The 57,671-nt window shown below is 72.2% G+C and carries 38 protein-coding genes (2 of these 38 cut by a window edge); 15 read left to right on the forward strand and 23 right to left on the reverse strand.

All coding sequences use genetic code 11. The features are described from left to right. On the forward strand, positions 1 to 277 hold the final stretch of the coding sequence (locus tag OHT61_RS03120) for a DUF4232 domain-containing protein (RefSeq protein WP_329034826.1). The gene continues 443 nt to the left of window position 1, outside the view; only the last 277 of its 720 coding nucleotides appear in the window; the start codon falls outside the window, past its left edge; the stop codon is at positions 275 to 277. A gap of 80 nt (positions 278 to 357) precedes the next feature. Here the strand turns inward: OHT61_RS03120 and OHT61_RS03125 are convergent, their stop codons facing one another. Continuing rightward, the gene (locus OHT61_RS03125; protein WP_329034828.1) at positions 358 to 1,257 is read right to left on the reverse strand and encodes an aminoglycoside phosphotransferase family protein; all 900 of its coding nucleotides are present in this window, start codon (positions 1,255 to 1,257) and stop codon (positions 358 to 360) included. A gap of 272 nt (positions 1,258 to 1,529) precedes the next feature. Between OHT61_RS03125 and OHT61_RS03130 the strand changes: the two genes are divergently transcribed. From OHT61_RS03130 to OHT61_RS03150, 5 genes are all read left to right on the forward strand, one after another. After that, on the forward strand, positions 1,530 to 2,618 hold the full coding sequence (locus OHT61_RS03130) for a tetratricopeptide repeat protein (protein ID WP_329034830.1): 1,089 nt from the start codon (positions 1,530 to 1,532) through the stop codon (positions 2,616 to 2,618). Between the two features lie 8 nt (positions 2,619 to 2,626). Continuing rightward, entirely contained in the window at positions 2,627 to 3,724 is a 1,098-nt protein-coding gene (locus OHT61_RS03135; protein ID WP_329034833.1) for a polyprenyl synthetase family protein, read from the forward strand. 131 nt (positions 3,725 to 3,855) lie between these two features. After that, positions 3,856 to 4,653, forward strand: coding sequence for an SDR family NAD(P)-dependent oxidoreductase (locus OHT61_RS03140; RefSeq protein WP_329034834.1), 798 nt, complete (start codon positions 3,856 to 3,858; stop codon positions 4,651 to 4,653). 337 nt (positions 4,654 to 4,990) lie between these two features. Beyond that, the gene (locus OHT61_RS03145; protein WP_329034836.1) at positions 4,991 to 6,988 is read left to right on the forward strand and encodes an ABC transporter ATP-binding protein; all 1,998 of its coding nucleotides are present in this window, start codon (positions 4,991 to 4,993) and stop codon (positions 6,986 to 6,988) included. 70 nt (positions 6,989 to 7,058) lie between these two features. Next, positions 7,059 to 8,261 carry an MFS transporter gene (locus OHT61_RS03150; RefSeq protein WP_443049353.1) on the forward strand — a complete coding sequence of 401 codons (1,203 nt, stop codon included), beginning with the start codon at positions 7,059 to 7,061 and terminating at the stop codon, positions 8,259 to 8,261. A gap of 95 nt (positions 8,262 to 8,356) precedes the next feature. On the opposite strand, the gene OHT61_RS03155 is transcribed toward OHT61_RS03150, so the two are convergent. Both OHT61_RS03155 and malX read right to left on the reverse strand, forming a co-directional pair. Further along, positions 8,357 to 9,574 carry a MalY/PatB family protein gene (locus OHT61_RS03155; protein WP_329034837.1) on the reverse strand — a complete coding sequence of 406 codons (1,218 nt, stop codon included), beginning with the start codon at positions 9,572 to 9,574 and terminating at the stop codon, positions 8,357 to 8,359. Then, positions 9,571 to 11,211 (reverse strand): maltose/glucose-specific PTS transporter subunit IIBC, encoded by a 1,641-nt coding sequence (gene malX, locus OHT61_RS03160; protein WP_329034839.1) that lies wholly within the window; start codon positions 11,209 to 11,211, stop codon positions 9,571 to 9,573. Before malX ends, OHT61_RS03155 begins: the two co-directional genes overlap by 4 nt. A 402-nt stretch (positions 11,212 to 11,613) precedes the next feature. On the opposite strand from malX, the gene OHT61_RS32465 reads away from it, so the two are divergent. Further along, positions 11,614 to 11,691, forward strand: a complete 78-nt coding sequence (locus OHT61_RS32465; RefSeq protein WP_371604899.1) for a 50S ribosomal protein bL37 — start codon at positions 11,614 to 11,616, stop codon at positions 11,689 to 11,691. Positions 11,692 to 11,778: 87 nt separating this feature from the next. Here OHT61_RS32465 and OHT61_RS03165 read toward each other — a convergent pair whose 3' ends face one another. Next, the gene (locus OHT61_RS03165) at positions 11,779 to 11,991 is read right to left on the reverse strand and encodes an MbtH family protein (protein ID WP_329034841.1); all 213 of its coding nucleotides are present in this window, start codon (positions 11,989 to 11,991) and stop codon (positions 11,779 to 11,781) included. A gap of 229 nt (positions 11,992 to 12,220) precedes the next feature. Here OHT61_RS03165 and OHT61_RS03170 point away from each other — a divergent pair, with 229 nt between their 5' ends. Then, positions 12,221 to 13,324, forward strand: coding sequence for an alpha/beta hydrolase-fold protein (locus OHT61_RS03170; RefSeq protein ID WP_329034843.1), 1,104 nt, complete (start codon positions 12,221 to 12,223; stop codon positions 13,322 to 13,324). A gap of 771 nt (positions 13,325 to 14,095) precedes the next feature. Then, entirely contained in the window at positions 14,096 to 15,439 is a 1,344-nt protein-coding gene (locus OHT61_RS03175; RefSeq protein ID WP_329034845.1) for an MFS transporter, read from the forward strand. A gap of 198 nt (positions 15,440 to 15,637) precedes the next feature. Here OHT61_RS03175 and OHT61_RS03180 read toward each other — a convergent pair whose 3' ends face one another. Beyond that, positions 15,638 to 16,132: a hemerythrin domain-containing protein gene (locus OHT61_RS03180; protein WP_329034848.1), complete on the reverse strand. Its 495-nt coding sequence runs from the start codon at positions 16,130 to 16,132 to the stop codon at positions 15,638 to 15,640. A 131-nt stretch (positions 16,133 to 16,263) separates the two neighbouring features. On the opposite strand from OHT61_RS03180, the gene OHT61_RS03185 reads away from it, so the two are divergent. After that, positions 16,264 to 18,300, forward strand: a complete 2,037-nt coding sequence (locus OHT61_RS03185; RefSeq protein ID WP_329034850.1) for a prolyl oligopeptidase family serine peptidase — start codon at positions 16,264 to 16,266, stop codon at positions 18,298 to 18,300. Positions 18,301 to 18,334: 34 nt separating this feature from the next. Here OHT61_RS03185 and OHT61_RS03190 read toward each other — a convergent pair whose 3' ends face one another. The 8 genes from OHT61_RS03190 to OHT61_RS03225 form a co-directional block, all read right to left on the reverse strand. Further along, on the reverse strand, positions 18,335 to 20,032 hold the full coding sequence (locus tag OHT61_RS03190; RefSeq protein ID WP_329034851.1) for an ABC transporter ATP-binding protein: 1,698 nt from the start codon (positions 20,030 to 20,032) through the stop codon (positions 18,335 to 18,337). Then, positions 20,022 to 30,914 (reverse strand): non-ribosomal peptide synthetase, encoded by a 10,893-nt coding sequence (locus OHT61_RS03195; RefSeq protein WP_329034853.1) that lies wholly within the window; start codon positions 30,912 to 30,914, stop codon positions 20,022 to 20,024. The genes OHT61_RS03190 and OHT61_RS03195 overlap by 11 nt, the downstream gene beginning before the upstream one ends. A 60-nt stretch (positions 30,915 to 30,974) precedes the next feature. Further along, positions 30,975 to 32,765: an ABC transporter ATP-binding protein gene (locus tag OHT61_RS03200; protein WP_329034854.1), complete on the reverse strand. Its 1,791-nt coding sequence runs from the start codon at positions 32,763 to 32,765 to the stop codon at positions 30,975 to 30,977. A 43-nt stretch (positions 32,766 to 32,808) separates the two neighbouring features. Continuing rightward, positions 32,809 to 33,861, reverse strand: a complete 1,053-nt coding sequence (locus OHT61_RS03205) for an iron-siderophore ABC transporter substrate-binding protein (protein ID WP_329034855.1) — start codon at positions 33,859 to 33,861, stop codon at positions 32,809 to 32,811. Between the two features lie 116 nt (positions 33,862 to 33,977). After that, positions 33,978 to 34,823: an ABC transporter ATP-binding protein gene (locus tag OHT61_RS03210; RefSeq protein ID WP_443049354.1), complete on the reverse strand. Its 846-nt coding sequence runs from the start codon at positions 34,821 to 34,823 to the stop codon at positions 33,978 to 33,980. Positions 34,824 to 34,862: 39 nt separating this feature from the next. Beyond that, entirely contained in the window at positions 34,863 to 35,924 is a 1,062-nt protein-coding gene (locus tag OHT61_RS03215) for a FecCD family ABC transporter permease (protein WP_329034858.1), read from the reverse strand. Beyond that, positions 35,921 to 36,979 (reverse strand): FecCD family ABC transporter permease, encoded by a 1,059-nt coding sequence (locus tag OHT61_RS03220; protein WP_329034860.1) that lies wholly within the window; start codon positions 36,977 to 36,979, stop codon positions 35,921 to 35,923. Before OHT61_RS03220 ends, OHT61_RS03215 begins: the two co-directional genes overlap by 4 nt. 110 nt (positions 36,980 to 37,089) lie before the next feature. Next, a complete protein-coding gene (locus OHT61_RS03225) occupies positions 37,090 to 38,436 on the reverse strand; it encodes a lysine N(6)-hydroxylase/L-ornithine N(5)-oxygenase family protein (protein ID WP_329034861.1) in 1,347 nt (448 codons plus the stop codon). Between the two features lie 239 nt (positions 38,437 to 38,675). Here OHT61_RS03225 and OHT61_RS03230 point away from each other — a divergent pair, with 239 nt between their 5' ends. After that, entirely contained in the window at positions 38,676 to 39,623 is a 948-nt protein-coding gene (locus OHT61_RS03230) for a methionyl-tRNA formyltransferase (protein WP_329034862.1), read from the forward strand. A gap of 88 nt (positions 39,624 to 39,711) precedes the next feature. On the opposite strand, the gene OHT61_RS03235 is transcribed toward OHT61_RS03230, so the two are convergent. The 3 genes from OHT61_RS03235 to OHT61_RS03245 all read right to left on the reverse strand — a co-directional run bounded on the left by OHT61_RS03235 (position 39,712) and on the right by OHT61_RS03245 (position 43,698). Next, positions 39,712 to 41,100 carry a ricin-type beta-trefoil lectin domain protein gene (locus OHT61_RS03235; RefSeq protein ID WP_329034863.1) on the reverse strand — a complete coding sequence of 463 codons (1,389 nt, stop codon included), beginning with the start codon at positions 41,098 to 41,100 and terminating at the stop codon, positions 39,712 to 39,714. Beyond that, positions 41,097 to 42,383, reverse strand: coding sequence for a ricin-type beta-trefoil lectin domain protein (locus OHT61_RS03240; protein WP_329034864.1), 1,287 nt, complete (start codon positions 42,381 to 42,383; stop codon positions 41,097 to 41,099). The genes OHT61_RS03235 and OHT61_RS03240 overlap by 4 nt, the downstream gene beginning before the upstream one ends. Positions 42,384 to 42,756: 373 nt before the next feature. Next, positions 42,757 to 43,698 (reverse strand): helix-turn-helix domain-containing protein, encoded by a 942-nt coding sequence (locus OHT61_RS03245; protein ID WP_329034865.1) that lies wholly within the window; start codon positions 43,696 to 43,698, stop codon positions 42,757 to 42,759. 172 nt (positions 43,699 to 43,870) lie between these two features. Here OHT61_RS03245 and OHT61_RS03250 point away from each other — a divergent pair, with 172 nt between their 5' ends. After that, the gene (locus OHT61_RS03250) at positions 43,871 to 44,911 is read left to right on the forward strand and encodes an NAD(P)-dependent alcohol dehydrogenase (protein WP_329034866.1); all 1,041 of its coding nucleotides are present in this window, start codon (positions 43,871 to 43,873) and stop codon (positions 44,909 to 44,911) included. A gap of 85 nt (positions 44,912 to 44,996) precedes the next feature. Here OHT61_RS03250 and OHT61_RS03255 read toward each other — a convergent pair whose 3' ends face one another. From OHT61_RS03255 to OHT61_RS03270, 4 genes are all read right to left on the reverse strand, one after another. Next, positions 44,997 to 46,835: a glycoside hydrolase family 2 protein gene (locus OHT61_RS03255; protein WP_329034867.1), complete on the reverse strand. Its 1,839-nt coding sequence runs from the start codon at positions 46,833 to 46,835 to the stop codon at positions 44,997 to 44,999. Positions 46,836 to 46,909: 74 nt separating this feature from the next. Further along, on the reverse strand, positions 46,910 to 47,809 hold the full coding sequence (locus OHT61_RS03260; RefSeq protein WP_329034868.1) for a carbohydrate ABC transporter permease: 900 nt from the start codon (positions 47,807 to 47,809) through the stop codon (positions 46,910 to 46,912). Positions 47,810 to 47,811: 2 nt separating this feature from the next. Continuing rightward, positions 47,812 to 48,759, reverse strand: coding sequence for a carbohydrate ABC transporter permease (locus tag OHT61_RS03265; protein WP_443049355.1), 948 nt, complete (start codon positions 48,757 to 48,759; stop codon positions 47,812 to 47,814). Between the two features lie 23 nt (positions 48,760 to 48,782). Further along, positions 48,783 to 50,153 carry an extracellular solute-binding protein gene (locus OHT61_RS03270; RefSeq protein ID WP_329034869.1) on the reverse strand — a complete coding sequence of 457 codons (1,371 nt, stop codon included), beginning with the start codon at positions 50,151 to 50,153 and terminating at the stop codon, positions 48,783 to 48,785. 268 nt (positions 50,154 to 50,421) lie between these two features. On the opposite strand from OHT61_RS03270, the gene OHT61_RS03275 reads away from it, so the two are divergent. Further along, on the forward strand, positions 50,422 to 51,477 hold the full coding sequence (locus OHT61_RS03275; RefSeq protein WP_329034871.1) for a LacI family DNA-binding transcriptional regulator: 1,056 nt from the start codon (positions 50,422 to 50,424) through the stop codon (positions 51,475 to 51,477). 92 nt (positions 51,478 to 51,569) lie between these two features. Here OHT61_RS03275 and OHT61_RS03280 read toward each other — a convergent pair whose 3' ends face one another. Genes OHT61_RS03280 through OHT61_RS03290 form a run of 3 tightly spaced genes read right to left on the reverse strand, consistent with a single transcriptional unit; the run spans position 51,570 to position 56,245 of the window. Beyond that, complete coding sequence (locus OHT61_RS03280; protein ID WP_329034873.1) at positions 51,570 to 53,141, reverse strand: GMC family oxidoreductase; 1,572 nt, start codon at positions 53,139 to 53,141, stop codon at positions 51,570 to 51,572. A gap of 42 nt (positions 53,142 to 53,183) precedes the next feature. Continuing rightward, on the reverse strand, positions 53,184 to 54,779 hold the full coding sequence (locus OHT61_RS03285; protein ID WP_329034874.1) for an APC family permease: 1,596 nt from the start codon (positions 54,777 to 54,779) through the stop codon (positions 53,184 to 53,186). Next, positions 54,776 to 56,245, reverse strand: coding sequence for an aldehyde dehydrogenase family protein (locus OHT61_RS03290; protein ID WP_329034875.1), 1,470 nt, complete (start codon positions 56,243 to 56,245; stop codon positions 54,776 to 54,778). Before OHT61_RS03290 ends, OHT61_RS03285 begins: the two co-directional genes overlap by 4 nt. A 586-nt stretch (positions 56,246 to 56,831) precedes the next feature. On the opposite strand from OHT61_RS03290, the gene OHT61_RS03295 reads away from it, so the two are divergent. Together OHT61_RS03295 and OHT61_RS03300 are read left to right on the forward strand one after the other, a co-directional pair. Continuing rightward, positions 56,832 to 57,275: a subtilase-type protease inhibitor gene (locus tag OHT61_RS03295; protein ID WP_329034877.1), complete on the forward strand. Its 444-nt coding sequence runs from the start codon at positions 56,832 to 56,834 to the stop codon at positions 57,273 to 57,275. Positions 57,276 to 57,627: 352 nt separating this feature from the next. Then, on the forward strand, positions 57,628 to 57,671 hold the 5' portion of the coding sequence (locus tag OHT61_RS03300; protein WP_329034879.1) for an MFS transporter. The gene runs 1,345 nt beyond the window's last position; only the first 44 of its 1,389 coding nucleotides appear in the window; the start codon lies at positions 57,628 to 57,630; its stop codon lies beyond the right edge, outside the window.

Genomic DNA, 57,671 nt, shown 5'->3' on the forward strand with positions numbered 1-57,671 from the left:
CCCCGGCCTGGATCTGAGCGGCAAGGACGGCACCGTGAGCGCCGCGCGCGGGGACCGGCCTGTTCCGGTGGTCACGCTGGCGCCCGGGGAGGGCACCGGCTTTCCCGTCCACTTCCCGCCGGACGACAGCAGCGGCTCCGGCGTCGCGTTCACCTCGGCGGTCGTGACTCCACCGAACGAGACGCACGCGCACCGCATGCCCCTCTCCGTCGTCGTCCCTGCGGGCGCGGACTCCACGCCGCGCATCACGGTGGAACCGGTCGGCACGGGCACGTAGCCGACGCCCGCGCCCCGGCACCGGCCCGCACGCGGGGCGAAGCACCGGCCGGTCCTGAGGTGCCGTTCGAGGGCGGCCGTTCAGGGGCGGCCCAGGCTCAGCAGGAAGCGGGTCGTCGGATCGTCCCGCCCCGTGCGGAGTCTCGGGACCGCCTCCAGCACGGCGAGGGCGCGGCACCAGGCCAGTACGCGGTCCTGCGACAAGCCCGGGACCAGCCTCGCGAGCCCGTCGATCCCGGCCGTCAGCCCGGCCATCTCCTCGGCTCCCGCCAGGACCCAGTCCACGGCGTCGAAGTCCGGATCGCCGAGCGCCGGCCGGGGATCGATCGCGACGGCGCGCCCCTCGGGGCCCGTGAGCACGTTGCCCGGGTGCAGGTCGCCGTGGACGAGTCCCATGGGTCCGCTGCTCGCCAGGCGCAGGGCGGCTTCACGTGACCGTTCGCATACGGTCCGGTCGAGAGCGAGGTGCGGGCCGGCGTGAGCCGCTCTGCGAGCGGTCAGTTCGAACAGGAACTCCACTCGACGGGCGAGCGGCCGCAGCACCGAGGCTCGTCGAGGGACCGCCGCGGGCATCCGCAGGCCACGCAGCAGAGCGCCCACCTGCGGCAGGCTCCAGCCCGCCTCCAGTACCGGTGTCCCGGGCCGGACCTCCGCGAGGAGCAGCGCCCCGCTCCCCGGGTCCTCCGCCAGGAGGGTGACGACGGACGCCGTACCGGCCCAGGCCGCGAGCCCCTCGGCCTCCTCTGCGGCGACGACGGGATCCGGGGTCAGCTTCAGCCGTACGAGGGTTCCGTCCTCCCGCCGTGTGCAGCGGAAGACGCGCGACGTGCCGCCGCCGCCCGCCTCGTGGACGTCCAGTCCCCAGCGGTCGGACAGCCGCTCCACCAGCGTCGGCAGCCGGTCGCACCAGGCGTGCGCCTCCGGCCCGAAGCGCACGGCCAGCCGCTCACGGACCTCGGGCGTCACCTCGGTCGTGTCCATCCCGCCCCGTTCGCCGTCACCGGCGACCGACCGTACCAGCCGTTGCGCCAGGGCCACTTGGCGCGGCGGGGCGAGCGGCCGGCGGTGTCGCGTCGTCCGTCGCGCTGACGAGACCGGGCCCTTCCCGGTGGCACTCAGGTACCACGCGCAGGACCCGTACGCAGAGGGATTCGGCTACCCCGCACCGCTTCGTAGCGTCGTGATCATCCCCGCGGCCGACCACCGCCGGGACGACGGAATCCGAGGACGGGCGAGTGGAACAGGTGACACGGGTGACTCTGCAGCAACGACCGACGGACAAGGCGTTCGCCCCCGAATACCAGGGCGCGCTCGGCTCCTTGTCGGTGAACTCCTCGCTCACCGACGTGCTGGCGAAGGGGCTCGAGGAACTGCGTGCGGCCGAGCGGGCGGGGCGGCCGGGGGACGTGGCGCGGTGCGGGCTCGCGGTGGCGGAGGCGTACCGGCGGCTGGGGCGCGTGACGGACGCCGACCGCGCCTGGAAGGCGAGTTACCGCGCGGCGCGCTCGGCCGGGGACACCGGGGCGATGGCGTGGGCGCTGTGGAGCGGCGGCACGCTCGCCCGGCAGAAGGGCTCGCTCGCCCTGGCCTACCGGCTGCTCGGGCTCGCGGCCGGACTCGGCGAACGCGGCGGTGACGTGGTGGTGCGCGGCTACTCGCTGGCCGGCCTCGCGGAGACCGGACGCATCCAGGGCGACTACCAGGCCGTCGGTGAACTGCACGAACAACTGCTGGCCGAGGCGCGGAGGCGCGGAGAGGCCAGGCACACGGTGTGGGCGCTGGAGGGCATAGCCCAGATGCACCGGAACACGGGGTCGTACGACCGGGCGCTGGCGCTCTTCGAGGAGGCCGCGGACACGGCGGCCCGGGCCGACGACCGGCGGGGGCGGGCGTGGGCGCTGCGCGGGATCGCCGATGTGGTGTCCGTGCGCGACGGGGATGTGGACCGCGCGCTGGCCCTGCTCGCCGAGGCGGAGTCGGTGTGCCGCGAGATGAAGCTGTCCAGTGCGCTGGCGTACAACCACAAGATGCGCGGCAACGTGCGTTACCGGGCGGCGCGTTACGCCCGGGCCCGCGACGACTACGCGCTGGCTCTCGCGGAGTTCCGGGAGATGGCCGAACCGCGCGGGACCGCGCTCGCGAGGCTCGGCCTGGCCAAGTCGCTGGCCCGGCTCGGGCGGGACCCGGCCGAGACGGCGGCCGAACTGGCCGATCTGCGGGAGACCCTGGACCGGATCGGCCTGCGGCACGCACGGGACATGGTCGACAGGGCGACGGAGGAGCTCGGGGTGGGGCCCCTTCCTGCCGAGGACACAGACGCCGAGGGGGCGGCGGCGCGATGAGCTCCCCGATGACCGCTCGGGCGGGGGGCGCGGCCGCCCGGACGGCCAACGGCCCCTCGGACACCGCGCCGCCGGCGGCCGGGGCCGCGCGCACTCTGACCCGTTGCCGCGGACTGGTGCGGCCCTCACTGTCCGCCGCGATAGCCCGGCTCCACCCGTGGACCGGTGAGATGGCGGCCTTCTCGCTCGGCTGGTGCGAGGCCGGGGGCCGGGCGAGGGTTCCGTCCGCCGAGGGCAAGGGTCTCCGTCAGACTCTCGCCGTGCTGTGCGCCGAGGCCGTCGGCGCACCCGGGGAGAGTGCCGTGGCCGGCGCGGTCGCGGTCGAACTGGTCCACGCCTTCTCGCTGATGCACGACGACATCATGGACGGGGACGGCACGCGGCGCCGACGGGAGACCGTGTGGAAGGCGTACGGCACCGGGCCCGCCGTGCTCGCGGGCGACGCGCTCCTCGCCCTCGCCGTGCAGGTTCTAGCGGAGGTGCCGGGCCCCCGGGCGGGCGCGGCCGTCGGACGCCTGGCGGAGACGCTCGGCGAACTGGTACGCGGCCAGGCGCAGGATCTGCTCTTCGAGTCCCGCCCCTGGACGGGTCCCGAGGCGGTCCGTCCGGACGAGTACCGGGCCATGGCGGAGCTCAAGACGGGGACCCTGCTGGGCTGCGCCGCGGCGCTCGGCGCGCTGACGGGCGGCGCTCCCGCCGGGACCGTCACCGCACTCGGACTGGCGGGGCGCCATCTGGGAGTGGCCTTCCAGGCCGTCGACGATCTGCTCGGCATCTGGGGCGATCCCGTGGTGACGGGGAAGCCCGTGCACAGCGATCTGCGGCAGCACAAGAAGACCTTCCCCGTGCTGGCCGCGCTCGCCGCGGACCCGGTCGGCGCAGGGGACCTGCTCGCGCTCCTGGACTCCGCGCGCCCCCTCGACGGGCAGCGCGCCGAGGAGGCGGCGGCGCTGGTCGATGCCCTTGGAGGCCGCGCCGCCACGGTGGCGGAGGCCCGCCGCCACCTCGACGCCGCCCGGGCCTGCCTGCGGAGCGTGCCGCTCGCCCAGGAGTCCGCGCGCGAGCTGGAGGGGCTGCTGGCCTTCCTGCTGCACCGCACGGCGTGAGCGGGCAGCCCCCCTTTTCTGGACTTGCCGGTCCATTTCCTTTGGCGCACCGTGGACCCGACGCGCCCCGCACTCCGCGATTCCGGAGGGGGCGGCCGTCGTGAATCGTCCGTCAGAAGGGAAACAGTCCGATGAACCTTGAACTGGAAGGCAGGCGCGCGCTCGTCACGGGGTCGAGCGCGGGCCTCGGTGCGGAGATCGTGGAGCGGCTGGCGGCCGAGGGGGCGGCCGTCGTGGTGCACGGGCGGGACGAGGTCCGGGCCGAGGCGGTCGCGAAGGCCGTCCGCGGAGCCGGCGGAAGCGCCACCGTGGCGATCGGAGACATCGGGACGGACACCGGTGCGGACGCGGTCGCGGCGGCGGCGCTCGCGGGCGGACCGGTGGACATCCTGGTCAACAACGCCGGTGTCTACGATCCCGCGGCCGACTGGGGCGGCACGCCGTCCTCCGCGTGGGCGGACATCTACAACATCAACGTCATCGCCGGCGTACGCATGATCCAGCGCCTCGTGCCGGCCATGCGGGAACGCCGCTGGGGACGGGTGATCCAGATCAGCAGCGTCACGGGCCACCTGCCCCAGGCGAGTCAGCCCCACTACGCCGCGTCCAACGCCGCCAGGGACAACCTCGCGGCCTCGCTCGCCCGCGAGCTGGCCCACACCGGCGTCACGTCGAACGCGGTGGCGGCAGGCGGCATCCTCGTCCCCGCCACCCGGAGGATGCTCACCGACCTCGGCCGGGAGAAGGGCTGGGGCGACACCTGGGACGAGATCGAACCGCATGTCGTCGACAACCTGGCACCGAACGACTCCGGGCGGATCGGCCGCCCCGGGGACTACGCCCGGCTGGTGGCGTTCGTCGCGGGCGCCGGGGCCGGGTACATCAACGGCACGACCTTGCGCGTCGACGGAGGATGGCGCGACGCCTGATCCCCGGACGGCCCGGCTTCGGGCACGCCCGACGGGGGTGCGCCGAAGCCGGGCCGCGGCCCCGCGTTCGGGCCGCGTTCGGGCCGCGGCCCCGCGTCCGCCGCCACGCACCCCCCGCGCGCCCCCCTGTTGCGCGCTTCGCTTCGGCGGGCGTGCCCGGCCGTCTGGTCTCCGGGGCTCGCGCCGGGGATCGTCTACGGGCAGGGGGCCCGGCACGCGCCGGGGCGTCCGGCGAGGGGGCGTGGCCGTCCAGCGACGGGGCATGGTCGCCCGCGGCCTGCCGGGGGCTCCTCACGCCTGGTGCCGGACGGACGAACCCCGCCCGAGGAGGCAGCAGTTGAGGAAGTTGTTCCGGCGGGTCCGGGTGGTCGAGCCCGCGGTCTCCGAGGCCGAACAGGAGCTGTTCGGCGGACCGTTGCGCTACGACATGGGCTTCTCCGAGCACGAGAGCGCCCGGCTGGAGCTCACGATGCTCTCGGCGATCAGGGCGATGCCCCGCCTGGTGGCGAGCACGCTGCGCCGGGCGTGGACGGCCGACCGGCCGGCGCTTCTCGTCGTCGGCGTCAGCGAGGTGGGGCAGGGCATCGCGGCGGCCGTGGGCCTCCTGGCGGTCAACTCCGTGATGCACGCACTGCTCGGCGGCGGGGACCCCGCCGACAGGCTGCGCGCGGCGGTGCCCGCGCTGGTCGTCGCCGCCGTCGTCGCGGTGGCCAACGCCGCTCTCGCCGGGCTCTCCACCTCCCGGGCCGGCCGTCTGGAGCCACTGGTCGAACGGATCGCGACCACCGAGTACCTGGCCGCGGCCACGACGGTGGAACTGGAGGCCATCGAGGACCCGGAGTTCCGCCGGCTGATCGACGTGGCCCAGTACGGCGCGGCGTCGGCACGGCGCATGATCGGGGCGTGCGTGGCCGCGCTGAACGGCACGATCTCGCTGGTCGCGACGGCGAGCATCCTGACCGTCCTGCACCCGGCCCTCCTTCCGATGCTGCTGCTGATCGCGGCACCGCGCGGCTGGGGCGCCATGCGGGTGGCACAGCAGCGGTACGTGTCGGTCATGACGTGGGTGGAGCACATCCGGGCCGGCCGTCTGATCGGGAGTCTGCTGACGGAGCGCAGCGCGGCCCAGGAGGTCCGGATCCACGGCGTCGGCGCCTTCCTGCTCGACAAGTACCGTGTCATGGCGCTGAGCGCCGAGGCCGAGCAGAAGCGGCTGGCGAACGGGAAGGCGATGACGGAGCTGGCGGCCGCCGCACTGTCCGGGCTGGCGACGACCTGTACGTACGGCGTGATGATCTGGCTGATCATGACGGGCCACATGGGTCTGGCCGTCGCCGGCACCGCGGTGATCGCGGTGCGGGCGGGCTCGGCGAGTCTGGGCGCCCTGGTGATGAACGTCAACCAGCTGCACGAGGAGAGCCTGTACGTACGGGACCACGACCGGTTCCTGGCCGGAGCCGCGCGCCGGTCGATCCCCGAAGGCGGGGAGGACCTGCCGGAACGGGTGGGCCAGGTCGTGCTGGACAAGGTCACCTACCGCTATCCGGAACGCGAGGACCCGGCGCTGGACGGCGTCTCGATGACCCTTCCGATGGGCTCGGTGACGGCCGTCGTGGGTGAGAACGGCTCGGGCAAGAGCACCCTGATGAAGGTGCTCGCCGGGCTGCTGCTCCCGCAGAGCGGCACGGTGCGCTGGGGCCCGGCCGAACTGTCCGCCCTCGACCGGTCACAGGTGTTCGACCGGGTGGCGCTGCTCACCCAGGACTTCCAGCGGTGGCCGGTGACCGCGGGCCTCAACATCCGCATCGGGCGCCCCCACCGGCACGCCGGACACGAGGACCTGCGCCCCTCGGTCGACTACGCGGGGGCCTCCCCGGTGCTCGCGAAACTCCCCCGCGGCCTGGACACCCTCCTGGCCCGCGTCTTCCGCGGGGCGTCCGAACTCTCCGGGGGCGAATGGCAGAAGCTGGGGCTGGCCCGCACCCACTGGCGCACGGTGACCGGCCGGGCCGACAGTGTCCTCATCGTCGACGAACCCACCTCGGCACTCGACCCCGAGGCCGAGATCGCCGCCTTCGACGCGGTCCGCCGACTGGCCGGACCGGACCGGGCGGTCGTCCTCGTGACCCATCGCATGTCGGGTGTCCGGGAGGCGGACACCATCTACGTACTCGACCGGGGCCGCCTCACCGAGCACGGCAGCCATCACGAACTCATGGCCGCCCGGGGGCGTTACGCCGCCATGTTCACCACGCAGGCCGCGCAGTACGCCCGGAGGCCGCGTGGCGCCGTACCGCGTCCGGGCGGCCCGGCCGGACGTTCCGCGGACCGGTGACCGGCCGGGGCGGCGCGCCGGGCGCTGCGGGGGACGGCCGCGGAGAGGTGGCGCTCGTAGGGTGACCCGCGTGAACGTGCGCGAGGACGGAACGAGGACGGGCGGTGCCCGACGGCCGGGCTACGCGGCGGCGGCCGCGGTGTTCGCCATCGGGATGGCCGGTACGACCCTGCCCACACCGCTGTACGGCCTGTACCAGGAGCAGATCGGGTTCTCCGAACTGCTGGTGACGATCGTCTTCGCGGTGTACGCGCTGGCGGTCATCACGGTGCTCCTGCTGGTGGGGAACTACTCGGACGCGGTCGGCCGGCGGCCGGTCCTGCTGTGCGCGATGGCGCTGTCGGCGGCGAGCGCGGGATGCTTCCTGCTGGAGAGGGGCCTGCCGCTGCTCTTCACGGGCAGAGTGCTGTCCGGGTGCGCGGCCGGCCTGCTCAGCGGTGCGGCGACCGCGGCCGTCATCGAACTGGCGGGCCCCGGGCAGAAGGCACGGGCGGGGTTCGCGGCGACGGCCGCGAACATGGGCGGCCTCGGCTGCGGCCCGCTGCTCTCGGGCGTCCTGGCACAGTACAGCTCCTGGCCGCTGTCCCTGCCGTTCTGGGTCCATCTGGGACTCGTGGCCGTCGCGTGCGTGATCACCTGGCTCCTGCCCGAGACGGTGCAGGCTCCCAAGCGGTGGCCGCGGCCGGCTCCTCAGGGGGTGTCCGTGCCCCCGGAGGTGAAGAGGGTGTTCGCGTCCGCCTCGGTGGCGGCGTTCGCGGGCTTCGCGCTGCTGGGGCTGTTCACGGCGGTGGCGCCCACCTTCGCCGCGCAGACGCTGGACGTGCACAACCTCGCCGTGTCCGGCGCCGTGGTGTTCTCGGTGTTCCTCGCGTCGACCTTCGGGCAGTACCTGACGCGGTGGATCAGCGCCCGCCGCGCGCTCCCCACCGGGTGCGGCATCCTGATCGTGGGCCTGCTGCTCGTGGCGTCCTCGCTCCTCGCCGAGTCGTTGCTCCTGCTCGTCCTCGGCGCCCTGTGCGGCGGTACGGGCCAGGGGCTGGCCTTCCGCGGGGCGCTCACGCTGGTCAGCGGCGCGGCGCCGCCGGAGCACCGCGGCGGGACGATCTCGGCGTTCTTCGTCGTCGCCTACACCGGGATCTCCGTGCCGGTGGTGGGCGTCGGGGCGCTCGCCACCTGGCTGGGGCTGCGTGAGGCGGGACTGGTCTTCACGGGCTGCGTGATCCTGCTGGCGGCCGGGGCCGGGGCGTACGCCGCGCGCAGGCCCGCCGCGTGAGCGCCAAAGCCCGCGCCAGGCCCGGTTCCTGACGGCACGCGGGGGCCTGCGTACGGTCGACCGTCCGCAGGCCCCCGTCCGGTCTTCCCGGGTGGTCAGGCCGGGTACGGCTCCTCCCCCGCCGATGTGAGCCGTCGCAGCGCCCTGACCAGGGCGTCCACTCCCGCCTCGGCCTTCGAACGGGGGCAGCCGACGTTCAGCCGGACCCGGCCGGCCGAGCCGTACGCCGAACCCGGCATGATGGCCACCTTCTCCACCTCGACGAGTTCGCGCTGCAGTTCGTCGTCGTCGACGCCCAGCGGCCGCAGGTCGATCCAGGCGAGGTACCCCGCGTGCGGAGGCTCCCAGCCGAGCTGCGGAAAGGACTCGTGCAACCGGTCGGCGACCATCGCGAGGTTGCCCGCGAGATAGCCGCGCAGGTCGTCCAGCCACGGCGCTCCCTCCCGGTACGCGGCGATGTGGCCGACCAGCGAGAGCACCGCCGGCGAGGAGAGGCCGTCAGCCTCCTTGAGCTGCCGGAGGTAGGCGTCGCGCGAGGCCGTGTCGCGGATGATCCCGTAACTTCCGGTCAGCGCGGGAATGTTGAACGACTTGGAAGCGGAGGTGACCACGGCCCAGCGGCCGTCACCCCCGTGTTCCACCCAGGTGCGGTGGACGTGCGGGGCATGGGCCAGATCCGAGTGGATCTCGTCGCTGACGACGGCCACGCCGTACCGGGCGCAGAGTCCGGCCATGCGGTCCAGTTCGTCCGCCGTCCAGACCCTGCCCGTCGGGTTGTGCGGTGAGCAGAGCAGCAGGACCGCCGTGTCGGGGAGCGCGAGGAGCCGCTCGAACTCCGCCCAGTCGTCGAGCGGGCACTCACGCAGTTCCCTGCCGTGCGCCGCCACCGTCCTGGGGAAGGCGTCGTACATGGGCGTGTGGACGACCACGCCGTCGCCGGGGCGGGACCAGAGGCGCAGCAGCAGGGAGACCTGGTACATGACGGACGGGGCGTACACGATCGACCCGGGGTCCACGGACGCCGCGTGCCGTGAGGCGTACCAGTGCGTGATCGCGGAGAGGAAGTCCTCCTGCCGCCAGCGCGAGTAGCCGAGCACACCGTGGTCGAGTCGGCCCCGCAGCGCGGCCGTGATCTCCGGGGCCGTCTCGAAGTCCATGTCGGAGATCGTGAACGGCAGCAGGTCCGGCACACCGAAGCGGTCCTCGACGTAGTCCCACTGGGTGCACCAGGTGCCGTGCCGGTCCACGACGGCGTCGAACGCGCAGGGAGCCCGCCCGGCCTCACCGGCCGCCCGGGAAGGGGCGGACGTCATGACCGGCCCGCCGGGAGCATGGTGGCGACGGCGTCCTTCACGGACTGGACCTGCGGCCCGATGATGACCTGCACGTTGTGGGCGTCGAGCTTGACGACCCCCACGGCTCCGAGCTTCTTCAGCCGTGCCCCGTCGACCAGTTCGGCGTCCTGGACCGTCATACGCAGGCGGGTGATGCAGTTGTCGAGGGACTCGATGTTGCCGGACCCCCCGATCGCCTCGAGGATGGCGACCGCGTCGTACTTCCCCGCGATCAGTTCCCGGACGGGCTCGGGCCGCCCGGCGGACGCGGCGGATCCGTGCTGCCCGTCGGGCTCCGCGCCCTCGTCGTCCCCGCCGTCCTGCTCGGGCTCGTCCTCGCGGCCGGGGGTCTTGAGGTCGAAGCGGGTGATGGCCCAGCGGAACAGGAAGTAGTACACGGCGAACCACACCGCCGCGATCACCGGCACGAGGTACCACTTGGTCGTCGTCCCCTGGAGGACGCCGAAGACCAGCCAGTCGATGACGTTGCCGTCGGTGTTGCCGATGAAGACGCCGAGCAGGGCGGCCGTGAGGAAGCCGAGTCCCACGAGGACCGCGTGGATCGCGTACAGCCAGGGGGCGACGAAGAGGAACAGGAACTCCAGCGGTTCCGTGATTCCGCCGACCACGCAGGCGACCACGCCGGACACGAGGAGGGCCTTGATCTCCGGGCGCATCTCACGCCTGGCGCAGTGGTAGATCGCGAGCGCGGCACCCGGCAGGCCGCCCAGGTAGGAAGCCATCTTGCCCTGGGAGAGGAAGTGCGTCGCATCGGTGACCGCGCCGTTCGGCGGGGCCGCGCAGTCGAGGTGCGCGTAGAACATGTTCAGCGCGCCGGAGACGCTGTCCCCGCACACGGTCCCGGAGCCGCCGACGTCCGTGAACCGGAACATCGCCACGAGGATGTGGTGCAGCCCGATCGGCCGCAGCAGCACCTCGCCCATGCCGAAGAAGAACGGCCCGAAGACACCCGTGTGCCCGATGCCGCGGCCCACCGCGGTGATCCAGCCGTTGAAGGTCGGCCACACCAGGGGGATGAGCAGACCGAGCACGCTCAGGACGAGGGCCGAGACGATCGGGACGAAGCGCAGCCCGCCGAAGAAGGCCAGCGCGTCAGGCATGCGCTGGGCACGAAAGCGCTGGTGGAGGAGGCTGACAACGATGCCAACGGCCACGGCTCCGAGGAGTCCCGTATCGATGGACTGCACGCCCAGCACGTCGGCTACGCCGTAGTGCTCGATCACCTTGGCGTCGTCGAGGTCGACGCCCTTCGCGGTGAGGAAGAAGTTCACGGCGAGGTTCATGGCCGCGAAGCCGACGAAGCCCGAGAAGGCCGCGACCCCCTTGTCCTCACGGGCGAGTCCGAGCGGGATCGCCATCGCGAACAGGACGGGCAGGAAGGAGAAGGCGACCAGCCCGGTGTTGGCCATCCAGGTGAAGACCAGGTGGAAGCCCTCGGCCTTCAGGAAGGGGAGGTTGTCGGTGACGGCCTCGCTGGACAGCGATGATCCGATGCCCAGGATGATGCCGCAGAACGCGAGCAGGGCCACCGGGAGCATGAACGTCTTGCCGAGCCCTTGGAGGAATTCCCACAGAGCGGCTTTGGTCTTCTGCATGTGTACGGAACTTTCGGAGCATGGGGGGGACGGACCCCGGCGCTCGCCGTGGCGGTGCGCGGACCCACGGCGCAGGGTGGAGGACATGACGAGGGGAGTCGGGCCGTCCTCACGCGATGCACCCGGGGATCGCCCGGTGACCGGCGCCGGACAAGACCCTTTCGCCGCACGGATCACATCACAGCAGGTCGGCGGCTGTCCATGGTGGTCGCCGCGGGACGACGACCTGTGCGTGGCGACCTCCGCGCCCGGCCGGCCACCGCACCGCGCATGACGGACGCCACCCGTGTGCGGGCAGCCGGGGTGTTTGCCCGCGCCTCGATGGGTAAGGGGCTCCTTGATCGCCGGAGGTGACAATCCGGCGGAAAATTCACGAAATACGACAAGGAAAAGGAGGGTTCGATGTCCTCGAAGCGACGTCGCAAGAAGAAGGCCCGCCGCAAGAACGGCGCGAACCACGGAAGCCGTCCGCAGACCTGAGGGCGCTCCGACGCGTTCGGGGGGTGGCGGCCGCCACCCCCCGAACGCGTTTCCCGGGCAGGGGCCAGGGCGTCTCCGCCCGCCCGGTCAGACGTCCGTGACGGCCGCGAGGGAGCGGGGACGCAGATCGGTCCAGTGGACCTCGACGAAGTCCAGGCACGCCTCTCGGGTGTTCTCGTCGAAGACGGTGGTCCAGCCGCCCGGCACCTCGGCGAAGGACGGCCAGAGCGAGTGCTGGCCCTCGTCGTTCACCAGGACCAGGAAACGGCCTTCGGGGTCGTCAAAAGGGTTGTTGCTCATGGGTGTTTGCCTCCTCGGCTCCGATGGACGGGGCCGGGAGGCCGCCGCGTAAGGACGGGTTGCGATTAGGTTAGGCTCCCCTAATCAGTGCGAGCCTATCCTTTCAACTTCACCCTCACAAGGAGATGTTCATGCGCATGGTGACGGAACGGGCGCCTGCCGGGCACGAGGGGAAGGATGTGGCCGCCGCACACGGCCGGACCAGCCGCCGACGCCGGGCGGCCCGGCCATGAGCGCGCCCGCCGCCGAAGCGGAGCGCACCTTCGCCGAGTTCGGCCTGTCCGGCGAGCCCGGGAGCGACGCCTTCTGGGACGGGGTGCGCACGCCCGTCTCCGTGCCCGCCGAGGGCGGAGGCTGGCTGACGCTGTTCCTCCGGCGCGGATCTCCGGCGACCGTGAACTTCGAGAGCTGGTCGGACCCGGTGCCGCTTCGCCACTGGGCGGGGTCGGACTGCTGGTACGCGCAGGTGCGCATGCCCGCCAGGCTCCGGGTGACGTACCAGTTCCTCACGGACGACGGGGCGTACGCCGACCCCTTCAACCCGGCCGGCACGGGCGGCGACCGTTCCCTCGCCTCCACCCCGGACGTGCCGCCCCAGCCGCACTGGCCGGCCGTGGGCGCCGACGACGTCCTCCCCGTCCCTTCGACGCGGCTCCGCTGGGCCTCGGAGCGCCTGGGCGGACGGCGCACCGTGCGGGTCCACCCGGTGGGCGGCGGGGGTCCCGTCGTCCTGCTGCTCGACGGGGACGACTGGCTGTACCTGCACCCCGCGACGACGGCGTTCGAATCGGCCGTGGCCGACGGTGCGATGCCCCCGGTCACGCTGGTCTTCCTGCCCGCCAAGGACAGGGCGGCCGAGTTCGGCTGCCGGCCCGACCTGTGGCTGGCCGTCCGGGACGAGCTGCTGCCGCTGGTGACGGGGTCCGGCGTGGCGTCCGACCCGGACACGCTGGTGGTCGCCGGGCAGAGCCTGGGCGGGCTGAGCGCGATGTACGCGGCTCTGGAGTTCCCCGGCCTGGTGTCCCGGGTCGCGTGCCAGTCGGGGTCCTTCTGGTGGGAGCCCGGGGCGGAGCGGCTCCCGGACCCCTTCGCCGGGCCGCTCGGCGGAGCGGTCGCGGCCCGGCTGCGGGAGAACCCCGACCTGAGCGGGCTCCGGGTCGCGTTCGACGTGGGGGAGCACGAGATGCGGATGCTCCCGCACTGCGAGCGCGTCGAGGGTCTGGCCCGGCGCGCGGGGGCGGCCGTCCGGGTGTCCCGCGCACCGTCCGGGCACGACCGTGCGGGTTGGCGGCACGCATTGCTCCGGGACGTCGCCTGGACACTGACCCAGTAGCTCTTCGTCACCCTGGGTGACATCGCGCGGTGGTGGACCCCGGAAAGCCCGGCATCCCCGCTTCACCGTGCTCGGCCTGCTCCGTGAGCCGCCGACACGGCGCGAATCCACGTGGCCGCGGCGCCGCCGGGACCACGTGGCCGCGGCGGCGCGCACGGGTACGAGCCGCGGGGGCCACCACCGCTGGATCACCGAAGGACCTCGACCAGCTGCCGGGCGGCGGGGGCGGGCCCCGCCCGACACCCCTGCGCGCCCCCTTTCCGAGGCATCCCCATGGGCGCGGCCCGAGGCGTGCGCCCGCGTGGCGCGCGGGGCACAGAGGCCCACCGGCGCGAGGCGCGGGGTGCAGGCGCGCGCCCGCGTACCTCCGGGGGCATGCGCGCCCGCGTGGCGCGCGGACGTGCCGTTCCGAGCCGGTCCGCGACAGGCCGCACGGACGCGATCACGCAGGTCACAGCGCTGTCCGGCCGGGCCCGTTTGCCATTTTGGATGATATGCATCATCCTCAATATGGATGACGAGACCACTCCACATGCCGCGGACGTCCCCCACCACCGACCCACCCTCTCCCGGCCGAAGCTCATGACCCCCAGCCCACGGCGACACACGTCGGCCACGGGCTGAAGCGCCGGGACGTCCGCGCGAGTGGTCGAGTCCGCCCCGAGCCGGCCCCGCATGTCGGCCGGAGCCCTCGGGCACACCGCCCGCCCCCGCCCGGGGCGTCCGATGTGTGTGCCCGCCACTCCAGCCGATCTTCGCAGTGAGGAAAACGTGACTTCAGCATCAGCCGCCATGCCGAACGCCAGGCGCGGAACCATTCCGGTCTTCGCCGCCGCCACCGCCGTCACCGTGTCGAACATCTACTTCACGCAGCCCCTGCTGGAGCAGATCGCCCGTAGCTTCCACATCTCCGCCGCCGCGGCCGGCCTCGTGGCGACCGCAGGCCAGATCGGCTATGCCCTCGGCATCGTCGCGATCGTCCCGCTGGCCGACGGAGCCAAGCTGCGGCGGCTGTCCGCCGTGCTCCTCACGGTGACCTCGCTGGCACTCGTCGCCGGAGCGTTCGCCCCCTCGATCACTCTGCTGAGCCTGGCCGCCCTGATCCTGTCCGCCACGACCGTGATCCCCCAGGTGATCATGCCCACCGCCGTGTCCATGGCCGCGAAGGGGCAGGCGGGCCGTGTCCTCGGAGCGATCGGCACGGCGCTGACCCTGGGGGCGCTGGTCTCCCGAAGTGTCTCCGGCGTACTCGCCGAGGTCACGGGGACATGGCGGGCCGGATTCCTCCTCTCCGCGGCCGCCACGGCGGCCCTGCTCCTGATCCTCCCCCGGTACATGCCGGCCAAGGCCGCGCAGACGACCGGGGAGACCCTGGGCTACCGCAGACTCCTGAGGTCTCTTCCGGCCCTCTTCCCGCGCTACGCGGCGCTGCGCATCTCGGCAGCGCTGGGCGGACTCGTCTTCGCCGCCTTCTCGGGTTTCTGGGCCGTACTGGCCTTCCACCTCACCGAGCAGCCCATAGGACTCGGGTCGGCCGCGGTCGGGCTCTTCGGAATCGCCGCCGTCCCCGGCGCGCTGGCCGCGCGGTACTCCGGCCGGATGGCCGACCGGTGGGGACCGACGGTCGTCAACGCCGCCTCGCTCACGGCGGTGGCACTGGCCCTCGCCCTCTTCCTGCTCTTCGGTCACTCGCTGGTCGCGCTGCTCATCGGCTGCAACCTGCTGGGCTACGGGACGACCAGTGGACAGATCGCCAACCAGGTCCGCGTCTTCACCGCGGGGCCCGAGGTCCGCGCCCGGATCAACACCCTGTACATGTTCTCGGTGTTCGCCGGCGGCGCCACGGGGACGGCGGTCGCGGGGGCGCTCTTCGCCGCCTACGGCTGGTCGGGGGCGATCGGGGGCGGGTTCGGCTTCCTCGGCCTCGCGGCGGTCGTCCTCGCTCTGCACACGGCCAGGACCCGGCGCAGGCCGTCCGTCCCGGCAGCCGTGACCGGCTCCGTCGCCCTTTCCGGCAACCGGGTCACGGGTGACTCCGCGTCTCTCCCGGACACCCGCACCTCAGGTGACCGCGTCGGGGCCGGTACCGGTCCGGACGACACGTCCCGCCGGTAGGCACGCCCGCGCGGGACTCACCCGGGGCGCGTCGCGGCGAACGGGGCGCGTCGCGGCGAACCCGGCGGGAAGTCGCCCCCGGGGCGGTGCACCGACGGCCGGGAGCACCGCCCGGCCCGGTGCAGCCGGGGAAGGCCGCCGGCCTGGGCCGGCCCGCGACCGGGCCCCCCGGTACGGGTCCCCGCACAGCCGCGGGGCTCAGTGGGCCCGCACGACGGCGCGGACACTCTCGATGCTGCCGCAGCCTGCCTCCAGGTGCTTCTGCCGGTCGCGGAGGAAGACGGCGCCGAGCTCGGCCCGGCGCTCCTGCGGGACGCTCTCCCGGGCGCCGTTGAGGATCGTGCGCTCCTCCTCGTCGAGGTGGTGCGTGATGGCCTTGGCGAGTTCCTCGAGCTTCTCGTCCCACGCGTCGGAGCCGACGTCCCGGACCTCCATCAGGGCGAGGAGCGCCTCGTTCCCCTCGTGGTGCTCCTCCTTCCCGTGCTCGATCTCCTCGTCGTCGACGTCGCGGAACCGTTTGAGCGCCGGGTACACCTCGGCCTCCTCCGCCTCGCCATGGGCGATCAGGAGCGCGGCGAACTCGTTCAGGGCCGCCCTCCGGTCCTCCTCGACACTCCTCATCCGCCGCAGCAGTTCCTCCATGCTGCGATGGTCCGCAAGGATCTCGGCTACCACGTCATGCGCTTCGGACACCTGGAACTCCTCTTCTGTACGGTGCTTCGCTGCTACCCCCGGGAAGGGCCTGCAAGCAGGGACGTGGTGCGCGTGCGCGGCGCCGACGGCGGCCGGGCGCGATGTGGTTCCGGGCCGCCCCGCCCTGCACAATGCAGCGTGTGACTGATCAGGACCCGTATCTGTGGCTGGAAGACGTCGAGGGGGAGCCCGCTCTCGCGTGGGTGGCCCGCCGGAACGCGGAGACCGAGGCGGCGCTGGCCGTCGGCGAGGACTTCGCCAAGCTGAGAACGCGCCTGCGGGACGTGCTGGACGCGTCGGACCGCATTCCGGGGACCGTCCGGCGGGGCGCGCACCTCTACAACTTCTGGCGGGACGCGACGCGGGTGCGCGGCGTGTGGCGGCGTACGACGCTCGAGCAGTACCGCAAGGACGCGCCCGAGTGGGAGGTCCTCCTCGACATCGACGCGCTCGCGGCGGCCGAGGGCGAGAAATGGGTGTGGGCGGGTGCCCACGTCCTGCGTCCCGGCCACGACCGCGCGCTGCTGAGCCTGTCGCGCGACGGCGGTGACGCGGTCGTGGTGCGTGAGTTCGACCTCGTCGGCATGGAGTTCGTCGAGGACGGCTTCCGGGTCGCGGAGGCGAAGACGCTGATCGGCTGGATCGACGCCGACACCGTCTTCGTCGGCACGGACACCGGGCCGGGCTCGCTGACCGACTCGGGCTATCCGCGCACGGTGCGCAGGTGGCGCCGCGGGACGCCGCTGGACGACGCCCCGGTGGTCTTCGAGGGGGAGCCGGGTGACGTCTCGGCCGGTGCATGGCACGACAGCACCCCCGGTTTCGAGCGGGACTTCGTCGTCCGGACGCTGGACTTCCACCGCGGTGAGCTTCACCTGATGGGCGCGGACGGCACGCTGGAGCGGATCGACGTTCCCGACGACGCCGTCGCCTACGCTTATCGCGGGTATCTCGTCGTCACGCCGAAGTCGGCCTGGCTCGGGCAGCCCGCGGGCTCCCTGCTGGCGTTCGGCTTCGACGCGTTCCGGGCGGGCGACCGCACCGCGCAGGTGCTGTTCACCCCGGACGGGCGCACGGCCCTGGCGGACCACTCCTGGACCCGCCACCACCTGATCCTGACGACGATGCGCGACGTGAACACGCGCATCGAGGTGCTCACCCCGTCCTCCGGCGGCACCTGGACCCGCGGTCCGCTGGCCGAGGTGCCCGCGCTGTCCGACGCGACCGTCGTGGACACGGACCCCGACGTGTCGGACGAGTTCTTCCTCGACGTGTCCGGGTTCCTGCAGCCCTCCACGCTCTACCGGGGCGAGACCGGGGGCGGCATGGAGATCCTCAAGCAGGCTCCGGCGCGCTTCGACACGACCGGCCTGCGGGTCGCTCAGCACTTCGCGGTCTCCGAGGACGGCACACGGGTGCCGTACTACGTGATCGGCCCCGAGGCCGCCCGCCCGGGTCCCACCCTGCTGTACGGCTACGGCGGGTTCGAGATCTCGCTCACGCCGTACTACGGGGCGGTGACCGGCAGGGCCTGGCTGGAGCGCGGCGGCACGTACGTGATCGCGAACATCCGGGGCGGCGGCGAGTACGGCCCGACGTGGCACCGGGCCGCGCTCGGCGCGGACCGCCACCGGGCCTTCGAGGACTTCGCCGCGGTCGCCGGCGACCTCGTCGCCCGGGGCATCACCACGCCCGCCATGCTGGGCGCCGAGGGCGGGAGCAACGGCGGACTGCTCATGGGCGCGATGATCACCCGCTACCCGGAACTGTTCGGGGCCGTCGTCGCGGACGTTCCCCTGCTGGACATGATGCGCTTCCACAAGCTCCTGGCGGGCGCGTCCTGGATCGCGGAGTACGGCGATCCCGACGACGCGGCCGACGCCGTCCACCTGCGGGATCTCTCCCCCTACCACCGGCTGGCGGCGGGACTCCCCTGCCCGCCGGTCCTGCTGATGACGTCCACCCGCGACGACCGGGTCCACCCCGGGCACGCCCGGAAGGCGGCCGCCCGCATGCGCGAACTCGGCCTGCCGGTCCTGTTCCACGAGAACGTCGGCGGAGGTCACGCGGGAGCGTCCGACAACGCGCAGGCCGCTCACAACAGTGCGCTCGTGCACACCTTCCTGTGGCGGCACCTGGCACCACGGGATCCCTCCGCCGCACGCTGACGGGGCCGGGGCCGTTCCGCCCGGCCCCGTCGGGTCATCGCGCCACGGCCAGGCAGTACGCCTCGTCGGTGGCCAGGAGGTTGCGGTGGGTGTCCTCCGCGGTGATCACGCCGTCGTCCAGGACCAGGACACGGTCGGCCGCGTCCAGGAGGGCCGGGCTGCTCGTGAGCACGACGGTGGTCCGGCCCCGGCGCAGCTTCGCGATGTTGCGGGAGATGAGCTGCTCGGTGACCGCGTCCACCGCTGTCGTGGGGTCGTGGAGCACCAGGACCTCGGCGTCCGCGGCAAGGGCCCGGGCCAGGGACAGCCGCTGCCGCTGGCCTCCGGAGAGGTTGGCCCCCCGGTCGCGTACGCCGTGGTCGAGCCCGTCCCGGTGGAGGGCCACGACATCGGTCAGCATGGACGCCTCGACGGCCTCGGCGACCGTCGCGCTGGTGCCGGACGGGTCGATGTTCGAGCGCAGCGTGCCCGCGAAGATCTCACCGTCGTAGGGGTTCACCAGCATGTGCTCCCGGACCGCCTCGACCGACAGGTCCGAGAGGTCCTGCCCGCCGAGCCGTACCGCTCCCTCGTACGCGTGGGGCGGGGTGTCCGCGGCGAGTACGGATGCCAGGTCGGCGGCCGCGCGGGGCTGGTAGGCGGTGACCGCCACGAACTCCCCCGCGCGCACCCGGAAGGTCAGCTTGCCGAGGGATCCGTGGCTGACGTCGTCGATCTCGAGGTCCCCCCCGGTGGCGGGGTGTCCGGACCCCGGGGCGGCAACGGGAGGTGCGGTGAGGACCAGAGCCATCCGCTCGGCGGAGGCCCGCGCCATCATGACGTACTTGGGCATCTCCGAGAACATCTTCAGCGGTTCCATGATGAACTGCGCCAGTCCCACGGCCATCACGAGTTCGCCGATGGTGATGCTGCCCTCGAAGGCGAGCCAGCCGGCCGTCAGGGTCACCGCGGCGGCGAGGACGGCGTTGAGGGCGAGGGCCGTGCCGGCGTACACGCCGTTGACCCTGGCGACGGTGACCGCCTGGCGGCGTGCCTCCGTGCTGACCTTGCGGTAGGAGAGGAACGCCGCGTGGTTGCCGCCGAATCCGTGCAGCGGGCGCAGGCCGGTGATCAGGTCGGCAACCTTGGCGCCGGCCCGTGCCACCCGGGCCTGCTGCTCCTGGGTGCTGGAACCGATCCGCCCGGACATGACGCTGAGGACGGAGAGAATCGCGACGGTCCCGGCGATCACCAGGAGGCCGAGCCGCAGGTCGGCCAGGCCGAGTGCCACCGCCGCGACCACCACCGCGACCAGCGAACTGATCAGCAGCGGTACCACCTCGATGATGTCCGCGGTCTGGTCGGCGTCCTCGGTGGCGATGGTCAGCACCTCGCCGGACTTCAGGTCGACGTCACGGGCCACCGGCTGCAGACCGCAGGCCGCGACCCGTACCCGCCAGCGGTGCGCCTCGGTCGTGTTGGCCTTCTGCAGGATGCGCATCCCGAAGCGCCAGGACAGCGAGACCGTCGTGATGATCACGGCGAGGGCGGCGACGGAGAGGCCGAGCGAGCCGAGGCTCCGGTCCTGCATGGTGTGTTCGACGATCAGGCCGAGGGCGATGGGGAAGGCGGTCTCACCGGCCTGGTACAGGCCCATGAGGACGGTGCCCCAGGCCATGGCGCCGAGGTTGCGGCGCAGGGCCGTCCTGAGGATGTCGGACCCCTGGCGGGGCCGCTGCGTGTCAGTTGTCATCGAGGTGGTGGGCAATCGCTTCCGGGGTTCGCAGGGTGAGCAGGTCGCGGATGGTGATGACGGGGCCGAACTCCCGTCGCAGCAGGCCGACCAGCCGGACCGCCACCATGGAGTGGCCGCCCAGCGACACGAAGTCGCTGACCGCGCTCACCTCGTCATCATCCAGGTCGAGCGCCTCGGCGAAGAACTCGCACACCAGGGTCTCCGTCTCCGTCCGCGGGCCACGCTCGCCGCCCGTGGTCAGCACACCCAGGGGCTTGGCCTCGGGCAGCGCCTTGGTGTCGGCCTTCCCGTTCACGGTCAGCGGGATGGCGTCGACCTGGGCGTAGTGCGTCGGGCGCAGGAAGTCGGGCAGACCCGCGCCCGCCTCCGCGGCGACCGTGGCCAGGTCGGAGCCCGCCTCCAGCACGAGGTAGGCGGCCAGCCGGTACGCGCCGTCGACCTGCGGGGCCGGCTGGGCGACCGCGGCGGCGAAACGGACGGCGGGATGCCGGGCGAAAGCTGCCTCGACCTCGCCAAGTTCGACACGGTGGCCCCGGATCTTCACCTGCTGGTCGGTGCGGCCCAGGTACATCAGGTTCCCGTCGGGGCGCCGGACCACCAGGTCGCCCGTGCGGTACATGCGCTCCCCGGGGGCCCCGAAGGGACACGCGACGAAGCGGTGGGCGCTCTGCGCGGGCTGCCCGAGGTAGCCGCGCGCGATGCCGACGCCGGCCACGTACAGCTCACCGGGGACGCCGTCGGGCAGAGGGCGCAGCCACGGGTCGAGGACGTACACGTCGGTGTTGTCGATCGCGACGCCGACCACCGGGTCCTGGCACTCGAAGGTGCCGACGCCGAGGGTGTTGATGGTGTATTCGGTGGGCCCGTACAGGTTGTAGCCGACGGTCCCCTCGGTGTCGGCGAGCCGCTGCCACAGGGCCGGGGTCACGGCCTCACCGCCCAGCAGCACCAGGGCGGGCCGCCGGTCGGGGTCGTCGAGCAGGCCCTCGGCGACCAGTTGCTGGGCGTACGTCGGGGTCACGTTGACGACGTCGATCGCGTGCTCGGCGCAGTACTCGACCAGGCGGGGTGCGTCGCGGCGCAGTTCCTCGTCGCAGATGTGCACCTCGTGGCCGTCCGCCAGCCAGAGCAGTTCCTCCCACGACATGTCGAAGGCGAAGGAGACGGTGTGCGCGATGCGGAAGACGCGGTGGCCGTGCTGTGCCAGCACCGGTTCGAAGATGCGGCGCTGATGGTTGATCAGCATGTTCGTGAGACCGGCGTACTCGGTGACGACGCCCTTGGGCCGGCCCGTCGATCCGGAGGTGTAGATCGTGTAGGCGGGGTGCCGCAGCCGGTCCGGGTCGTCCGGTGCGTAGGTCACGAAGGGCTCGGCCTCGGGCAGCGGGCGGTCCAGCTCGATCAGTTCGCCGGTGAGCCGCGGTGACACGGCGCTGACGGTGAGGATCACCTCGGGCCGGGCGTCCTCGACGATCGCGGCGATGCGCTCGTCCGGGTGGTCCAGTTCCAGTGGTACGTAGGCCGCTCCGACGCGCAGCACCGCGAACAGCGCCACGATCGAGTCGAGGGACCGGGGGATCGCCAGGCCCACCGTCGTCTCCGGGCCGATGCCCCGGCCCGCGAGCACTCCCGCGACCGCGCGGCTGCGGTCCCGGAGTTCGGCGAAGGTGAGGGTGGAGCCGTGGGCGACGAGGGCGGTCCGCCGCGGGTCGAGGTCCGCCGCCCGGTCGAACCGGTCGACGACGGTGTCCGTTCCGATGTCCGTCCGCTCGGCGGGTCCGGCGTCGCCGCCCAGCCCCGGGAGGGCTCCGACCGGTCCCGTCGACCCGGCCAGGTCGGCGAGCACCCGCAGGTAGTCGTCGAGCAGCCGGCGGGCGTGCGCGGGGTCGTCCCCGCGGTGCTCCAGCTTGACCGTGAGCCGGTCGCCGGGCGTCACGACCCAGGTGTACGGGTAGTGGGTCGAGTCGTCCGCCGTCACCGAGGTGATGCCGTGCTCGGCGTTCATCGCGGCGAACGCGTCCATGTCCAGGAAGTTCTGGAGCACGAACAGGTTGTCGAACAGGGTGTCGTGGCCGCCGGCCCGCTGGATCTCACCGAGCCCCAGGTGCTCGTGCTCCATCGCCTCGACCCGGGACGCCTGGACGCCCGAAAGGTACTCCCCCACCGTGTCGCCGGGCCGTGCCCGCGTCCACATGGGGACGGTGTTGAGGAGCACGCCGACGATGCCGGACAGGCCCTCGCCCTCCCGGCCGGAGACGGTCACGCCGAAGACGGCGTCGCTCCGGCCGGTGTGCGCGCCCAGCAGGAGGCCGAAGGCACCGGTGAGCACCGAGTTCAGTGTGACGCCGTGCGTCCTGGCGGCCTGGCGCAGCGCCTCCGACTGCCCGGCCGTGAGCGTGTGGACGAGCGCGCGCGGCAGGTCGTCCGTGAACGACGGCTCAGGTCCCGCGAGGAGGGTCGGCCCGGGGAGGCCGGACAGCTGCGAGGCCCAGAAGCGCTCCGAGGCCGCGTGGTCCCTGGCGTCGAGCATCCGGGCGTAGTCCTCGAAGCCGGGGCTCGCCGGGGTCGCGGTCAGAGGCTCCCCCGCGACGGCCGACCGGTAGGCGTCGAAGAGGTCCCGGAGCAGGATCTCGCGCGACCAGCCGTCCCACAGCAGGAGGTGGTAGCTGAGCAGCAGTCCGTCGTGTCCTCCGGGCAGGCGCACCACGGTGAGCCGGATGAGCGGGGGCGCGTCGAGGTCGAACCCCGTGTCGCGGTCCCGGGCGCGCAGGGCGTCGACCTCGGCGTCCGTCGCCAGGTCGAGGGTGTGGACCTCGGCCCGGCGGCCCGCCTTCAGGACCTGGACCGGGTTGCCGTCGCCGTCGGTGGTGAAGCCGGCGCCGACGACCGGGTGCCGGGCGATGACGTGGGCCATCGCCTCGCCCAGGGCCTCGGTGTCGAGGCGCCGGTCGAAGGTGAAGTAGGACTGCGCGACGTAGTGTCCGGCCCGGCCCGCCATCTGGGCCTGGAAGAAGAGGCCGCGCTGGAGCGGGGTGACGGGCGCGGTGCGCTCGGCCGTCGCGGAGGCGTCCGCGACGCGCTCCAGTGCCGTGTGCCAGTGCCCGGCGATCTCGTCGGGAACGCCCTCGGCGAGCGTGAAGGCCGCGTGCAGGCTTCCGGTGGCGTCGTCGGTCCAGGCGTTGACCTCGACTGCGTACGGGCTGCCCTGGTCGCCGGCGGTGAGCCGCAGGGCCTGGGACTCGCTGCCCCGGCCGAGGTAGTTGAACAGGACCTGCGGGCGGGCGGTCAGCAGCGGGGCGGTCTGCGGGTCGAGGTACCTGAGCTGCCCGTAGGCGACGTGACCGCTCTCGTCCGGCTGGCGTTCGGCGACCTCGCGCGCCGCGGCGACGGGGTCGGTGTGGGCCGTGAGGCGTACGGGGGCGATGGAGGTGAACCAGCCGACCGTGCGGGTGTAGTCGTGGTGGCCGAGGGCCGGGACGCGGCCGTGCCGTTCCAGCTCGACCGCCAGGTCGGTGGGCGACGCCTGGACCCGGGTGAGCGCGACCCTGAGCGCTCCGCAGAGCAGTTCGGTGAGACCGACGCCGAGGGCGCCGGGCGCGGTACGGGTCACCCGCTCGCTCAGGGCGGGGGCGAGGACGACGGTGCGCTCGCGCCGGTTCGTGACGGCGGGCAGCAGCGGGGGCGCCCCGAGGGTGTCCAGCCAGTGTCCGAGCCCGTCGAGCAGGTGGGAGGCACCGGACCGCAGTGCCTCGGCGTACACGGCGTAGGGGGTGGTGGGAGCGCCCGGGGAGGTCCCGCGCATGGCCGCCGTCAGGTCGTCGAGCAGGATGAGCCAGGAGACCGCGTCCACCGCGAGGTGGTGCACGGTGATCACCAGGGTCCGGCTGTCCTCCACCCAGGTGAAGGCGATGACCTCGCCCGTCGCGGGGTCGAGCCGTCCGGCGGCCTCGTCGGCCACCGCCGTCGGGTCGGCGTCCCGCGTACGGATCACGGTGACGGCGCGCGGGGGTTCGGTGCGCAGCGACCACACCCCGTGCTCGGTGCTCAGGCGAAGCCGCAGGGCCGGGTGGGCGGCCACGACCTCGTTCGCGGCGCGCTCGGCGTCGGCGAATCCGGTGCCCTCGGGCGCGGTCAGCGTCCTGGCCTGGGCGAACCGGTGGAGGCCGCCGCCGAGTTCACGCTGGCGGAGGATGATCGGTGTGGCGGGGAGCGGGCCGTCCTCGCGGCGGTCCGGTGCGGGCGCCTCGGCACGCGGGGTGTGCGTCTCCAGGTGCGCGGCGAGCGCGCGGGGTGTCTTGAGGAGGAACACGTCCCGGGGCGCGATCGGCAGGCCGAGCGCCCTGGCCCGGTTGATGACGGTGATGGCGACGATGCTGTCACCGCCGGCTGCGAAGAAGTCGGTGTCGCCGTCCACGTCGACGGCGCCGGGCAGCGCCTCCTCGAAGACGCCGACCAGCGCGGCGAGCGCGGACCCGGTCCCGGCCGCCGGGGCGTCGTCACCGGCCGCGCGCTCGGTGAGGGCCTTGCGGTCCAGCTTGCCGTTGACCGTCAGCGGGAGGGCGTCGGCGGGCAGCACCCGCCCCGGCACCATGTGCGGGGGCAGCTTCGCGGACAGGAGGGCGGCGAGGTCGGCGGGCGCCCGGCCCACGACGTGCGCGACCAGGTGGTCGGCGGTGTCCGCGACGGTGACCGCCACGTCGACCACGCCGTCGAGCTCCCTGACCGCGGCCTCGACCTCGCCGAGTTCGACGCGGAAGCCCTTCAGCTGCACCTGGTCGTCGGCGCGGCCCACGAACTCCAGCTCGCCGTCGAGGGTGCGGCGCGCGAGATCGCCCGTGTGGTACATCCGGGAGCCGTCGCCCGCGAACGGGTCGGCGACGAACCGTCCAGCGGTGAGCCCCGGCCTGCCGAGGTAGCCGAGCGCCACCTGGTCACCGGCGACGTAGATGGCACCCACCCGGCCCGGGGGCACGGGCCTGAGCCGGTCGTCGAGGAGATGGGTGACCAGACCGGGGACCGGACCTCCGATGGGGCTGACCTCGCCCAGGAGGTCGGCGTCGGTGAGCACGCGGTGCGTGACGTGGACGGTGGTCTCGGTGATGCCGTACATGTTGACCAGTTCGGGCGAGGTGGTGCCGTGCCGCTCGGCCCAGGGGCGCAGGCGTACGGGGTCCAGTGCCTCGCCCCCGAAGATGATCCGGCGCAGTGAGGTGACCGGCTCGGCGGCCTGCCGGTCGGCCTCGATGAACTGGTGGAAGGCCGACGGGGTCTGGTTGAGCACGGTCACTCCGCGCTCGCGGACGAGCCGGTGGAAGTCGACCGGGGAGCGGGTCAGGGCGTAGTCCGGCACCAGCAGTTCGCCACCGTGCGCCAGCGCGCCCCACAGCTCCCAGACCGCGAAGTCGAAGGAGTAGGAGTGGAACTGGACCCACACGTCGCGGGGCTCGAAGTCCATGGCGGGGCGGGTGTTGGCCAGGAGCGTCACGACGGCCGAGTGCGGGACGACGACGCCCTTGGGCCGGCCGGTCGACCCGGAGGTGTAGATCACGTAGGCGGGTTCGTGCCAGTCGGATGGGCTGCGTCCCCCCTGGGCGGGTGCCGCGGGCGGCTCCTCGCCCATCACGAGCAGCCGGGCGGCGCCTCCACCGGCCGCGGCGGCGGCCAGCCGGGCGAAGCGGGAACGCTGTTCGCGGTCGACGAGCACGACCTGCGGAGCGGCGTCGGCGAGGACGTACTCCAGCCGTTCGTCCGGGTACGCCAGGTCGAGGGGTACGTAGGCTCCGCCGGCGCTGACGATCGCGACCAGGGCGACGACCTGGTCCAGCGAACGCGGGACGGCGACGGCGACACGTGTACCGGGCCCGACCCCCGCCGCGCGCAGCGACGCCGCCAGGGAGTCCTTGGCCTCGGCGAGCTGGCCGTACGTCAAGGACGTGGTGGAGCCGTCCAGGGCGCACAGGGTGACCGCCCTGGCGGCAGGGTCGCGCTCCGCGGCGGCGTCGAACAGCCCGTCCAGGGTCGCCGGGGTGACGGCGGCCGGGAGCCGGGCCTCCGCGGTGGCGAGTTCGCCCACGAGGGCGTCCGGGCGGGTGAGCAGGCCCCCGAGGGCCCGGGTGAAGGTGTCCAGGATCGCGCGGGCGCCCGGCGCCCCCAGAAGCTCGGCGTCGTAGATCAGGTTGAAGCGCGGGCGGCCGTCCGGGGTCCGCTCCACGACCAGGGTCAGCGGGTAGTGCGGGGCGCCCTCGTTGACGATGCCGGTCACGGCCGGCCCGTCGCCGGGTCCGCGCAGCGCGTCGACGTCGGTCGCGACGTCGAACACCACGAGGGTGTCGAAGAGTGCGCCGGCGCCCGTCCGGCGGCCGATCCGCGCGAGGGAGACGTGCTGGTGGGGCAGTACGGCGCTCTGGTGCTCCCGGACCGAGGCCAGCAGTCCGCCCGCCGTGGTCGTGGGCGTCCAGCGGGCGCGGACGGGGACCGTGTTGATGAACAGGCCCACCATGTCCCCGATACCGGGCACGTCGGCGTCGCGCCCGGACACCGTGGAGCCGAACACCACGTCGTCGCCGTGCAGGAGGCCGCCCAGCGTCAGGGCCCAGGCGCTGTGCACGGCGACGCTCAGCGGGACGCCGGCGGTGCGGGCTCCGGTGTCGACGTCGTACGCCGGGTCCACGGCCGTGTCGGCGAACCGGTCCGACGGGCTGTGCCCCTCGGCGACGAGCGAGGGGCCGGGGAGACCGGCGAGCTCGTCGGCCCACACCCGGTCGCTCTCCTCGTCGTCCCGTCCGGCGAGCCAGCGCACGTAGTCCGGGAAGCCTCCGATGGGATGGACGGTGCCGGGTGCGCGGTACTCGGCGAGCAGCGCGCGCAGCATCGGCGGCACCGACCAGCCGTCGGCGACGATGTGGTGCACGGTCTGCACCAGGACGGACCGGCGCGGGCCGGTCCGCACGAGCGTGAAGCGCATCAGCGGCCCGGTGGCCAGGTCGAATCCCGCACGCCTGTCGCGTTCGGCCAGGTCGCGGATCTCCGCCTCGGTGATACCGGGGCGGTCGAGCACGGTGAACGGCGCCCGTACTCCGCTCTCCAGCACCGACACCACGCGGCCGTCGGCCAGGGCGACGAACCGGGCCGCGAGGTTGGGGTAGAGCGCGAGGAGCCGGGTGGCCGCCGTCGCGAGCCGGCCGCCGTCCACCTCGCCCTCCAGGGTGAGCAGTTGCTGCTCGACGTAGCTGCCGGCCGAGTCGTCGTCGAAGACCGAGTGGAAGTACAGGCCCTCCTGGAGCGGGGTCAGTGGCAGCACGTCACGCAGTGCCGGGCCGTCCAGGGCGTCGACGTCGGGCTGCGTGAGCGCCACGAGGCCGAAGTCGCCCGGGGAGTGCCCGCCCCCGTCGAGCGAGGCCAGACCGGTGAGTGCGGCCTCGAAGTACGCGCCGATGGCGGCCACGTCCGCGTCGGTGAACACGCCCTCGGGCCAGGAGACGGTGGTGACCAGCTCGTACGCACCGTCCGCCGCGGGTTCGGCGATCGCGTTGAACTCCAGGGCGCGCGGCAGGCGCATCCTCGGGTCGCGCTTCTCCCCGAGGTGTCCGGTGCTGCCGCCGATCCGCCAGTCCCCGGACGCACCCGAGTCGAAGCGGCCCAGGTAGTTGAACAGCACCTGGGGCGCGGGCGCCTCGAAGCGGGCGTCGTGCAGGTAGCGCAGGGCGCCGTACGACAGGCCGTTGCCCGGCACGCGTGCGAGGTCGTCCTTGACGGCCTTCAGCGCGGCGGCCAGATGGCCGGGTGAGGTGGGATCGTCCGTCGGGCCGGGGTCCACCACGACCGGGAAGAGGGTGGTGAACCAGCCCACGGTCCGGGACAGTTCCGGTTCGGAGCCGCCGGGGCCGGCGACGAAGCGCGCCTCGCGGCCGTGGCCCTCGAGTTCGACGTGCGCGAAGGTCTGGTCCTGCCCGAGGTCGCGCCGCCATCGGGCGAGGGCGACGGCGAGCGCGGTCAGCAGCACGTCGTTGACCCCCGCGTGGAACCTGGCGGGGACGTCGCCGAGCAGCGCGGACGTGGTCTCGGCCCCGACCCGTACGGTGCGGGTCCGCTCGCGGGCGACGACGTCGTCCGCCGAGACCGGACGCCTGCCCAGCGGTCCGTCCGGGCCGGGCAGCGGCCGCGAGAAGTAGGCGCGGTCCGCGTCGAAGGCCGTGCCGGCCAGCAACTGCGTCCAGTGGCGGAAGGACGTGCCCACGGGGGGCAGTTGGACGGGTTCGCCGGAGGCGAGCTGCCGCCACGCCGTGGCCAGGTCCTCCATCAGGATCCGCCAGGACACCCCGTCGACGACGACGTGGTGGACGACGAGGACCAGCTGCCGTGCCGCACGCCGCCAGACGGCGCTCAGCATCACGCCGTCGTCCGGGTCGAGTGCGGCGGTGGCCAGCGCGGCACACGCGTCCACGGACTCGTCGCTCTCCTGCCAACGGGCCACGGTTGTGTCGGCCGCCGGGATGTCGAAGCTCCACCGCTCGCCGCGCACCAGCTTCGCGCGCAGCATGTCGTGCCGTGCGAGCAGGGCGGTGAGGATCGTGTCGAGCCCCGTCGGGGTCAGTTCCGCCGGGGTGTTCAGCACCACCGACTGCACGAAGCCGTCGACGGCGTCCGTGGTCTCGCCCAGCCACTGGACGACGGGCGATCCCACGACGGGTCCGGTGGCCACGTCGCCGGGGCCGGCCGGGGTGACGTCCTCACGGCTCGCCACCGCGGCCAGGGCGCCGACGACGCTGTGGGTGAAGATCTGCCGCGCGGTGACGTAGAGGCCCGCGTCACGCAGGGCGCTCAGCAGCGATATCGCCAGGATGCTGTCGCCGCCGAGCCGGAAGAAGTCCTGGTCGACGCCTACTTCGTCCAGCCGCAGCAAGGAGGCCACGGTCGCGCACACCAGGCGCTCCTCGTCGGTGGAGGGCGGGACGACCGAGCCGGTGTCGTTCACCGGCTCCGGCAGCGCGCGGCGGTCGGTCTTGCCGTTCGCGGTGAGCGGGAACTCCTTCATCACGACGAGCCGGGCGGGCACCATGTACTCCACCATGTGCGCGGCGGCCCACACCTCGACGTCGTCCGCCCGCAGGTCCTCGTTCCCGGCGGACGGGATGACGTACCCCACGAGGTAGGTGCCGCCCGCCGTGTTCTTCTTCGCGACGACGCAGGTGTGCCGCACCCCGGGGTGCTCCGCGAGTCCCGCCTCGACGTCCTCGATCTCCAGGCGCATCCCGCGGATCTTGATCTGGTTGTCCGCGCGGCCGAGGAAGTCCAGGGACCCGTCGGGGGCGAACCGCGCGAGGTCGCCCGTCCGGTACAGGCGCGAGCCGTCACCGGCGAAGGGGTCGGCCACGAAGCGGGACGCGGTGAGACCCGGCGCGCCGACGTAGCCGCGTCCGAGGAGGAAGCCGCCCACGTACAGTTCGCCGCCGACCCCGACGGGGACCTGGCGCAGCTCGTCGTCCAGGACGTACAGCCGGGTGTTGGGGTTGGCCCTGCCGATGGACGTCGACAGGCGTTCGGCCTCACCGCGGTAGATCACGTGCGAGACGCCGATCGTCGTCTCGGCCGGGCCGTAGCCGTGGTACATCGGGATGTCGAGCCGGGTGCGGAAGCGTTCGTACAGCTCGGGGGTCAGCACCTCACCGCCGCACCAGACGTGGCGCAGGCTGTCCAGCCGGTCCGAGTCCCCGGCCATCTCCAGGAGCACGTCCAGCATGGACGACACGAGGTAGGTGAAGGTGACGCGCTGCTCCGCGATCACGCCCAGCAGGTGGTGCGGGTCGCGTTCTCCGCCGGGCCGCAGGACGACGAGCCGGCCGCCGGTGACGAGCGGCAGGAAGATCTCGTTGATGGAGATGTCGAAGGACAGCGGTGCCTTGAAGAGCGACGCGTCGTCGTGGCCGAAGCCCAGGATCTCGCGCGACTGCCACAGGAGGCGTTCGCTGATCGCCTCGTGCCGGATCATGGCGCCCTTGGGGCGGCCGGTGGAGCCGGACGTGAAGATGACGTAGGCCAGGGCGGCGCCGTGCACGGTGACGTCGGGTGCCTCGGCGGGATGGCCGTCGAACGCACGGTCCCGGAGGTCCAGGGCGACCGCGGGCGGCTCCGCAGCGTCGTGCTCACCCGTCCCGTTGAGCTGGAGGACGACCCCGGCGTCCTCGATCACGACGGCGCGGCGCGCGGCCGGCCACTGCGGATCGAGCGGGACGAAGGCGCAGCCGGCCTGGAGCACGCCGAGCAGCCCGACCACCATGTCGGCGGACCGGCTGAGCGAGATGCCCACGACCTGCTCGGCGGTGAGGCCGAGTCCGATCAGGTGGTGGGCCAGGCGCGCGGACAGCTCGGCCGTCTCGCGGTAGGTGAGTGAACGGTGCTCGTCGACGACGGCGATGGCGTCGGGCCGGGTCCGTGCCTGCTCGCGGAACATCTCCACCAGGGTGGGACGGACACGGTCGGCGTACGTGTCGTTCCACGCGGCCAGGGTCTCGGCCCTCGCCGCGGCGCCGGTCGGAGCCATGGTCCCGATCGGCCGGTCCGGGAAGTCGGCGAGGTCGTCGAGTGCGGCCTGCGCTTCGGCCGGCGCGACTCCGGCGGGGACGGCGATGCTGCGGCCGTCGGCGCCCACCTCCCAGCCGGGGCTCCCCCCACCGCCGTTGTCGGCCCAGCCGAGGACGTCGGCGAAGAGGGTGCCGGGAGTGAGGTCGAGGCCCTCGGGACTGCGGCCGGTCGACCAGTAGGCCAGCCCGATGGCGCACGCCTGGGCGAGCGTCCTGTCGGAGCGCTCACCGGTCCGCCGGCGCAGGTCGGTCAGGTTCGCGGGAGAAAGCCGCACGAAGTGACCGCTCGGTTCCAGCATCGAAGACTCATCGCCCTTCAGAAGTGAGAAAATTGCCTGACCTGACCTGCTCAGGTGTGTCTAGCTGCCCTCGCGCCAGGCCTGCCACAGCCGCGCGTAGCCGCCGCCCAGGGCGACGAGTTCGTCATGGGTTCCCTGCTCCACCACGCGGCCGGCGTCCAGCACGGCGATCCGGTCGGCCGCCATCGCCTGTGTCAGGCGGTGCGCCACGAAGAGCGTGGTCCGCCCGGCGCAGGCGGCCAGCACGGCGCGTTCCAGCTCCGCGGCGCCCTCGCTGCCCGCCTCCGCGGTCGACTCGTCGAGCACCACCACAGGTGCCCGGCCTAGCACCAGCCGGGCCAGGGCGATCTGGGCGACCTTGGTGACGTCCAGCCGCTCCCCGCCCTCGCCGACGAGGGTGTCGAGCCCGTCGGGCAGGTCCGCGACCCACGCGTGGGCGCCGACCGTGCGCAGTGCGTCGGCGAGTTCGGTGTCGTCGGCCCCGGGTGCGGCGAGCCGCAGGTCGTCGGCGAGCGATCCGGAGAAGACGTGCGTCTCCTGCGTCAGGATGCTCACCAGGGCCCTCGAAGCCGCCTCGTCCAGACCGGCGAGGTCCTGCGAGCCGATGTGGACCGATCCGGACTCAGGGGTACCGATGCCGGCGATCAGCGCGGCGAGCGTCGACTTCCCGGCGCCCGTCGCGCCCACCAGGGCCAGCGAGCCGCCGGACGGGATCGTCAGGTCGACGTCCACGAGGACCGGGTTCTCGGTGTCCGGGTAACGGAAGGTCAGTCCCCGGACGGTGACCGGGTACGGCGTGGTCCGGCGCGCCTTCGTCACGGAGTCGTCGCCGACCAGCCGGGACTCCGAGGTCTCCCCCAGCACTCCGACCAGCCGGGTCAGGCTCGCACCCGACTTCTGCGCCTCGTCGAAGGTGAACATGATGGCGCCCAGGGGTGTGAACAGCCGGTGGAACATGAGCGGGGCGGCCGACACCTCGCCCAGGGTGGCGGCGTCGCCCTCCAGGAGGGCGTATCCCACCACGAGGATGAGGACCAGTCCGATGAACTCGGCGCGGTTCTCCCTGCCGACGAAGCGGCCGAAGAAGCGGAAGACCTCCACGCCGAGGTCCCGGACCCGCCAGGACTCGGCGGTGACCTTCTCGCGGACGGCGCCCTCCAGACGGTAGGCCCGGACGGTGTCGATGCCGTTCAGTCCGCTGATCAGCGCCTGCGCACGGTCGGCCTGGGCCACCCGCTGCTCGCGGTAGAGCGGGGCGGACCGGGGAAGGTACCAGCGCAGGGCGAGGGCGTAGGCGGGGAGCGCGCCGGCTCCGGCCAGGCCGAGCCGCCAGTCCAGCCCGAACATGCCGACGGTGGCGATGGCGACGAGGACCCCGGCGGTGAACACCGTGGGGATCGCGCTGCGGATTCCCCGGGACAGCACGGCCACGTCGTCGCCGACCCGGGACAGCACGTCCCCTCTGCCGACCTGTTCGATCCGGGCGCTCGGCATGCCGAGCACGGCGCGTACCGCGTTCTCGCGCAGCCGCGCGAGCAGGTCGGCCCCGAGCCGCCCGATGAGGTACGTCGACAGGGCCGTCGCCGCCGCGCCGAGCAGCGCGGCGGCACCCAGCAGGACCCCGACCGTGACGAGGGACGAGCCTGACGCGCCGTCGACGACGCCGTCGACGACCTGTCCGAGCAGCAGGACGGGGAGCACCTGGAGTGCCGCCCCGGCCACCGTCGTCAGGACGGTGGCCGCGGTCAGCCAGGGGACCTCGCGGCAGTGCGCCGCGACCCACCGGGTGGCCTCGCGCCCGGACGCGGTGCGCAGGGCCACCGGAGCGGGGCGCGTGTCCGTGGTGCTCACGCGCCGGCCGGGAGGAGCGGGGCCGTGGCCGGGGAGGTCGTCGTCACTGGTCGACCGACTTGACGAGTTCGTCGATCGCGTACGGCAGGGAGAGCAGCGTGCCCTGGGACATGGCGGCGCCGACCGCGGGGCCCTCGCTGTCCAGGAGGTAGGAGACCTTGCCGTTCTTCGCCGCGGAGAGGTTGGCGAAGAGCTTGAACTTCTTCAGGGCCTCCGTGTCCGCCTTGTCGTTGATGACGAAGATGCGGTCGACGTCGACGAGGTCGATGCGCTCGGGCGAGAGCTGGGTGTAGAACTTCCCGCCGGCCACCTCGTCGATCTTCGTGGCGCCCTTGTAGCCGATGCCCGTCACGAGTCGGCCGCGTACGTCGGTCGTGGTGAACGGTGCCACCGAGTCCTCGTACCAGGACAGGGCGACCGCGGTCTGGCCGGCGAACTCCGGGTGGGCCGCCTTGGCGGCGTCGAGCTTGCCCTGGATGCCCTTGACCAGTTCGGCGCCCTCGGTCTCCTTGCCGAGCGCCTTGGCGATGTGGACCGCGTTGTCCTGCCAGGGTGCGCTGAAGGGCTCCTTCTCGGCCTTCGTGCGTCCCACGGTGGGGGCGATCCTGGAGAGCTTGTCGTACGCCGCCTGGTCGACCTCGGAGTAGACCGCGATGATCAGGTCCGGCCGCAGCGCGGCGATCTTCTCGTAGTTGGGGCCCGTGTCGCCGTTGCTCATGACGACCTCGGGGCGGGTGTCGCCCCACTTGTCCTTCACCCAGGGCCACTGGGTGTTGATGTCGGGCGACTTGCCCGCCGGGTTCGGGTACTGGTCGACCATGCCGACCGGCTTGATGCCGAGGGCGAGGATCGCCTGGTCGTCGGTGTAGCCGACGGAGACGACCCGCTGAGGGGCCTTCGTGATCTTCGTGGATCCGAACGCGTGCTCCACGGTGACCGGGAACGCGCCGGTGGCGGCGGACGGGGCGCTGTCGCTCTTCGTGTCCTGGGAGTCGGAGCCGCATCCCGTGAGGAGGGCGGCGCCGAGGGCCGCCGCGATCAGCACGGCCGCCGGCCGGCGCCCTGGCTTCGTAAGAGTGGTTCTGTGGAAGAGCATCCCGGATCCCTTTGCTGTCACGCCGCCGGTCACCCCCGGTGTGAGGGCAGCCAAACCTTACCTCGAAGCAGAAAGGTTAGCCTACCCTAACTTTGCCATGAACCGCTGTTCGTCACCTAGTTGAGCTGCACATGGACATGCGCGCGGCCGATCGGCACGATGAGCGGCCGGTCCCCCACCGGATCGTCGATCACCATGGCCCGCAGTCCGAACGCCTCGTGCAGCAGGTCGGCCGTGATCACGTCGCGCGGATGGCCCTGCGCCAGGATCTCGCCCTCCCGCATCACCACGAGGTTGTCGCTGTAGCGCGTGGCCAGATTGAGGTCGTGCAGCACCATGACCACGGTGCACCCCGACTCGTGCAGGTCGTCCACCAGGTCCAGCACGTCCATGGCGTGCGCCAGGTCCAGGTACGTCGTCGGCTCGTCCAGCAGCAGGAGGTCGGTTCCCTGGGCCAGCGTCATGGATATCCACACACGCTGGCGCTGGCCGCCGGAGAGCGAGTCCACCGGCCGGTCGGCCAGGTCGGACACGCCCGTCATGGCCAGCGCGCGTTCGACGACCTCGGCGTCGTCCGACGACCACTGGCGCAGCCAGCTCTGATGCGGATGCCGTCCGCGGGCGACGAGATCGGCGACCGTCAGCCCCTCGGGGGCGACGGGTGCCTGTGGAAGCAGCCCGAGCTTCTTGGCCACGTCCCTGGTCCTCAGTCCGGCGATGTCCTCGCCGTCCAGCACGACCGCCCCCCTGGCCGGCTTGAGGAGCCGTGTCAGGGTGCGCAACAGGGTCGACTTGCCGCACCCGTTGGGGCCGATGATCGTGGTGACCACCCCCGGCGGGATGGCCACGTCCAGCCCGTCCATGACCGTCCGCGCGCCGTAGCCGACCGTGATGCCCCTGGCCGCCAGCCGTGCCGTGCCGTCGGCCTCCGACCCGTCCCGGGTGGTCCCTTCAGCGGCCACGAGTGCCCCTCCGTCTCGCATGCTTGCCCCTTCCATGAGCTATCTGAGGTTGGCCCGCACGAGCAGGAAGACGAGGAAGGGACCACCGATCGCGGCGGTGACCACCCCCACGGGGAGGGCCATCGGCAGTGCCGTACGCGCCGTCAGGTCCGCGCCGGTCAGCAGCAGGGCGCCCACCAGGCCCGAGGCGATCATGGGCGGCGTCGGGTGCCTCACCAGGCGCATCGCCACCTGGGGCGCCACCAGCGCGACGAAGGGCACCGGGCCGGCGGCGCTCACCGCCACGGCGGCCAGCAGCACCGCGCACAGGAGCAGGACGGCCCGCACCCGGGAGTACCGGACACCGAGTCCGGCGGCGACCTCGTCGCCGAGGTGCAGCGGCTTGAACTGGAACGCGGCGCACGCCACGACGGCCATCAGCGCGAGCGTCGACCAGAGCGCCACCCCGACCTCGTCCCAGGAACGGTTGTCCAGGGAGCCGACCAGCCACGCCTGGGCACGCGCCACGTCCCGGATGTCGGCGGTGGACAGCAGCCAGGTCGTGATCGCCTCGGTCACCGCGCTCACCGAGATGCCGATGAGGATGAGCCGGAAGCCGTCGATCCCCCGTCGCCACGCCAGGAAGTACACCAGCAGGCCGGCCCCGAGGCCCCCCGCGAGCGCGGCGGCGGACACGCCCACGGAGCCCACGACCGCGGCCGCCGTACCGCCCGACACCGTCACCAGGAACACCGCGACCGCGCCGGCCCCTCCGGTGATCCCCAGGATGTCGGGGCTGGCCAGCGGATTGCGGGCGACGGACTGCGTGATGGCCCCGGACACCCCGAGCGCGGTCCCGACGACGAGACCGGCCAGAGCGCGCGGCATCCGCAGGTCCATGACGACGAACTCGTCGACCTGCTCGCCACGGCCGGCGATCGTCGCGATCACCCGGTCGAGCCCGAGGGGGAAGTCGCCCACGCTGATGGACAGGCAGAACACCAGGAAGGTCGCCACCGCCAGGAGCAGCGTGACGCCGACCATCCAGGGGCGCCATACGAACGACAGGCCGCCGAGCCGCACGCCCGGCGTCACCGCCGGCTTCACCGCTGTCCCGTTCACGCGTTCCTGAACTTTCCCCGCCACACCAGGGCGGCGAAGAAGGGGGCCCCGAGGAGGGCCACGACGACACCCGCGTCCAACTCGCCCGGCCGCACGACCAGTCGGCCCACGATGTCACAGACGAGCAGGATCACCGCGCCGAGCAGACCGGCGTACGGAACCAGCCACCGGTAGTCCGGGCCCGTCAGGTACCGGGCCACGTGGGCCACCATGAGCCCGAGGAACGCGATGGGTCCGCAGGCAGCCGTGGCCGCGCCCGCCAGGAGGGTGATGGCGACGATGCCGGTGGTCCGGCTGAGGGCGACGTTCACCCCGAGTCCGCGTGCCACGTCGACGCCGAGGTTCAGCAGGTTGAGCGAGGGAAGGGTGGTGAGGGCCAGCACGAGACCCGCCGCGATGAACCCCGTGACGGGCCAGATGACGTCGAATCCGACGCCGGCCACCGAGCCCGAGTTCCAGAACCTGAGGGCGTTGAGGGACTTCAGGTCGGACAGCGCGACCGCCATCGTCATGGCCGCGAGGAACACCGTCACGCCCTGCCCCGCCAGCGCGAGCGTGAGCGGGTTGCCGGCGCCTCTGCCGATGCTCGCCAGGCCGAACACGACGACGCCCGCGGCGCCGGCCCCGAGGAAGGCGAACCACACGTACTGGAAGGGGTCGGAGAAGCCGAAGAGGGCGATCACCGACACGACGGCGAAGGACGCGCCGGTGTTCACGCCGAGCAGTCCGGTGTCGGCGATCGGATTGCGGGTGTACCCCTGGATCAGCGCTCCCGAGACCCCCAGCGCGATGCCCGCGACGATCGCGAGCACCGTCCGGGGCACCCGCACGGTCTGCACGATGAGCCGGATCTCCGTGAGTCCCCGGTCCGGGTCCGGTGCCGCGAACAGGCCGTGCCAGACCTCGGCGGGGCCGAGCGCCCGGGCCCCCACGGCCAGCGACACCGCGCAGGCGGCGACGAGGACCACCACCAGGACGCCGACGCCCGCAACCCGGCGCCCGCGGGCCCGTGTTGCACCCTTCGGCGCGGCTCGCTCCACTGCAGTCGTGCTCATGTCGACGTACGCTATCCCTTTGATCCATCGGCGGTACGCGCGCACGGGGGCCGCGCGGTCCGGGCGGCGGTCCGCCCCCGGCGGGGCGGCCGGGGGCGGACCGGTGCCCGCTAGCGGGCGCCCGCGCCGGGGACCGGTCGTGCCTCGTCGGAGGCCGCCTTGACGCCCCGGTCGAGCAGCGAGTCCAGGATCTCCCCGACCCGGATCGCGATGTTGGACAGCAGGGCGGAGGTGATGCCGTGCGTGTGCTCCGTGCCGCCCTGGAGGTAGATGCCGCAGCGCAGTTCGGGGTCCGTCGCGATGCGGTAGTCGCGCTCGACCCGCACCCGGCCCCCGTCGTCGCGCAGGCAGCGGTCCGCCACGTCGCCGAGGAGGGCGACCGGGTCGACGGGGCTGTAGCCGGTGGCGAACACCACGACATCGGCGTCCAGGACGGTCTCCTCGCCCGTGACGAGGGACTTCACCGTGGCCCGGGCCTTGTCCGGCGTCTCCTCGACGGCGACGAGCCGGGACACGTTGAGGAAGCGCAGCCGCTCGGTGCCGAGGACCTTCTCCTGGTACATCTGCCGGTAGAGGTCGTCGATGAGGTCGATGTCGACCACGGAGTAGTTGGTGTTGCCGTGGTAGTCCATCAGTCTGCGCTTGACGTCCTCGGGCGCCTCGTAGAACTCGTCGACGGCACCCGGGTCGAAGATCCGGTTGGCGAAGCTGCTGTCGTCGGCGGGGCTGTAGCCGTAGCGGCTGAAGACCGCGCAGACCTCGGCGTCGGGGAAGCGGCGGTGCAGGTACGCGACGTTCTCGGCGGCGCTCTGTCCCGCGCCCACGACGACGAACCGGGACGGCGAGGTCCCCTCCAGCTCGCCGACCCGCGTCAGGAGCTCGGAGTTGTGCCACACCCGCTCGCCGCGCTCGATGCCCTCCGGCACGAGCGGGCGCAGTCCGGTGCCGATGACGAGGTTGCGCGCCCGGTGGACGGCGAGGCCCTCCGCCGAGCGGACGGTCACGTCCAGGTACTCCACGGCTCCGTCCCGGACGAACGGTGTGACCCCGACGACCTCGTGGCCGTAGGAGACCATGTCGTCGACCTTGGCCGCGGCCCATTCGAGGTAGTCGTGGAACTCCACCCGCAGGGGGAAGAGGTTCTTGTGGTTGATGAAGTCGACCAGCCGGTCCTTGCTCTTCAGGTACGAGAGGAAGCTGTACTCGCTGGTCGGGTTCCTGAGTGTGACCAGGTCCTTGAGGAAGGACACCTGCATCGTCGCGTCGTCGATCAGCATGCCGCGGTGCCAGCCGAAGCGGGGCTGCTGCTCGAAGAAGTGGGCGGTGACCGTCTCGTGCGGGCCGGTGCGCGTGTTGTGCTCGTCGAGGGCTATGGCCATGGCCACATTGGACGGCCCGAAACCGATGCCGATGAGGTCGTGGACCGGTCGGAAGTCGCCGGGCTGAACCTGTGACATGTCACTCCCATTCGTGCGGGGCAGGCGCCTGTCAGGCGTGGGGGATCGTGCGTTACCTGGGCACGCCGGTGGCGCGACCCGCTGGAATTTAGGTGAGCCTAAGCTAATTTTTTTGAGCTGTCGACAGGGCGGCCGAAAGCGGGCGCCGTTCAACTGGGCAGCACTACGCTCCCGTTGCAAAGTTAGGGAAGGCTCGCTTTACTGGGCACTGATCAGCCCCTGCTCTGAGGAGGAACCCCATGCGGGTCGTCATGTTCGGATACCAGACCTGGGGCCACCGCACCCTGCAAGCCCTCCTGGACTCCGAGCACGATGTGGTGCTGGTCGTGACGCATCCCAAGAGCGAGCACGCGTACGAGAAGATCTGGAGCGACTCCGTCGCCGACCTCGCGGAGGAGCACGGCGTCCCGGTGCTGATCCGCAACCGCCCCGACGACGAGGAGCTCTTCGAGCGCCTCCAGGAGGCGGCCCCGGACATCATCGTGGCCAACAACTGGCGCACCTGGATCCCGCCGCGCATCTTCGCCCTCCCCCGCCACGGCACACTGAACATCCACGACTCACTGCTGCCGAAGTACGCCGGCTTCTCCCCGCTGATCTGGGCACTGATCAACGGCGAGTCCGAGGTGGGCGTGACCGCGCACATGATGAACGACGAGCTGGACGCCGGCGACATCGTCCGGCAGGAGGCGGTCGCGGTCGGCCCGACGGACACGACCACCGACCTCTTCCACAAGACGGTCGAGCTGATCGGCCCGGTCACCACCGGCGCCCTGGACCTGATCGCGTCCGGACAAACCGAGTTCACCAAGCAGGACCGCACCCAGGCGAGTTTCTTCCACAAGAGGTCCGACGAGGACATCCGCATCGACTGGAGCTGGCCGGCCGAGGACCTCGAACGCCTCGTCCGCGCGCAGTCCGAGCCGTACCCCAGCGCCTTCACCTTCCACCGGGGCAAGCGGCTCGAAGTGCTCGCCGCGGTGGTGTCCGAGGGGCGTTACGGCGGTACCCCCGGACGCGTCTTCTACCGCGAGGGCGAGGGCGTGGCGATCGTCGCGGGAGCGGACGCCCGCACCGGGCGCAACCACGGCCTGGCCATCACGCGCGTGCGTACCGAGGACGGCCGTGAACTGGGCGCGACCGAGTACTTCACCTCCATGGGCGGCTACCTGACCAGCCGCCCCTGACCTGGGGGCGCGCCGGCGCTCGACGGCTGAACGGCCGTGGCCCCGCCGCTCCGCCCTTCCGGGACGGGGCGACGGGGCCACGGCGTGTTCAGCCCGCGTACGAGGCGAGGACCCGGGTGAAGTCCCACGGCTGCTGGGAGACACCCGAGCAGGTGTCGGCACCGCCGCCGGTGCAGGGCCGGTCGCGGTTGACGGACCAGAAGGTCAGCCGGGCGATGTGGCGCTGCTGGGCGTAGGCGAGGATGGTGCGGAAGTCGGCCACGGTGACCGTCTCCCCGTTGTCCGTGACGCCGTTCATCGAGGAGATCCCGGTGTGCCGGTAGGCCTGGTCGTCCGAGTATCCGTAGGCGTTCTTGACCGCGGTCTTGAGGCCTTCGGCTGCACGGACGGTGAGGGTGCCCATGTTCTGGCCGGCGCCGCCGAAGTTGAACGGCATGATGGTCCAGCTGTCCACGGTGAGCCCGGAGGCCGCCGCCCTGTTGATGAGGCTGTTGTCCGGGCCGTTCTGGCCGGTGCCGAAGGTCACGTACACCTTGATGCCGGGGTTGGCGGCCCTGACGGTCTTCAGCGCGTCCACCGTGCGCTGCTGGACGGCCGGACTGTCGTACGCCGCCGCCTCGATGTCGATGTCGATGGCCTTGAGCCCGTAGGCGTTGACGACCTTCTGGTACGCCGCCGCCAGTTCACCGGCACTGGAGCAGGAGCTCTCCAGCTTGTTGCCGCTCCAGCCCCCGAAGGACGGGATGACGTCGCCGCCGTTGGCGCGCACGGTGTTCACCGTCTGCTGGTCGACGCCCCCGGTCAGCGGCCGGCCCCCGTCCCACTGGGGGTTGCAGTAGCCGTTACTGAGGACGAAGGCGAGCGTGAACCACTTGACACCCGTCGCGTTCATCACGGTGGTGGGGCTCGGCGGGCTGCCCCACCCGTTGTAGAGGTACGGGGCCACCGCCATGGCTCCCGGACCGGGGGTCCCGCCGCCGGAGCCCGGCGCGGTCCACTTCTGGTTGGCGGAGCCGGTGCACGTCCAGATCTGCAGCCGCGTCCCGTTGGCGCTGCTCCCGCCGGTCACGTCCAGGCACTTGTCCGCCTGCGGGTTCACGATGTCCCGGGCAGCCGGCGTCGCCCACTGCTGCGCCGCCGAACCGTTGCAGTCCCACAACTGCACCTTCGTACCGTCCGCCGTGCCCGCCGACGCCACGTCCAGACACTTGCCCAGCGCACGGATCGTCCCGTCGGAACCCACCGTCCACTGCTGCGCCGCCGAACCGTTGCAGTCGTACAACTGCACCGCCGTACCGTTCACCGCCGAACCGGCCGCCACATCCACACACTTGCCCGCCAGACCTGTGATCGATCCGGTTTCCGCGACGGCCCCGCTCGCCGGTGTGGCGGTCAGGCCCGTCAGGAGCGCGGCGGTCGCGGCCAGCGTGCCGACGAGGCCCCGCACCAGAGGTCTCGTGACCGGCCTCGCGGTCATCGGGTCACCGTCCACTTCTGGTTGGCGGAGCCGGTGCACGTCCAGATCTGCAGCCGCGTGGCGTTGGCGCTGCTGCCACCGGACACGTCCAGGCACTTGTCCGCCTGCGGGTTCACGATGTCCCGGGCAGCCGGCGTCGCCCACTGCTGCGCCGCCGAACCGTTGCAGTCCCACAACTGCACCTTCGTACCGTCCGCCGTGCCCGCCGACGCCACGTCCAGACACTTGCCCAGCGCACGGATCGTCCCGTCGGAACCCACCGTCCACTGCTGCGCCGCCGAACCGTTGCAGTCGTACAACTGCACCGCCGTACCGTTCACCGCCGAACCGGCCGCCACATCCACACACTTGCCCGCCAGACCCGTGATGGGTCCGCCGCCGCCCGGCTGACCGCTGTCGGAGCTGACACGGACGTAGTCGACGAGGAGCTGCTGCGGGAAGACCGTGCTCCCGTCGGGATCGCCGGGCCAGTAGCCGCCGACGGCGAGGTTCAGGATGACGAAGAACGGCTTGTTGAAGACCCACTGCCGCCCGCCCAGGTCGGCGGGGGTGCGCCGCTGGTAGACGGTGCCGTCGACGGACCAGGTGATCGCGTTCGGGCTCCAGTCCACCGCGAAGGTGTGGAACGCGTCGGCGAACGCCTGCCCGCCCGGCAGGGAGTAGCCGGCGCCGATGCCGCCGCTGCCGGAGTAGCCGGGTCCGTGGAGGGTGCCGTGGACCGTGCCGGGTTCGAAACCGACGTTCTCCATGATGTCGATCTCACCGCTGTTGGGCCAGCCGACGTTTCCGATGTCGCTGCCCAGCATCCAGAACGCGGGCCAGATGCCCTGCCCGCGCGGGATCTTCATCCTGGCCTCGACGCGGCCGTACGTGGTGCTGAACTTTCCGGAGGTGTTCAGCCGGGCCGAGGTGTACTCGCACCGGCCGTACCAGCACTGGTAGTTGCCCGGGTTCTCCTTGCGGGCGGTGATGACCAGATGCCCCTGGCCGTCGAGTGTGGCGTTGCGGTTCCCGGCGGTGTAGTACTGCCGCTCGTGGTTGTTGACGTTGTCGCCGGTCTCGACCTGCCACTTGCCGCCGTCGACGCCGGCGCCCGCCGGCCCGTCGAAGTCGTCGGAGAAGGTGACGGCGGCCGCCGCCGCGGCGCCGGCGCCGGCCGACCGCACGGTGGAGCTGGTCACGGGGGCGGGGGCGCTCTGCGCCAGTCCGGTGGACAGGGTCGCGAGGCCGAGCGTCATGACGAGGGACAGGATCAGGTGCCGAGGCAGGCGTGGGGATCTCATGCCTCTCCCTTCCGGGGAGGTGAAGTACTGACACGAACATGTCAGTTCCGGGCATACGGAAAAGCGCGGCCTCCCCGGGAGCGGGGAGGGTGTGGGGAACAGCACTTAGTTCACACCGTGATTTAAGAAATGAACGCTGACCCTGTCAAGGGTTTGGTATAGACCGGAGATGCGTGCACCTCTTGGAACCGTCGCCGATGGCCGAAAGGGCAGTGGCACCGATCGGCTGCCCCCGGTACCGCCGAGGACAGCGGCACGACCGGCCCCCCGCTCCCGGAGACGGCCTCCGGTCCCCCGTTTCCCGTCGCGGCGGCCCCCGCACGGTTGGCCGATTCCCGACCCGCGTCCGGCGCCCGCCCGCACCGGCTTCCCCCTACTGGCCGCCGGGCACGGCCGTCCCGGCGCGCGTCGCGTCCGCGCCCCAGCTGGCGAGCAGGCGCAACGCCTCGGCGGACTCCGACCCCGGCTCGGCGTGATACGTGACCATCGACTGCTCGGCGTCGTCGGGGAGCATGAACGTCTCGAACGAGAGCGAGAGTTCCCCCACCAGCGGATGGCACAGCCGTTTCACGCCGTGGCTCTTCTCCTTGACGTCGTGCCTGGCCCACAGCCGCCGGAAGTCCTGGCTCTTCACGGACAGCTCACCGACCAGGGCGGACAGCCGGGAGTCGTCGGGCCGGCACCCGGCGTCCATGCGCAGGAAGGCGACGATGTCCGACGCCTTCTGGTCCCACTCCACGAAGAGGTCGCGGTAGTCGGGCTTCAGGAACACCAGGCGTGCCCAGTTGCGCTCCTGCGCGGGCAGCTCCGACCAGTCGCCGAAGACGGCGGCGGCCATCCGGTTCCAGGCCAGGATCTCCGCGCGGCGCCCGACGACGTACGCCGGCACGCCCTCCATGCTGTCGAGCAGCACGCACAGCGCGCCGCGCGCACGCTGCTGCCGCGCCGACGGCTTCTTCCGGTGCCGCCGGGGCTCCGCGAGGTGCGACAGATGCGCGCTCTCGGCGTCGCTGAGCCTCAGGGCGGACGCGATCGCGTCCAGGACCTCCGCGGAGACGTTCTGTCCGTTGCCCTGTTCGAGCCGTGTGTAGTACGCCACGGAGACACCGGCCAGCTGCGCCAGCTCCTCGCGGCGCAGTCCGGGAACCCTGCGGTGCCGGCCGAAGTCCGGCAGCCCCACGTCGTCCGGTTTCAGTCGCGCGCGGCGGCTGCGGAGGAATTCGCTGAGTTCGGCGCGCCGGTCGAGGGCGGGCCCCGCGCCGTCACCGGGAGCGCCGCCGGAGGGCCGCAGGTCGGGTTCGGGCTGGTCGTCCATGCGCCCAGTATCCACGGACGTACGCACATCATCCTGACCCCGCCAGTGGTAGGACCGGTGGTCGTACGCAGAACCGTGGTCTGGGTGAAGTGCGCGAGGCGGGGCAGGCTTGACCGCGTGCCCGGATCGGAAGGCCGCCGGGCACAGGACCACTCCTTAGGAGAACTCCCGCATGACCACTGTCCCCGCATACGCCGCCCCCTCCGCGAAGGCTCCGCTGGAGCGCACCACCATCGAGCGTCGTGCGGTCGGCGAGTTCGACGTCCTGATCGACATCAAGTTCGCCGGCATCTGCCACTCGGACATCCACCAGGCCCGCGACGGCTGGCACGAGGGCATCTTCCCGATGGTGCCGGGCCACGAGATCGCCGGCATCGTCACCGAGACCGGCCCGGGGGTCACGAAGTTCGCCGTGGGCGACCGCGTCGGCGTCGGCTGCATGGTCGACTCCTGCCGCGAGTGCGACAACTGCAAGGCCGGCCTGGAGCAGTACTGCCTCGACGGCAACACCGGCACCTACAACGCCCTGGACAAGAACGGCGACCCCACCTACGGGGGCTACTCCACCCACATCGTCGTCGACGAGAACTACACCGTCCGCATCCCGGAGGGCCTGGCCCTCGACGAGGCCGCGCCGCTGCTGTGCGCGGGCATCACCACCTACTCCCCGCTGAAGCACTGGAAGGCGGGCCCGGGCAAGAAGGTCGCCGTCGTGGGCCTGGGCGGCCTCGGGCACGTCGGTGTCAAGATCGCGCACGCGCTCGGCGCCGAGGTCACCGTGCTCTCGCAGACCCTGAAGAAGCGGGACGACGGTCTGAAGCTGGGCGCGGACCACTACTACGCGACCGGCGACCCGAAGACCTTCGAGGACCTGGCCGGCACGTTCGACATCATCCTGAACACGGTGTCGGCGCCGCTGGACATCGACGCCTACCTCTCCCTCCTGCGGACGGACGGCGCGCTGGTGAACGTCGGCGCCCCGGAGGAGCCGGTCTCCCTCAACGTCTTCTCGCTGCTCGGCGGCCGCAAGTCCTTCTCGGGCTCGGGCATCGGCGGCATCCGGGAGACCCAGGAGATGCTGGACTTCTGCGCCGGGCACGGCTTCGGCGCGGAGATCGAGCTGATCGCGGCCTCGGAGATCAACGAGGCGTACGAGCGGGTGCTCAACAGCGACGTGCGCTACCGGTTCGTGATCGACACGGCCACGATCTGAGGGTCGTGACGGCGGGCCCGGCCGGCCCGCTCCGGACAGCACGGACGCTTCCCCGGCGGGACACCGCCGGGGAGGCGTCCGGCGCTCACCCCGCGTCCGTGCCGGCGCCGTCCTCCTCCTCGATGGCCGCCGGGCGCAGCTGGGCCGCGCGGATGCGGCCGACGTCCAGCTTGGTGCCGCGGTCGAAGCGGTAGATGCCGTTCTGCTCCTGGAAGACGTCGGTCAGCTGGGTGTAGCAGTAGCCGAACATCCCGGGATCGCCGAGCAGCACACCGGTGAGCCCGCTGAACCGTGCGTGGAACTCCTCCTCGTCGCGGACGCGTTCCCCGTAGCCCCAGGAGGCGGTGCGGTCCTCACCGGACTGGGCCGCGGCCGCCTCGGGGTCCCACCAGATCCCGCCGAACTCGCTGACGAAGTAGGGCTGGCCGCGGTACGGCTGCGAGTAGGCGTTGCCGTTCTCGTAGGCGTTGACGAAGGGCCGGTCCTCGGCCAGCCCCGCCATGAGCTTCCCGAAGGCGGCGGGGTCCTGCTCGTAGCTGTGGGAGTCGTAGACGTCGGTCTCGGCGACCCGATGGGCGTAGCCGGACGCGTCGATCACCGGACGGGTGGTGTCCATCGCCTTGGTCGCGAGGAACATCGCCCGGGTGACGGCGTCGAGCTGGGTGATGCGGTCGTGCAGCTTCTGGTACGTCTCGTTGAGGGGGCACCAGCCGACGATCGAGGGGTGCGAGTAGTCACGCTCCACGGCTTCGAGCCACTGTCCGACGTACGAGGCGTCCGGCTGCTGGTTGTCGCCCGACGAACCGCCCGTCTCGCAGCCCCAGTCGCCGAACTCGCCCCACACGAGGTAGCCGAGCCGGTCCGCGTGGTACAGGAACCGCTCCTCGAAGACCTTCTGGTGCAGCCGGGCCCCGTTGAAGCCGGCCTCCATGGCCAGTTCGATGTCACGGACCAGCGCCTCGTCGGTCGGGGCCGTCATCAGACCGTCGGGGTACCACCCCTGATCGAGCACGAGCCGCTGGAAGAGCGGACGCCCGTTGAGGGTGACGGCCTTGCCGCGCATGCCGACCGCGCGCAGGCCGGCGTAGCTCTCGACCCGGTCGAGCACCTCGCCCGACGCGTCGACGAGTTCGAGGACCAGTCCGTAGAGGTGGGGATCCTCCGGGCCCCACTCGCGCCGCCGGCCGGCCGGCACCGGGAGGTACAGGCGGGGTGCGAGGTCGAGGTCGGCCCGTGCCTCGGCGCGTGCCACCTCGGTGTCGGCGTCGGTGAGTACGGCACGGACGAGGTGGCCCGGCCGGTTGCCCGAGAGGGGCAGCTCGACGTGGAACGCGGAGCCGGCGAGGTCGGGGGTGATCCGTGGGCGCCGCAGGTGCGTCTCGGACACGGGCTCGGCCCAGACGGTCTGCCAGATGCCGGTCACACGGGTGTAGTTGCAGTCGTGGTTGGCGTACTGCACGGCCTGCTTGCCGCGTGCCTGGGGGCCGGAGCGGGGGTCGCGGGCCCTGACGGTGACGACCACGTCCTCGCCGCTGCCCGCGATGTCCCCGAGGTCGGCGGTGAACGGTGTGAAGCCGCCCCGGTGCCGCGCGACCTCGGTGCCGTCGGCCCACACGGTCGTGTCGTAGTCGACGGCGCCGAAGTGAAGCAGCACGCGGCGGCCGGCCCAGGAGCGGGGCAGCGAGAGCGTCCGCCGGTACCACACGGCCTCCAGGAAGTCGGTCTCCCCGATGCCGGAGAGCTCGGACTCCGGCGGGAAGGGGACGACGATCTCCCGCTGGAGTTCACGCGCCAGGAGGCCGCGTTCCAGCCCGCTGTCCCCCTGGTCCGTCTCGAACTGCCAGACGCCGTTCAGGTTCAGCCAGTCCGGGCGGACGAACTGCGGGCGGGGGTACTCCGGGCGGGGTACGGAGGGAGTGGACAACACGTGCTCCAGTCGTTCGGCGGGGTGGCGGGGAGCCGCCCCGGTGGTACGGAGGGGGTGGGCGTGTCGCGCGGTCAGGAACCGCCGAGACCCGTGGTCGCGACCGAGTCGACGATGCGCCGCTGGAAGAGGAGGAAGACCGCGATCAGCGGCAGGGCCGCCAGCAGGGCGGAGGCCATGGACTGCGCGTACTGGATCCCGAAGGCGTCCTTGACGGTGGCCAGGCCGACCGGCAGCGTCATCAGGTCGGGGTCGTTGGTGACGATGAAGGGCCACATGAAGTTGTTCCACGCCCCGATGAAGACGAAGATCGCCACGGCCGCCACGACGGGCCGGGACAGCGGCAGCACGATCGAGGTGAAGACCCGGAGTTCGGACGCGCCGTCGATGCGGGCCGCGTCCTCCAGCTCCCGGGGGATGGCGTCGAAGAACCGCTTGAGGATGAACACCATCATCGGTGCCACGACCTGGGGCAGGATCACCGCCGCGTAGGTGTCGACGAGGTCGAAGAGCAGCATCTGCCTGAACAGCGGCACCACGAGCAGCTGGGGCGGGACCATGATCGCGGCGACGGTGACCGCGAGGAGGACCTTCCGCCCGCGGAAGGTCCCGCGGGCGAAGCCGTAGGCGGCCAGGGTCGAGATCCCCACGGTGAGCAGCGTGACGAGCCCCGCGATCAGGAAACTGTTGAACGCCCAGAGCACGACGTTCCCGCGCTCCAGGATCTGTTCGTAGGACCCGAGGGTGAGTGCGCCCTTCAGCGGCGACAGGCCGGGGGTGGACACGTCCTGCTCGCTCTGCAGCGAGGTGGCGACGGCCCAGACGAACGGCACGAGCCAGACGGCGGCGAGGACGGCGAGCGCGGCCCCGGCCAGCACGCGCGGGATACGGCCGTGTCCCAGCAGCAGCGGTGAACCCGTCGCTGCGCGCGGTGGACGGCGGCGCCTGCGGGGTGCGGTGGCGGCGACGGACATGGTCAGCCCTCCTTGCGGAAGAAGCGGAGCTGCGCGATGGAGACGATGATCACGAGCGCGAAGAAGAGGTAGGAGACCGCCGAGGCGTAGCCCAGCCGGTAACCGGTGAACCCGACGTCGTAGACGTATTCGAGGACGGGCCTGGTGGATCCGTTGGGGCCGCCCTTGGTGAGGATGTAGATCTGGTCGAACACCTTGAGCGAGGCGAGGACCTGGAGCATGGCGACCAGCACGGTGGTCCTGCGCAGTTGGGGCAGGGTGACCGACCACAGGCGCCGCCAGGCACCGGCGCCGTCGAGCGCCGCGGCCTCGTCGTACGTCGTCGGCAGGGACTGCAGCGCGGCGAGGTAGAGCAGGAAGTTGAAGCCGACCGTCCACCAGACGGTGACGGCTGTGACGGACCACATGGCGACGGCCTCGTCGGCCAGCCAGCCGACGGGTTCCAGTCCGAGCCTGCCGAGGAGCTGGTTGCCCAGTCCCAGGTCCGGCTGGTAGAGCCAGGTCCAGATGAGGGTCACGACGGTCACGGGAAGCAGGTAGGGCGCGAAGAAGGCCAGCCGCCACACCCACTGCCCCGCCAGGCCGCTGTGCACCAGGAGCGCCATGGCCAGGGCCACAAGCACGAGCGGCACGGACGAGAGGGCCGTGAACAGGGCCGTGTTGCCGAGACTGCTCCAGACGTCCGGGTCGCCGAACGCCTCGGTGTAGTTGTCGAACCCGACGAAGCTCGTGTCGCGGAGTGCGAGCGAGGTGTCGGTGAAGCTCATCCAGAGGCCGTGCACGACCGGCCACACGAGGAAGAGCGCGAAGACGGTCAGGAAGGGCAGGACGAAGAGCAGTCCGTTGCCCGGCCGGGTACGGCGGATACGGCCCGGCGTCCCGGGGCTGTCGGCCCCGGGGGACGGCGTGCCGGCGGGCACGCCGGCTCCTATGGGTGCGGTGGTGGTCACGGGATGACTCCTTCGGCTCTCGGTCAGGCCACCGGGTTGGGCTGCCGCAGCAGCGAGTCCGCTTCGCGGACCATCTGGCGCACCGCCTTCTCGGCGGAGGTGTTGCCCAGCAGGGCCGCCTGGAGCGGCTGGCACATCCGGTTCTGGAAGTTCGATCCCGCGCCGACGAACCAGTTCGGCGGGTCGAGCACGGCGACCTCGCCCGCGTCGGCGTACGAGGACTGCGGCTTCAGGGCGGCGTATTCCGGCTCGGCGAGCACCGGCTGGTACGCGGGGATGTGGCCGGCGCTCGCCCAGGTCAGGCTCTGCTTGACGATCTGCGCGATGTAGCGGTGTGCCTCGCGCCGCCGGTCCGGGTCGGGGTTCTTCTGGTGCGGGAGGACGAAGCTGTGCGAGTCCGTGTAGACGGCCGGCCGCTCGAAGACCTGGGGGAAGGGCGCGGCGCCCAGCGGGACACCGGACTTCTTCAGGGTCGGCAGTTCCCATTCGCCGAGCATGACCATGCCGCCGCGGCCGCCGGCGAAGTTGGCGATCGCGCCGTTGTAGTCGAGGTTGTTGGGATTCGTCCTGCCGTCGAAGAGCTGCTGCATGAAGTCCACGACCCGCACGGCCGCGTCGACGTCGATCTGGGGCGGTCCGCCGTCCGGCAGGGTGAAGGAGGCTCCGGTCTGTGCGTAGAGCGCGGCGAACTGGCGCCAGTTCTGCGCCGTGTCGGTGACGTGGCCGAAGAGGATGCCCGCCTGCCCGGTGGCGTCGGCGAGCGCCTTGCCCGCGTCCAGCAGGGCCTCGGGTGAGCCCATGGGTGCGAGGGCTCCGTCCGGGTCGAGGAGCCCGGCCTTGTCCGCCGCCTCGGTGTCGTAGAAGACGATGAAGGGGTGCACGTCCAGCGGGATCGCGTACACCGTCCCCGCGTGCTGGGTCCTGGACCACACTGCGGGGGTGAAGTCCTCCTCCGCCACCCCGAATTCGGCGAGCAGGCCGAGGTCGAAGGGGTCGAGCAGTCCTCCGGGGGCGTAGCCGGCCAGCCGGGAGAGGTGCAGGACGGCGACGTCGGAGGCCCGGCCGCCGGCGGCCGACATGGCGAGCTTGGTGTAGTAGGACGGGCCCCAGTCCAGGATGGTCCGGTCGACCGAGAAGCCGTCGGGTCCGGCGGAGACGGCATCGATCATCTCGTCCATCAGCATGCCGTCACCGCCCTGGAAGAGGTCCCAGACGCTCAGGTCCGAGGCTCCGGACGCCGAGGCGGGTGACGCGCAGCCGGCGAGCGGGCCGGTGGCGAGCAGCGCACCGGCGCCCGCCAGTCCGGAACGCAGGATGCCGCGTCGGGTGACGCCGTGCGCCGGGCCCGGTGCGGGCGCGTGGCGCACCGGGCGGGCGGGGAACGAAGAACTCATCGCGGACCTTTCGACGGCCGGACGTCCATGCCGAACCGGCGGTGGGCCCCCTGCACAGAGGGCCCACCGCACGCGGCAGTTGGTTGCCGCACCTGGCTGAAACAGTGCGGTGGCATGTTTTTACATCGATGTACATTCGCTGTAAAGGGTTCGGCGCAGACATCTGCGCCGCGGCCCGCCGCCCCAGCGGCTCCCCCGGCACCCTCCGGCAGGGCAACCGGAGGGACGCACATAGACTCGGCGGCGCGCGAGAGCAGGGGAGATGGCGATGGCACGGCCGAGGATCAAGGACGTCGCCCGGCACGCAGGCGTGTCGGAGAAGACGGTGTCCAACGTGATCAACGACTACACCCATGTCTCCGACCGCACCCGGCGAGTGGTCCAGGAGTCCATCGCCCAGCTCGGGTACCGGGTGAACCTGGCGGGCCGTCACCTGCGCAAGGGCCGTACGGGCATCATCGCCCTGGTCGTACCGGAACTGGACGTCCCGTACTTCGCGGAGCTCGCCCGGCACGTCGTGCGCGAGGCCGGGGAGCGATCCCTGACCGTGCTGATCCACCAGTCGGGCGCGGACCGCGAGCACGAGCTGGCCGCGCTCGCGGGGTTCGGCTCCGACTTCGTCGACGGCGTCATCCTCAGCCCCCTCGCCCTCACCGCCGACGATCTGCGCGAACGTGCGGGCGCGCCGCCCACGGTCCTGCTCGGGGAGTTGCTGGAGGAGGGGGCGGACCACGTCGCCATCGACAACGAACTGGCGGCACGCGAGGCCACCGCCCACCTGATAGCCCTGGGCCGCCGCTCCGTGCTGGCCGTCGGCGGGCGGGACGACGCCGGCCTCGGCACCGCCGAAGCGCGCACCCGGGGCTACCGGGCGGCCCTGGACGCGGCGGGCATCGCCTACGACCCGTCCGCGCTGCTCCCCGTCGCGTCCTTCCGGATGTCCGACGGAGCCGCGGCGGTCGAGGCCGCGCTGAACCGGGGGATCCGGCCCGACGCGCTGCTGTGCTTCAACGACCAACTGGCCCTGGGTGCTCTGCGCGCCCTGCACGAACGCGGCGTCCGCGTGCCGGAGGAGGTCGCCGTGATCGGCTTCGACGACGTGGAGGGCGGCCGGTTCAGCGTGCCGACCCTCAGCACCGTGGCGCCCGACAAGGCGGCGGTGGCCAGGACGGCGGTCCAGCTCCTCCAGCGCCGCATCGACGAGGCGTCGGGGTCGCCGTCGGACGGTACGGCGGTCCCGGCCGTCCTGTCGCCGCAGGACCGGGTGGTGGCCCACCGCCTGGTCCTGCGCGAGAGCACCGAGGGCGGCTCCCGCGCGAGGTGACGGTCGCGTGCCGCGGGGCGGGGCGCCGCGGTGTCCGGGGCAGGGTCTCCCCCGCCGTCGCCCGCCCGGCGGGACGTCCGCGTGCCGCCCCGTCAGTCCCGGTCCTCGCGGATCATGTCGGCGCACTTCTCACCGATCATCATCGTGGTGATGCAGGGGTTGACCGCCGGGAGGAACGGCATCACGGACGCGTCGGCCACCCTCAGGCCCCGCACTCCCTTCACCCGGAGTCTGGGATCGAGGACGGCCTCGGGGTCGTCGACGGCGCCCATCCGCACCGTGCCCGCGGGGTGGTACACCGTGTTGTGGGTCTTGCGGATGTAGTCGAGGAGTTCCTCGTCGGTGGTGGCACCGGTCCCGGGCGCCAGCTCACGGCCGGCCCAGGCGGCCATCGGCGCCCGCGAGACGATGTCGCGGGCGAGCCGCAGGCCGTAGGTCATGACCCGCACGTCGTGCTCGTCGGTGAAGTAGCGCGGGTCGACCCGGGGCTTGTCGCGGAAGTCGCGGGTGCGCAGCCGGACGGTACCCTCCGAACGCGCTCGGGTGACGTTGGGCGTGAGGCAGAAGGCGTTCTCGGAGGTGGGATATCCGCGCCGGTAGGTGTTCATGTCGAACGGCACGGAACCGTAGTGGAACATCAGGTCCGGGCGGTCCAGGCCCCCTTCGGTGTCGGCGAAGATGCCGATCTCCCACCACTGGGTGGAGGTGGTGACCATGGGCTGCCGCGCCTCCCACATGATCACGCCTTCGGGGTGGTCCTGGAGGTGGGCTCCGACGGCCCGCGAGTCGACCTCGACCTCCACCCCCATCTCGCGCAGGTGTTCCGCCGGACCGATCCCCGAGAGCATGAGCAGCTTCGGCCCGTCGATGGAACCGCAGGCCACGACGACCTCGCGGCGAGCACCGACGGTACGGGAGTGGATGAGGTCCGGTGTCAGGTACTCGACCCCGGTGCAGCGCCGCCCGCCGTCGAGGACGAGGCGCTTCGCGTGCAGCCCCGTGCGCACCTCCAGGTTGGGCCGCTGCCCGATCACCGGGTGGAGATAGGACACGGACGCGGACGAACGGGTGCCGTCGGCACGGGCGTTGATCTGGAACCAGTGCGCTCCGCGGGTCACCGTCGTGCCGGTGTTGAAGGGTGTGGTGGGGATTCCGGCGTCCGCACAGGCCTCCAGCAGGGCCGCACCGCACGGGTCGTTCGGCGGGATGGTGCGGATGGTCACCGGACCTCCGCGTCCGTGGTGGTCCCCCGGGGCGTCGTTGGTCTCCAGCCGCTTGTAGAGGGGGAAGCAGTCCGCGGCGCTCCAGCCCTCGCACCCGAGGGCGCCCCACTCGTCGAGGTCCTCGGCGGGCGCCCAGAAGGCGATGCAGGAGTTGTGGGACGAGCAGCCGCCGAGGACCTTCGCCCGGGCGTGCCGCATGAAGCTGTTGCCGTTGTCCTGGGGCTCCACCGGGTAGTCCCAGTCGTAGCCGGATTCCAGCAGCCCCATCCACCGGTCGAGCCGGAGGACGTTCTCGTCACCGACGTCGGAGGGACCGGCCTCCAGGACGCACACGGTGACGGAGGGATCCTCGGACAGCCGGGCTGCGACGACCGCGCCGGCCGTGCCCCCGCCCACCACCACGTAGTCGAATTCGTCCCTCGGCGCGCTCTCAGCGGACATCGGTGTCTCCAGGGATCAGAGGGTCAGGGGGCGGGCGGCGGATCAGGCGGACGGCGTTGTGGGCTCGGCCGGGTCGTTCGCCTCGGAACGGTGGCTCTCCAGGACCCCGGTCCTGTGCCGCTGGACGAACCAGTAGTAGACGAAGCCGCCGCCCCCGACGATGCCGACGAAGACGAAGGCACCCCAGCGCAGGTACCAGTGCTGCGGCCCCGTCGCGTTGTAGACCTCGGCGCGCGGCCACGCGAGGTTGAGCGCCATCCCCGCGCCCCACAGCACGGCGAGGATGTTGACCGGCAGCCCGAAGCGGCCGAGTGTGAAGTTGCCCTCGGCGCAGCGCCAGTCACCCTTCAGCCGGCGGACGAGCATGGGCGCGGTGACCAGCAGGTAGGCCACGTAGATCATGATGACGGCGATGCTGGTGATCACCGAGAAGATCTGCGGCTGGTTGATGTTGATCACCAGGATGACGACGCCCACCACACCGATCAGGACGGCGGGTACGACGGGGGTCTTGAAGCGGGGGCTGACGCGGGCCAGCACCGACCCGGCGGGCAGGTTGTTGTCCCGCGCCATGGCGAACATCAGCCGGATGCCCGCGGCCTGCACGGCGAGCACGCAGACGGTGATCGCGACGACGACGCACCACAGGAAGATCTCGCCGATGGTCGAGCCGAGCGTCTGCAGCACGACGTACTGCAGACCCCCCGTCGACAGTTCCTTCGCGGCCAGGTCGGGGACCGCCAGCAGCGCGAAGAGCAGGATCAGTCCGCCGATGAGGAAGGAGGCGATGAGGGCCCGCAGGATCGCACGCGGCGCGTTGCGGCTCGGGTGGTGCGACTCCTCGCCGAGCGACGACGCCGTGTCGAAGCCGTACATCACGTAGGCGGACGCGAGTGACGCGGTGAGGAACGCGCCGAAGTAGCCGAGGGTCCGCCCCTCACCGAGCCCGTACGTGTCCGTCAGGACACTGCTGGGGCCGCGGGTGATGTGCGCGGCCAGGAAGACGATCAGTGCGACGGCGGCGATCAGCTCGATGAACACGCCCGCGGAGTTGATGCGTGCCATCAGCTTGACGCCGAACGCGTTGATCAGGGTGGAGAACAGGATCAGGACCGTGCCCAGGAGCACGGCGTTCTCCGCGGCGTCGTTCTTGCCGCTGCCGTCGCCGACGAACTGGAACCAGTCGTCGATCTGCGGGAGCGTGATCTGGTACGCGAGGGCCACGGCGGACAGCGAGACCATGGTGGCGGTCATCATCATCCAGCCGCCGAGCCAGCCGACGTGCGGACCGCCCATGGTCTTGGCCCAGTTGTAGATCGACCCGGCCACGGGATACCGCGCCGCCAGCTCGCAGAAGCACAGGGCGACCATCAGCTGGCCCACGAACACCATGGGCCAGGACCACCAGTAGGCCGGGCCCCCGAAACTCACGCCGAAGTAGAACAGCTGGAAGGTGCCGGTCAGGATCGAGATGTAGCTGATGCCCGCGGCGAACGTGTGGAAGTTGCCCAGGGTCCGCTTGAGTTCGGGCTTGTAGCCGAGTTCGGCGAGCGAGTCGTCGTCGTGCGTGCCGTCGGCCCGGGTACCGGGAGGAGGCGTGCCCGTCGGATCGGGGCTCGTGGGGCCGGACGTGCTCATTCGAACCACCTCTGCGGACGGGCGGCGGTGTTGCGCCAGATGTGCTTGGCCTCCTGGTACTCCGCGAGCCCGGCCGGGCCCAGCTCACGGCCCACACCGGACTGCTTCATGCCGCCCCATTCCGCCTGCGGGACGTACGGGTGGAAGTCGTTGATCCACACCGTGCCCGCGCGCAGTCCGGCCGCCACCCGGTGGGCGCGCTCGCCGTCCTGGGTCCAGACGGCGCCCGCCAGCCCGTAGACGGTGTCGTTGGCCAGGGCGACGGCCTCGGCCTCCTCGCCGAACCGCTCGACGGTGAGGACGGGCCCGAAGGACTCGTCCCGCACGACGGACATGTCCGGGGTGCACTCGTCGAGCACGGTCGGCAGGAAGTAGAAGCCCCGCTGCAGCGCCGGGTCGTCCGGGCGGGCGCCCCCGCAGCGCAGCACCGCGCCCTCCGCGAGACCGGCGGCCACGTAGGTCTCCACCTTGTCGCGGTGGGCGGCCGAGATCAGCGGCCCGCTGCGCGACCGCTCGTCGAAGGGCCCGCCGAGCCGGATCCCCTCGGCGCGGCGTACGAGTTCGCCGACGAAGTCGTCGTGCACCTCGTCCTGCACGAGGAGCCGCGCGCCCGCCGAGCAGACCTGGCCGGCGTGGAGGAAGACGGCCATCAGCGCGTAGTCGACCGCGGTGTCGAACTCGGCGTCGGCGAAGACGATGTTGGGGTTCTTGCCGCCCAGCTCCAGCGCGATCTTCTTCACGGTCGGCGCGGCGGCTGCCATGATGAGCCGTCCGGTGGCCAGACCTCCGGTGAAGGACACCATGTCCACCCGGGGGTCCGAGGTCAGGGGCTCGCCCACGGCGGCTCCGGCCCCGAGTACGAGATTCGCGGCCCCCGGCGGCAGTCCGGCCTCGGTGAGCGCCTTCATCAGGAGGATCGCGGTGTGCGGGGTCAGTTCACTGGGCTTGAGGACGAAGGTGTTTCCCGCGGCGAGCGCCGGGGCGACCTTCCAGGCGGTCTGCAGAAGCGGGTAGTTCCACGGCGTGATCAGTGAGCACACGCCCACCGGTTCGTGCACCACCCGGCTGTCGATCGCGGGATCACCCGTGTCCACGACCCGGTCGGTGCCGCCGGCGGCGACGAGGTTGCCGAAGTAGCGGAAGCAGTCGGCGATGTCGTCCATGTCGTACTCGCTCTCCACGAGCCGCTTCCCGGTGTCCAGGGTCTCGGCTCGGGCGAACGCGGCCTTGTCGCGTTCCAGCAGGTCGGCGACGCGCAGCAGGAGCCGGCCGCGCTGCGCGGCCGGTGTGCGCGGCCAGGGTCCGCCGTCGAACGCCTCGCGCGCCGCGGCCACCGCTGCGGCCGCGTCCCGCGGTCCCGCCTCGTCGACGGCGGCGACCAGTTCGCCGTCGGCCGGGCAGCGGATCTCCCGCGTCCCGCCCGCGACGGCGGCGCTCCAGCGGCCACCGATGAACAGCTCAGGCATGGGTCCCTCCGGGCTCGGTCCGGGCTCGCACGGGTGGGTGGAGGCCGAAGCCGAACGTGCCGAGCTCGCCACCCAAAGTAAGCGCCCGCCGGCCGGCCCGCGCGTCGAGCGGGAGGTGCGCTTCGACCGCCCGCCGCCGGAGCCGGTCGCTCCCCCTCCCGGCCGGGCGGCGGGCCCGGCCCCCTGGGCGCGCCGCCGGCGGCCCGCGGCCGGCCGCGCGGGCCCGGCATCCGCCCCCTCGGCGGTGCAGGGCTTCCACCCGCCACGCCCCGGGCGCGCGCGACGGGACGCGGGTGCGATGCGATCCCGGAGCACCGGTTTCCGGCCGAAGACTCGATTCTCGTACGGAAACCATTCGCGCATCACCGCAGGTCAGAAGGTAGTTTCGGGTTGTACCATTGCAATTCGTCCACATGCCGGACACGCGTCACGCGATCGGCGCACCACGCACGAGCTGCCCGAACGGCCATTCGGTCGGCCCGTCGGACGCGGGCTGGGCCGGAAAACACTGATCGATGTGCGCTCACCGCCCGCAGCCGCAAGACTCCCGACCGCAATCACGCCCCCAAGTGAAGGAGTTTCACCAATGCGTCACATTCTCGGCAGGATCGGCGTCATCATCACGGCTTCCGCACTCACGACGGGCGCCGCCGCTGCCGCGAGCACGGCCGACGCCGGCCCTGCCCGGTCCGCCGGCCTCTACGCCCCGTCGGCCCTCGTCCTCTCGGTCGGCAAGGGGGATGCCTCCTCCGCGACCGTCCAGCGGGCGGTCACGCTGAGCTGTGCACCGCGCCCCGGCGGCACGCACCCCGCGCCCAGCGCCGCCTGTTCGGAACTGCGGTCTGTACAGGGCGAGTTCGCACAGCTGACGAGGCCGCAGTCCCAGGGCGACTGCACGCGCCAGTGGGACCCCCTCGTGCTGAGCGCGACCGGAGTGTGGCAGGGCCGGAGCGTCTCCTGGTCGGCGACCTTCGGCAACGAGTGCGAGATGCGGGCGAGCCTGTCCGAGGGCTCGGTCTTCTCGTTCTGACCCCGTGTCCCGGCCCCGGCAAGGGGTGAACGCTCCCCGGTACGACGGACAGCCCGTCGTACCGGGGAGCGTTCCGTCGTGCCGGGCGTCCCGCTCCCGGCCCCGGCAAGCGCCGGCCTACCCGAGGGGCCCTCCGAGCCACCGCGTCGAGCGACCGGCCGGGAGCAGCCGGCGCCCCAGCCTTCGAAGCCTCGTCGCGGCTCCGTCGAAGACCCCGGTACCGGCTCCATGGTGGGCGCACGCACTCCCGCACCTGGGACTATGGTGTCCCACCACATACGCCTCTGACCTGCACCTTCCTACGGTATGGCGACACGGAAACGTCCCCGCCAACTGTCCGGAAGTGGTATCCATGGCCGCCCCAGCAACCGCTCCCCCGCCGCCGTCCAACCTCCG

This window comes from Streptomyces sp. NBC_00178 (genome assembly GCF_036206005.1).
In the GTDB taxonomy this organism is placed as follows: Bacteria; Actinomycetota; Actinomycetes; order Streptomycetales; family Streptomycetaceae; genus Streptomyces.

Coding starts and splice junctions, on each gene's coding strand:
- OHT61_RS03125 (WP_329034828.1), bottom strand. CDS start 1,257: ATGGACACGACCGAGGTGACGCCCGAGGTCCGTGAGCGGCTGGCCGTG.
- OHT61_RS03135 (WP_329034833.1), top strand. CDS start 2,627: ATGACCGCTCGGGCGGGGGGCGCGGCCGCCCGGACGGCCAACGGCCCC.
- OHT61_RS03140 (WP_329034834.1), top strand. CDS start 3,856: ATGAACCTTGAACTGGAAGGCAGGCGCGCGCTCGTCACGGGGTCGAGC.
- OHT61_RS03155 (WP_329034837.1), bottom strand. CDS start 9,574: ATGACGTCCGCCCCTTCCCGGGCGGCCGGTGAGGCCGGGCGGGCTCCC.
- malX (WP_329034839.1), bottom strand. CDS start 11,211: ATGCAGAAGACCAAAGCCGCTCTGTGGGAATTCCTCCAAGGGCTCGGC.
- OHT61_RS32465 (WP_371604899.1), top strand. CDS start 11,614: ATGTCCTCGAAGCGACGTCGCAAGAAGAAGGCCCGCCGCAAGAACGGC.
- OHT61_RS03165 (WP_329034841.1), bottom strand. CDS start 11,991: ATGAGCAACAACCCTTTTGACGACCCCGAAGGCCGTTTCCTGGTCCTG.
- OHT61_RS03170 (WP_329034843.1), top strand. CDS start 12,221: ATGAGCGCGCCCGCCGCCGAAGCGGAGCGCACCTTCGCCGAGTTCGGC.
- OHT61_RS03185 (WP_329034850.1), top strand. CDS start 16,264: ATGCAGCGTGTGACTGATCAGGACCCGTATCTGTGGCTGGAAGACGTC.
- OHT61_RS03190 (WP_329034851.1), bottom strand. CDS start 20,032: ATGACAACTGACACGCAGCGGCCCCGCCAGGGGTCCGACATCCTCAGG.
- OHT61_RS03195 (WP_329034853.1), bottom strand. CDS start 30,914: ATGCTGGAACCGAGCGGTCACTTCGTGCGGCTTTCTCCCGCGAACCTG.
- OHT61_RS03205 (WP_329034855.1), bottom strand. CDS start 33,861: ATGCTCTTCCACAGAACCACTCTTACGAAGCCAGGGCGCCGGCCGGCG.
- OHT61_RS03220 (WP_329034860.1), bottom strand. CDS start 36,979: ATGAGCACGACTGCAGTGGAGCGAGCCGCGCCGAAGGGTGCAACACGG.
- OHT61_RS03225 (WP_329034861.1), bottom strand. CDS start 38,436: ATGTCACAGGTTCAGCCCGGCGACTTCCGACCGGTCCACGACCTCATC.
- OHT61_RS03230 (WP_329034862.1), top strand. CDS start 38,676: ATGCGGGTCGTCATGTTCGGATACCAGACCTGGGGCCACCGCACCCTG.
- OHT61_RS03235 (WP_329034863.1), bottom strand. CDS start 41,100: ATGACCGCGAGGCCGGTCACGAGACCTCTGGTGCGGGGCCTCGTCGGC.
- OHT61_RS03240 (WP_329034864.1), bottom strand. CDS start 42,383: ATGAGATCCCCACGCCTGCCTCGGCACCTGATCCTGTCCCTCGTCATG.
- OHT61_RS03245 (WP_329034865.1), bottom strand. CDS start 43,698: ATGGACGACCAGCCCGAACCCGACCTGCGGCCCTCCGGCGGCGCTCCC.
- OHT61_RS03250 (WP_329034866.1), top strand. CDS start 43,871: ATGACCACTGTCCCCGCATACGCCGCCCCCTCCGCGAAGGCTCCGCTG.
- OHT61_RS03260 (WP_329034868.1), bottom strand. CDS start 47,809: ATGTCCGTCGCCGCCACCGCACCCCGCAGGCGCCGCCGTCCACCGCGC.
- OHT61_RS03270 (WP_329034869.1), bottom strand. CDS start 50,153: ATGAGTTCTTCGTTCCCCGCCCGCCCGGTGCGCCACGCGCCCGCACCG.
- OHT61_RS03275 (WP_329034871.1), top strand. CDS start 50,422: ATGGCACGGCCGAGGATCAAGGACGTCGCCCGGCACGCAGGCGTGTCG.
- OHT61_RS03280 (WP_329034873.1), bottom strand. CDS start 53,141: ATGTCCGCTGAGAGCGCGCCGAGGGACGAATTCGACTACGTGGTGGTG.
- OHT61_RS03285 (WP_329034874.1), bottom strand. CDS start 54,779: ATGAGCACGTCCGGCCCCACGAGCCCCGATCCGACGGGCACGCCTCCT.
- OHT61_RS03290 (WP_329034875.1), bottom strand. CDS start 56,245: ATGCCTGAGCTGTTCATCGGTGGCCGCTGGAGCGCCGCCGTCGCGGGC.
- OHT61_RS03295 (WP_329034877.1), top strand. CDS start 56,832: ATGCGTCACATTCTCGGCAGGATCGGCGTCATCATCACGGCTTCCGCA.